The sequence below is a fragment of the Acidimicrobiales bacterium genome (assembly GCA_035316325.1).
In the GTDB taxonomy this organism is placed as follows: domain Bacteria; phylum Actinomycetota; class Acidimicrobiia; order Acidimicrobiales; family VFJN01; genus DASXTK01.
In genome coordinates this window covers 1-57,671 of the sequence record DATHJB010000133.1, presented here as the reverse complement: position 1 = coordinate 57,671, position 57,671 = coordinate 1, and the positions used below count along the sequence as shown (strand labels likewise).

General features: G+C 72.7%; 51 protein-coding genes (1 of these 51 running past the window's edge). 28 read left to right on the top strand and 23 right to left on the bottom strand.

Annotated elements, in window-relative coordinates; all coding sequences use genetic code 11:
* A protein-coding gene (locus tag VK611_17585; GenBank protein ID HMG43149.1) for a hypothetical protein crosses the window boundary here: on the top strand, positions 1-439 show its 3' portion. It extends 215 nt beyond the left edge of the window; only the last 439 of its 654 coding nucleotides appear in the window; its start codon lies off the left edge, out of view; its stop codon occupies positions 437-439.
* Positions 440-517: 78 nt separating this feature from the next.
* Here VK611_17585 and VK611_17580 read toward each other — a convergent pair whose 3' ends face one another.
* Complete coding sequence (locus VK611_17580) at positions 518-2,731, bottom strand: MMPL family transporter (GenBank protein ID HMG43148.1); 2,214 nt, start codon at positions 2,729-2,731, stop codon at positions 518-520.
* A 172-nt stretch (positions 2,732-2,903) separates the two neighbouring features.
* Here VK611_17580 and VK611_17575 point away from each other — a divergent pair, with 172 nt between their 5' ends.
* The 6 genes from VK611_17575 to VK611_17550 all read left to right on the top strand — a co-directional run bounded on the left by VK611_17575 (position 2,904) and on the right by VK611_17550 (position 12,194).
* Positions 2,904-4,163, top strand: a complete 1,260-nt coding sequence (locus VK611_17575; protein ID HMG43147.1) for a sensor domain-containing protein — start codon at positions 2,904-2,906, stop codon at positions 4,161-4,163.
* Positions 4,151-4,804, top strand: a complete 654-nt coding sequence (locus VK611_17570) for a response regulator transcription factor (protein ID HMG43146.1) — start codon at positions 4,151-4,153, stop codon at positions 4,802-4,804. The genes VK611_17575 and VK611_17570 overlap by 13 nt, the downstream gene beginning before the upstream one ends.
* Positions 4,805-4,925: 121 nt before the next feature.
* Entirely contained in the window at positions 4,926-5,942 is a 1,017-nt protein-coding gene (locus tag VK611_17565) for a hypothetical protein (GenBank protein HMG43145.1), read from the top strand.
* Positions 5,939-7,849, top strand: a complete 1,911-nt coding sequence (locus VK611_17560; protein HMG43144.1) for an ATP-binding protein — start codon at positions 5,939-5,941, stop codon at positions 7,847-7,849. The genes VK611_17565 and VK611_17560 overlap by 4 nt, the downstream gene beginning before the upstream one ends.
* Positions 7,849-9,141: an exonuclease SbcCD subunit D gene (locus VK611_17555; protein ID HMG43143.1), complete on the top strand. Its 1,293-nt coding sequence runs from the start codon at positions 7,849-7,851 to the stop codon at positions 9,139-9,141. Before VK611_17560 ends, VK611_17555 begins: the two co-directional genes overlap by 1 nt.
* On the top strand, positions 9,141-12,194 hold the full coding sequence (locus VK611_17550; GenBank protein HMG43142.1) for an SMC family ATPase: 3,054 nt from the start codon (positions 9,141-9,143) through the stop codon (positions 12,192-12,194). The genes VK611_17555 and VK611_17550 overlap by 1 nt, the downstream gene beginning before the upstream one ends.
* 5 nt (positions 12,195-12,199) lie before the next feature.
* Here VK611_17550 and VK611_17545 read toward each other — a convergent pair whose 3' ends face one another.
* The 3 genes from VK611_17545 to VK611_17535 all read right to left on the bottom strand — a co-directional run bounded on the left by VK611_17545 (position 12,200) and on the right by VK611_17535 (position 15,023).
* A complete protein-coding gene (locus VK611_17545) occupies positions 12,200-12,682 on the bottom strand; it encodes a nuclear transport factor 2 family protein (GenBank protein HMG43141.1) in 483 nt (160 codons plus the stop codon).
* 83 nt (positions 12,683-12,765) lie between these two features.
* Entirely contained in the window at positions 12,766-13,398 is a 633-nt protein-coding gene (locus tag VK611_17540) for a TetR family transcriptional regulator (protein HMG43140.1), read from the bottom strand.
* Positions 13,399-13,400: 2 nt separating this feature from the next.
* Positions 13,401-15,023, bottom strand: a complete 1,623-nt coding sequence (locus tag VK611_17535; protein ID HMG43139.1) for an MDR family MFS transporter — start codon at positions 15,021-15,023, stop codon at positions 13,401-13,403.
* 117 nt (positions 15,024-15,140) lie between these two features.
* Here VK611_17535 and VK611_17530 point away from each other — a divergent pair, with 117 nt between their 5' ends.
* Together VK611_17530 and VK611_17525 are read left to right on the top strand one after the other, a co-directional pair.
* Positions 15,141-16,457: a TetR/AcrR family transcriptional regulator gene (locus tag VK611_17530; protein ID HMG43138.1), complete on the top strand. Its 1,317-nt coding sequence runs from the start codon at positions 15,141-15,143 to the stop codon at positions 16,455-16,457.
* Complete coding sequence (locus tag VK611_17525) at positions 16,457-17,380, top strand: LLM class flavin-dependent oxidoreductase (protein HMG43137.1); 924 nt, start codon at positions 16,457-16,459, stop codon at positions 17,378-17,380. Before VK611_17530 ends, VK611_17525 begins: the two co-directional genes overlap by 1 nt.
* A gap of 21 nt (positions 17,381-17,401) precedes the next feature.
* Here the strand turns inward: VK611_17525 and VK611_17520 are convergent, their stop codons facing one another.
* Complete coding sequence (locus tag VK611_17520; GenBank protein HMG43136.1) at positions 17,402-18,319, bottom strand: SDR family oxidoreductase; 918 nt, start codon at positions 18,317-18,319, stop codon at positions 17,402-17,404.
* Between the two features lie 30 nt (positions 18,320-18,349).
* Between VK611_17520 and VK611_17515 the strand changes: the two genes are divergently transcribed.
* Positions 18,350-19,102 carry an SDR family oxidoreductase gene (locus VK611_17515; GenBank protein HMG43135.1) on the top strand — a complete coding sequence of 251 codons (753 nt, stop codon included), beginning with the start codon at positions 18,350-18,352 and terminating at the stop codon, positions 19,100-19,102.
* 23 nt (positions 19,103-19,125) lie between these two features.
* Here the strand turns inward: VK611_17515 and VK611_17510 are convergent, their stop codons facing one another.
* The 7 genes from VK611_17510 to VK611_17480 form a co-directional block, all read right to left on the bottom strand.
* Complete coding sequence (locus VK611_17510) at positions 19,126-19,851, bottom strand: ABC transporter ATP-binding protein (GenBank protein HMG43134.1); 726 nt, start codon at positions 19,849-19,851, stop codon at positions 19,126-19,128.
* Positions 19,848-20,669, bottom strand: a complete 822-nt coding sequence (locus VK611_17505; GenBank protein HMG43133.1) for an ABC transporter ATP-binding protein — start codon at positions 20,667-20,669, stop codon at positions 19,848-19,850. The genes VK611_17510 and VK611_17505 overlap by 4 nt, the downstream gene beginning before the upstream one ends.
* A complete protein-coding gene (locus VK611_17500; GenBank protein ID HMG43132.1) occupies positions 20,666-22,768 on the bottom strand; it encodes an ABC transporter permease in 2,103 nt (700 codons plus the stop codon). The genes VK611_17505 and VK611_17500 overlap by 4 nt, the downstream gene beginning before the upstream one ends.
* An 18-nt stretch (positions 22,769-22,786) precedes the next feature.
* Positions 22,787-24,160 carry an ABC transporter substrate-binding protein gene (locus tag VK611_17495; protein ID HMG43131.1) on the bottom strand — a complete coding sequence of 458 codons (1,374 nt, stop codon included), beginning with the start codon at positions 24,158-24,160 and terminating at the stop codon, positions 22,787-22,789.
* A 62-nt stretch (positions 24,161-24,222) separates the two neighbouring features.
* Complete coding sequence (locus VK611_17490; protein HMG43130.1) at positions 24,223-25,401, bottom strand: thiolase family protein; 1,179 nt, start codon at positions 25,399-25,401, stop codon at positions 24,223-24,225.
* A gap of 40 nt (positions 25,402-25,441) precedes the next feature.
* On the bottom strand, positions 25,442-26,185 hold the full coding sequence (locus VK611_17485) for an SDR family NAD(P)-dependent oxidoreductase (protein ID HMG43129.1): 744 nt from the start codon (positions 26,183-26,185) through the stop codon (positions 25,442-25,444).
* A 75-nt stretch (positions 26,186-26,260) separates the two neighbouring features.
* Positions 26,261-27,454 carry an amidohydrolase family protein gene (locus VK611_17480; GenBank protein HMG43128.1) on the bottom strand — a complete coding sequence of 398 codons (1,194 nt, stop codon included), beginning with the start codon at positions 27,452-27,454 and terminating at the stop codon, positions 26,261-26,263.
* Positions 27,455-27,595: 141 nt separating this feature from the next.
* On the opposite strand from VK611_17480, the gene VK611_17475 reads away from it, so the two are divergent.
* The 3 genes from VK611_17475 to VK611_17465 are packed head-to-tail and all read left to right on the top strand — an operon-like array spanning position 27,596 to position 31,309.
* Positions 27,596-28,813, top strand: coding sequence for a CoA transferase (locus VK611_17475; protein HMG43127.1), 1,218 nt, complete (start codon positions 27,596-27,598; stop codon positions 28,811-28,813).
* A 25-nt stretch (positions 28,814-28,838) separates the two neighbouring features.
* On the top strand, positions 28,839-29,666 hold the full coding sequence (locus VK611_17470; GenBank protein ID HMG43126.1) for an SDR family oxidoreductase: 828 nt from the start codon (positions 28,839-28,841) through the stop codon (positions 29,664-29,666).
* An 8-nt stretch (positions 29,667-29,674) separates the two neighbouring features.
* On the top strand, positions 29,675-31,309 hold the full coding sequence (locus tag VK611_17465; GenBank protein HMG43125.1) for an OB-fold domain-containing protein: 1,635 nt from the start codon (positions 29,675-29,677) through the stop codon (positions 31,307-31,309).
* Positions 31,310-31,319: 10 nt separating this feature from the next.
* Here the strand turns inward: VK611_17465 and VK611_17460 are convergent, their stop codons facing one another.
* The 5 genes from VK611_17460 to VK611_17440 form a co-directional block, all read right to left on the bottom strand.
* Complete coding sequence (locus tag VK611_17460) at positions 31,320-31,778, bottom strand: pyridoxamine 5'-phosphate oxidase family protein (GenBank protein ID HMG43124.1); 459 nt, start codon at positions 31,776-31,778, stop codon at positions 31,320-31,322.
* Positions 31,779-31,815: 37 nt separating this feature from the next.
* Entirely contained in the window at positions 31,816-32,751 is a 936-nt protein-coding gene (locus VK611_17455) for an LLM class F420-dependent oxidoreductase (protein HMG43123.1), read from the bottom strand.
* Positions 32,748-33,929 (bottom strand): acyl-CoA dehydrogenase family protein, encoded by a 1,182-nt coding sequence (locus VK611_17450; protein ID HMG43122.1) that lies wholly within the window; start codon positions 33,927-33,929, stop codon positions 32,748-32,750. Before VK611_17450 ends, VK611_17455 begins: the two co-directional genes overlap by 4 nt.
* Positions 33,926-35,038, bottom strand: a complete 1,113-nt coding sequence (locus VK611_17445) for an acyl-CoA dehydrogenase family protein (GenBank protein HMG43121.1) — start codon at positions 35,036-35,038, stop codon at positions 33,926-33,928. The genes VK611_17450 and VK611_17445 overlap by 4 nt, the downstream gene beginning before the upstream one ends.
* Before the next feature lie 265 nt (positions 35,039-35,303).
* A complete protein-coding gene (locus tag VK611_17440; protein ID HMG43120.1) occupies positions 35,304-35,984 on the bottom strand; it encodes a TetR/AcrR family transcriptional regulator in 681 nt (226 codons plus the stop codon).
* A gap of 43 nt (positions 35,985-36,027) precedes the next feature.
* Between VK611_17440 and VK611_17435 the strand changes: the two genes are divergently transcribed.
* From VK611_17435 to VK611_17395, 9 genes are all read left to right on the top strand, one after another.
* Entirely contained in the window at positions 36,028-37,326 is a 1,299-nt protein-coding gene (locus tag VK611_17435; protein ID HMG43119.1) for an acyl-CoA dehydrogenase family protein, read from the top strand.
* Entirely contained in the window at positions 37,323-38,348 is a 1,026-nt protein-coding gene (locus tag VK611_17430) for a phosphotransferase family protein (protein ID HMG43118.1), read from the top strand. Before VK611_17435 ends, VK611_17430 begins: the two co-directional genes overlap by 4 nt.
* Positions 38,345-39,127 (top strand): enoyl-CoA hydratase-related protein, encoded by a 783-nt coding sequence (locus VK611_17425; protein ID HMG43117.1) that lies wholly within the window; start codon positions 38,345-38,347, stop codon positions 39,125-39,127. Before VK611_17430 ends, VK611_17425 begins: the two co-directional genes overlap by 4 nt.
* 1 nt (position 39,128) lies before the next feature.
* Positions 39,129-40,112, top strand: coding sequence for an NADPH:quinone oxidoreductase family protein (locus VK611_17420; protein HMG43116.1), 984 nt, complete (start codon positions 39,129-39,131; stop codon positions 40,110-40,112).
* A 66-nt stretch (positions 40,113-40,178) separates the two neighbouring features.
* Positions 40,179-40,883, top strand: a complete 705-nt coding sequence (locus VK611_17415; protein ID HMG43115.1) for a TetR/AcrR family transcriptional regulator — start codon at positions 40,179-40,181, stop codon at positions 40,881-40,883.
* The gene (locus VK611_17410) at positions 40,880-41,665 is read left to right on the top strand and encodes an enoyl-CoA hydratase/isomerase family protein (GenBank protein ID HMG43114.1); all 786 of its coding nucleotides are present in this window, start codon (positions 40,880-40,882) and stop codon (positions 41,663-41,665) included. Before VK611_17415 ends, VK611_17410 begins: the two co-directional genes overlap by 4 nt.
* Positions 41,666-41,730: 65 nt before the next feature.
* Complete coding sequence (locus VK611_17405) at positions 41,731-42,447, top strand: dienelactone hydrolase family protein (GenBank protein HMG43113.1); 717 nt, start codon at positions 41,731-41,733, stop codon at positions 42,445-42,447.
* A 22-nt stretch (positions 42,448-42,469) separates the two neighbouring features.
* Positions 42,470-43,060, top strand: a complete 591-nt coding sequence (locus VK611_17400) for an isochorismatase family protein (protein HMG43112.1) — start codon at positions 42,470-42,472, stop codon at positions 43,058-43,060.
* Positions 43,060-43,938, top strand: coding sequence for a hypothetical protein (locus VK611_17395; GenBank protein ID HMG43111.1), 879 nt, complete (start codon positions 43,060-43,062; stop codon positions 43,936-43,938). The genes VK611_17400 and VK611_17395 overlap by 1 nt, the downstream gene beginning before the upstream one ends.
* Positions 43,939-43,948: 10 nt before the next feature.
* On the opposite strand, the gene VK611_17390 is transcribed toward VK611_17395, so the two are convergent.
* Entirely contained in the window at positions 43,949-44,575 is a 627-nt protein-coding gene (locus tag VK611_17390) for an XRE family transcriptional regulator (GenBank protein ID HMG43110.1), read from the bottom strand.
* A gap of 92 nt (positions 44,576-44,667) precedes the next feature.
* On the opposite strand from VK611_17390, the gene VK611_17385 reads away from it, so the two are divergent.
* A complete protein-coding gene (locus VK611_17385) occupies positions 44,668-45,504 on the top strand; it encodes a DMT family transporter (GenBank protein ID HMG43109.1) in 837 nt (278 codons plus the stop codon).
* Positions 45,505-45,512: 8 nt separating this feature from the next.
* Here VK611_17385 and rsfS read toward each other — a convergent pair whose 3' ends face one another.
* The 4 genes from rsfS to VK611_17365 form a co-directional block, all read right to left on the bottom strand.
* Positions 45,513-45,902, bottom strand: a complete 390-nt coding sequence (gene rsfS / locus VK611_17380; GenBank protein HMG43108.1) for a ribosome silencing factor — start codon at positions 45,900-45,902, stop codon at positions 45,513-45,515.
* A 1-nt stretch (position 45,903) separates the two neighbouring features.
* Positions 45,904-47,445: an LCP family protein gene (locus tag VK611_17375; GenBank protein ID HMG43107.1), complete on the bottom strand. Its 1,542-nt coding sequence runs from the start codon at positions 47,443-47,445 to the stop codon at positions 45,904-45,906.
* Positions 47,442-48,044, bottom strand: coding sequence for a nicotinate-nucleotide adenylyltransferase (gene nadD, locus VK611_17370; protein ID HMG43106.1), 603 nt, complete (start codon positions 48,042-48,044; stop codon positions 47,442-47,444). The genes VK611_17375 and nadD overlap by 4 nt, the downstream gene beginning before the upstream one ends.
* A gap of 90 nt (positions 48,045-48,134) precedes the next feature.
* Positions 48,135-49,532, bottom strand: a complete 1,398-nt coding sequence (locus VK611_17365) for an NADH-ubiquinone oxidoreductase-F iron-sulfur binding region domain-containing protein (protein HMG43105.1) — start codon at positions 49,530-49,532, stop codon at positions 48,135-48,137.
* 85 nt (positions 49,533-49,617) lie between these two features.
* Between VK611_17365 and VK611_17360 the strand changes: the two genes are divergently transcribed.
* Positions 49,618-50,448 carry a sigma-70 family RNA polymerase sigma factor gene (locus tag VK611_17360; protein ID HMG43104.1) on the top strand — a complete coding sequence of 277 codons (831 nt, stop codon included), beginning with the start codon at positions 49,618-49,620 and terminating at the stop codon, positions 50,446-50,448.
* Between the two features lie 188 nt (positions 50,449-50,636).
* Positions 50,637-51,992, top strand: coding sequence for a 3-deoxy-7-phosphoheptulonate synthase class II (locus tag VK611_17355; protein ID HMG43103.1), 1,356 nt, complete (start codon positions 50,637-50,639; stop codon positions 51,990-51,992).
* On the opposite strand, the gene VK611_17350 is transcribed toward VK611_17355, so the two are convergent.
* Complete coding sequence (locus VK611_17350; GenBank protein ID HMG43102.1) at positions 51,993-53,813, bottom strand: hypothetical protein; 1,821 nt, start codon at positions 53,811-53,813, stop codon at positions 51,993-51,995.
* A gap of 165 nt (positions 53,814-53,978) precedes the next feature.
* On the opposite strand from VK611_17350, the gene VK611_17345 reads away from it, so the two are divergent.
* From VK611_17345 to VK611_17335, 3 genes are all read left to right on the top strand, one after another.
* On the top strand, positions 53,979-55,760 hold the full coding sequence (locus VK611_17345) for a nitrite/sulfite reductase (GenBank protein ID HMG43101.1): 1,782 nt from the start codon (positions 53,979-53,981) through the stop codon (positions 55,758-55,760).
* A complete protein-coding gene (locus VK611_17340) occupies positions 55,757-56,449 on the top strand; it encodes a phosphoadenylyl-sulfate reductase (protein ID HMG43100.1) in 693 nt (230 codons plus the stop codon). Before VK611_17345 ends, VK611_17340 begins: the two co-directional genes overlap by 4 nt.
* A 36-nt stretch (positions 56,450-56,485) precedes the next feature.
* The coding region (locus tag VK611_17335; GenBank protein ID HMG43099.1) for an LLM class flavin-dependent oxidoreductase at positions 56,486-57,671 on the top strand (1,186 nt) is incomplete at its 3' end.

Genomic DNA, 57,671 nt, shown 5'->3' with positions numbered 1-57,671 from the left:
GACCGCCCTGCGCTTCGACTTCCGCCGCGGGGGCGACGGCGGTTCAGGCGAGCCGGAGGACGTCCTGGCCGGGGTGGAACGGGTCGCCACGCACCTCGGCCCGGGGCTGCCGCTGTGGCTGGTCGGCTACTCGTTCGGTGCCGACATCGCACTGTCGGTCGGCGACGACCGGGTGACCGGCTGGGCGGCGGTGGCGCCGCCGCTGCGCTTCGGCCCGCCTCCCAGGGCGACTCTCGGCGACCCGCGGCCCGTGCTGGTCGTCGCCGCCGAGCACGACCAGTTCAGCCCGCCCGATCACCTGCGCGAGGTCGCGGCCACCTGGCCGGATGCCACCGTCACGGTCGTCCCGGGCGCCGACCACTTCCTCGGCGGAGCGGCCGACCGTGTCGCCGACGCCGTCCTCGCCTGGCTACGGGCGACCTCCCACCGGGTGGTGTAGGCGCTCCCGGGTGGATCGCGGTCGTCCTGCGACCGGGACCCACCCGAGAACGGCAAGGGACGGGACGGACGGGACGGATCAGCGGGGGGCGGTCACCGGAACCGGGACGGGGACCGCCGGGGGCCGGGGGGACTCGGGGGCACGGTCGGGCAACGGGGCCTGGTGACGCCCGCTGGACCGGCGGGCCATCGTGCTGACGATGCCGGGGCGGAGGGCGAGCAGGGCCGGGAGCACCACGATGCGGACGAGGGTGGCGTCGACGAGGATGGCCACGGCCAGGCCCACGCCCATCTGCTTCATCTCGACCATGCTCGCGGTGGCGAAGAGACCGAAGACCGACACCATCACGAGGGCGGCCATGCTCACCGGACCGGCCGTCTGGCGGATGCCGGTGGCGACGGCGTCACGGGGCGAGGCACCGAGGTGCGCCGCCTCCCGGATCCGGCTCAGGACGAGCACGTGGTAGTCCATCGACAGCCCGACGAGGACCACGAACAGGAACATCGGGATCCACGTGACCACGGTGCCGTTCGATTCGAAGTCGAGCAGCCCCTCGGCCCAGCCGTGTTGGAAGACCAGGGCGAGGACACCGAAGGCCACGGCCACCGAGGCGACGTTGAGCAGCAGCGTCAGCAGGGCCACGCCACCGCTGCGGAACGTCACCCCCATCACCGCGAGGGTGAAGAGCAGCACGGCGCCGACGACCCACGGCAGGGCGGAGGCCTGCTGGTCGGTGGAGTCCCGCGACTCGGCCTCGGCCCCGGCCGTCTCCCACCGCACGCCGTCGAGGTCGTCGAGGAGGGCGGGGCCGAGGTCGGACCGGACCAGGTCGAGGGCGGCTGCCGACGACTCGGCCCCGGCGGTGTCCGGGGTGGGCAGCACCAGCTCGAACGTGCGACCGTCCTCCGACGTCGCGACCGACGCACCGGGGGCGAACCGACCCGACGCCTCGGCCTCGGCCCGCAGCGATGCCAGGGCGTCCTCGGCCGGAGCCGTCGTGCCGGACGCCACGTGGGCGACGACCACCACCTCGTCGCCTTCGGTCGGGAAGTCGGTCTGCACCCGCTCCAGCGCCTCGACCTCGGCGATGCCGTCGGGGAGCTGGGACAGGTCGGTGTCCTCCAACCGCAGCGTCAGGGCCGGGGCGGCGAGTGCCACCAGGATCGTGCCCGACACCGCCAGGGCGACGACCGGTCGCCGCAGCACCGGGCCGACGATCCGCCCGCTGAAGGCACCGGATCGGGTACGGGCCGCGAGGCGCCACAGGAGCGGGATGCGGGGCCGGTCGACCCAGCGTCCGAGCTTGCCGACCAGGGCGGGCACGACGGTGAGCGAGCCGAGCATCGCCACCGCCACGACCAGGATGGCGCCCACGGCCAGGCCCGAGAAGATCACGCTGCCGACCAGGAGCAGGGCGGACACGGAGACGATCACGGCCACGCCGGCCACCAGGATCGAATGGCCGGCGGTCGCGGCCGCCACCTCGACGGCGTCGATGGGGCCGAGGCCCCGCTGGCGCTCCTCCCGCTGGCGCTTGACGAAGAACAGCGAGTAGTCGACGCCGACGGCCATGCCGATCAGCAGGACCATGTTGGCGACGGTCCCCATGTCCGGGACCATCTGCGACACCACGGCGTAGAGGCCGAGGGCGATGCCCACCGACGTCAGCGCGAGCAACACCGGCACGGCGGCGGCGATGAGGGCACCGAAGGCCAGCAGCATGAGGCCGAGGGTGACCGGCAGGCTCAGGGCCTCGGCGCTGGCCAGGTCCTCCTCCACCACCTCGGTGACGGCGGCGTCGACCGAGGCTCCTCCGGTCTGCTCGACCCGCAGGCCGGGGTGGTCGCGGGCCACGGCAGCGGTCACCTCGTGCAGCGGGCCGATGTGGTCGGACGCCTCCTCCGGGTCGCCCCGCACGTGCACCGGCAGGAGGGCGGCGGCGCCGTCGGCTGCCCAGACGACATCGCCGACGGCGGCGACCTCGGGCAGGGCGTCCATGCGGGCGGCGCCGTCGGCCAGGGCAGCGACGGCATCAGGGCGGTCGAGCTCGCCGTCCGGGGAGCTGACGACGACCAGCTCGCTGGCCGGATCCTCCAGGCCGGCGTCGTCGAGCAGACGGAGAGCCTGCTGGGACGAGCCCGCGGCCATGTCCTCGGACGTGGCCGTCTTCGGTGCCACCGTCGCCGAGAGCACGACGGAGACCGCGACGAGGCCGAGCCAGAGGCCCAGCGATCTCCAGGGGTGGGTGGCGCTCCAGCGGGCCACCCTGACGGTCACGGGGGTGCGGGTCATCACGGCTCCTTCGTCGGGTCGCCGCCCCGGGTAGGGCGACCCGGCCCACGGTGCGGGAACGCGGGCCGTCGCGCAGCGGGCCCACTCCCCCTGTTCCCGGGGGCCGACACCACCCTCCGAGCGGGGGCGTAGGTCCCGTGTGGCCGGGCCGTGGCCACGTCAGACTGGCGGCGTGACCACAGCCCCCGACGAGCGCACCGGCTGGAGCCGGCCCGGCCTCTGGGTCGGCTGGGCACACGTGCTGCTGATGCCCTTCGCTCTCACCCTGTTCGTGCTCGATGTCGTGGGGTTCGCCCTCATCCCCGTCACCGCCGGCATCCCCATCCTCGTCGTGAGCCTCCCCCTGACCGTCGCCATGGCCGGGCTGCACCGCCGGATGGCAGCGAGAACGCTGGGGCGACCGGTGCCCGCGCTCTACCGCGAGCGCACGGCGCCCACCGCCCTGGGCCGCCTGCTGCAGCAGGGGAAGGACCCGCAGACCTGGCGCGACGTGGCGTGGCTGTTCGCCACCTCGTCGATCGGCTTCGTGCTGGCCACCTTCGCCGTGGCCGCCTTCCTGGCGATCCCCTGGTACCTGATCTTTCCGTTCCTCATCTGGGTGACCCCCGACGGGGTCCTCGACCAGCCCTACGGGCTGTTCACCATCGACACGGTGCCCGAGGCCATGGCCCAGTGGGTCCTGGCCGGCGCCGCCTTCGCCCTGTGGTGGTTCGTGGTCCCGCCGGTGATGCGGGCCAAGGCGTCGATCGACGCCGCCCTGTTGGGCCCCACCGAGGCAGCGACGCGCCAGGTGCTCGAAGCCCGGGTCGAGGAGCTGGCCACCACCCGGTCGGAGGCCGTCGACATCCAGGCCGCCGAGCTGCGGCGCATCGAGCGCAACCTCCACGACGGCGCCCAAGCCCGCCTGGTCGCGTCGGGCATGACGCTCGGCCTCGCCCTCGACCTGCTCGAGTCGGACCCCGAGCAGGCCCGGTCGCTCATGGCCGAGGCCCAGGAGACGAACCGCGACGCCCTCGCCGACCTGCGCACCGTCGTGCGCGGCATCCACCCACCCGTCCTGTCCGACCGCGGCCTCGTCGGCGCCGTCGAGGCCCTCGCCGTGCAGATGGCGCTCCCGGTGCACATCACCTCCACGATCGACGGCCGGCTGCCCGCCCCCGTCGAGTCGGCCGCCTACTTCGCCGTGGCCGAGTGCCTCACCAACGCGGCCAAGCACAGCGGGGCCGGCCGGGTCGCCGTGACGATCGCCCGCTCCGCCGACGTCCTGCACGTCGTCGTCGAGGACGACGGCCGAGGCGGGGCCCGGCGCGACCCCGACGGAGGGCTGGCCGGCATCGGGCGCCGCCTCGCCGTGTTCGACGGAAGCCTGCTCGTCGACAGCCCGGCCGGCGGTCCGACCCGCATCACCCTGGCGGTGCCGTGCGCGTCGTGATCGCCGAGGACCTGGCCCTCCTCCGCGACGGGCTGATCCGACTCTTCGAGGCCAACGGCTGCACGATCGTCGCTGCCGTCGAGGACGAGGCGGGGCTACGCCGCGCCCTCACCGAGGACGACCTCGACGTCGCCGTCGTCGACGTCCGCCTGCCCCCCACGTTCACCGACGAGGGCCTGCGCTGCGCCATCGAGGCCCGCCGATCCCGGCCCGGCCTCCCCGTCCTCGTCCTGTCCCAGTACGTCGAGCAGCTCTACGCCCGGGAGCTGCTGTCGGGCGGCGACGGCGCCGTCGGCTACCTGCTCAAGGACCGGGTGAGCGACGTGGGCGGGTTCGTCGAGTCGGTCCGCCAGGTGGCCGGCGGCGGCACCGTGATGGACCCGGAGGTGATCGCCGCCCTCGTCGCCTCCCGCACCCGACGCGACGACCCCATCGAGCGACTGACCCCGCGCGAGCTGGACGTCCTGGCGCTCATGGCCGAAGGGCGGTCCAACCAGGCCATCGCCACCCGCCTCGTCATCGCCGAGAAGTCCGTCGGGAAGCACACCAGCAACATCTTCAGCAAGCTCGACCTGCTCCCGGACGACGACGACAACCGCCGCGTCCGCGCCGTCCTCGCCTACCTCCGAGGCGCCTCGTAGCGACCCCGCCGTCGAGCGTCGGGGAGCCGGCCGGCCGCCGGGGATCGACCTTCACTGTCACACCCCCTGCCTAACGTAGGGATCGGCGAGGACGAAGACGTCCGGCAGAGGAGTGTGAACGGTGAACAGCGTGGCGGCGGCACCGGCGATCTACATGGAGGACTGGGCCGCGACGTATGGGCCCGCTGTCCTCGTCGACCCCGAGGCCGAGGTCACGGCCGATGCCGAGCTCGTCGAGGACGGGCCCGACGTTCTCGCCTTCCACGACGGTGTCCCCGACGGCGGGACCCGCAGCTTCGCCTTCGTCGACGGGGTCCGCCGGGGCGAGGGCGCGCTGTACCTCGACGGCGGCGGCGCGTTCGTCAGCGGGGTGGCCGGCGCCCACGGCGTCGGCGCGGCGGTCCTCGAGCCGGGCAAGCCGTTCCGGTTCGAGCGCTGCGAGGTCACCCGCATGGTGATCGTGGGCTGCGGCGAGCGGGTGGAGCTGCCCGAGGTGGCGGGCGGCTACCGGTGGGCGGCCGTGTCCACGCCGAAGACCTGGCCGAAGGCACCGCTGGACGAGCTGCAGAACCGGATGCGCGTGCACGAGGGCCGTCTGGCGGAGGAGCTGTGCGCGGACGGTCACCTGACCCTCGTCGACGGGCCCCTCAACTTCGTGCGCTCGCACGACCTGCCGGTGGTCGGGGTCACCAAGACCCATCACCGCCGCCTGCTCCCGCTCGTCCACCACGCCCGCGTCGGGCAGTTGGCGTCGGGGCAGCGCACCAGCCTCTTCCGGCTGTCCGAGCGGTACTCGGCCTACGTCCGCCTCGCCCCTCGGCGCCTCGGGTCCAGCCCGTGGGCCGGGATCGTCCGCATCGAGGTGCCGGCGTCCACCGGTCTCGCCGCCGCCGCCCTGGAGGCCGACCAGGCGGCGGGCATGCTGCCGCGGTTCGCCGGTGTGCCGCACGTCGACCCGCGGGCGCCGCAGAACCTGCAGCCCACCGGGGCGCTGGAGCGGCACCTGCGCCACCTGCTCGGCGACGCCGGCCTCGCGTCCCGAGCCCTCCGCACCGCCATCGCCCAGCTGGCCGGCGACGACGTCGGGATCCGCCGCCGGCCCGAGGTCGCCCGCACTCCCGAAGGGGCTTCCCGATGACCGACATCACCGATCGACCCGGCAACGGCGCCCACCCCGAGGGCATGCCCGACGGCCGCGACGTGCGGGCGGCGAAGCTGGCGGCGTCCATCGCGGCGAGCGCCGTGCTGGGCCACGTCGACGGCGCCGTGCCGACCACCTCCCAGCGCTTCACCGTGGTGCTGGCCCCGGATGCCGTGGCCACGCTCGACCAGCTCGTCGCCTGCCCCCAGACGCTGCCCGACGGCCGGGTGATCACCCACTTCGGCATCGTCGCCGAGACGTCGGGGCACATCGAGGGCGCCAGCTGGGCCTCCGACACGGCCCGCATCGTCGACTCCCGCACCATGCCCGGGGAGACCGCCCGGCGGGTGGAGGTGGCGGTGCTGCGGGTCGAGCCCGAGGTGTGGGTGTCGCCGGCACCGGGCTCGGTCGTCGTGGCCTGCGCCGACGAGGCCCGTGCGTTCGCCCTCTTCGAGGACCAGATGGACGACCGGCTCCCCGTCGGCCTCGACCAGGCCGGCGAGCCGGTCCACCTCGACTTCGCCTTCCTGTCGGGCAAGAACGGCGGCCACGTCAACATCGCCGGGATCTCCGGTGTGGCCACCAAGACGTCGTACGCCACCTTCCTGCTCTACCAGCTGTTCGAGACCGAGCGGGGCCGACGCATCCTGGGTCCGCACGCGCCCAACACACGGGCCCTGGTGTTCAACCTCAAGGGCGAGGACCTCCTGCACCTCGACCGGCCCAACCGGCTCCTCGACGTGAAGCACCCCGAGGCCCGCCGGCAGTGGGAGGCGCTCGGCGTCACCGATCCGGGCCCCTTCCGCGACGTCACCATCTGGGCGCCGGCCGTCCCCGGCGGCGAGGGCCTGGTGCCGGCGGTCGACTCGCGGCGCAGCGACGAGGTCGAGGTGTTCGGCTGGACGCCGCTCGACTTCGTGTCCCGCGGCCTGCTCGAGTTCTGCTTCGCCGACGAGTCCGCCAACCGCAACCAGATCTCGTTCATCTCGCAGCGGGTCCGCATCCAGCTGGCCCGCCACGCCGCCCCGGTCGACGGCCGGCCCGGGGCGCTGGTGCTGCAGGACGTCGGTACCGGCTCGATGAACAACTTCGAGCGGGTGGCCGGTGAGATGGCCCGCCGCGACGCCGTGGTCACCGGCGGTCCCGTCATCACCGACTTCGGCGACCTGATCGACGCCATCTCCGAGCGGGTCGAGTCCGACAGCTTCGAGTGGACCGCCGGCGTCCAGCAGGGCACGGTGCAGGCCTTCCTGCGGCGGCTCTACGCCCTGATCCCCCGGATGGGCCACCTCGTCCGCTGCGGGGTGACCGCGCCCGACGTCGGCCGTTCGGCGATCACGGTGGTCGACCTCCACGCGCTGCACGACGCGGCCCAGCGCTTCGTCGTCGGGGCCCTCCTCAACGCCGTGTTCGAGGCCAAGCAGTCGTCCGGGCGCGAGCCGCTCCAGTTCGTCGTGCTCGACGAGCTCAACAAGTACGCGCCGCGCGAGGGCAGCTCGCCCCTCAAGGAGCTCCTCGTCGACGTGGCCGAGCGCGGCCGCTCGCTGGGCGTGCTGCTGATCGGGGCGGAACAGGCCGCCACGGCGGTCGACCCGGCGATCGTCCGCAACGCCGCGATCAAGGTCGTCGGCCGCCTCGACGCCTCCGAGGCCTCCGAGTACCGGTTCCTCACGCCCGAGCTGCGGGCGCGGGCCACCCGGTTCCTGCCCGGCACCATGGTCCTCGACCAGCCGCTGGTGCCCGTCCCCATCCCGCTGCGGTTCCCCTTCCCGGGCTACGCCACCAACGTCGACGAGGGACGGGAGTCGGCCCAGCAGCGAGTCGAGGCCGAGGACGACGCGTTCGCGGGGATCGCCGGCGGTGCCGGCATCACCGGCCGACGCCCGCTGGGTCGAGACGGCTGATGCGGGTGCTCCACACCTCCGACTGGCACCTGGGCACCACCCTGGGCCGGGTGCGTCGTGACGAGGACCACGACGCGGTGCTCGACGAGATCGTCGACGTCGCCGGGCAGGGCGAGCTCGACCTGATCGTCCACACCGGTGACCTGTTCGACCACGCCCGGCCCGCGGTCGACGACATGCACCGGGCGGTCGAGGCGCTCGCCCGGCTGGCGGCACACGCGCCTCTGGTGGTGATCGCGGGCAACCACGACAGCTCGGCCCTGTTCGAGGTGCTCGACCGGGTGGTGGGCATGGCTGCCCGGCTCTCCGGCGACGCCGCGGCGCACCACATCCGCTTCGTCGGGGTGGCCCGCCGCGCCCGCGACGGCGGGGTGCTGACGTTCCCCGCCCGCGACGGCCGGCACGAGGCCCGGCTGGCGGTGCTGCCGTTCGTCCACCCCAACGCCCTGGTCCGCACGTTCGACCTCGAGCCGGAACGGTGGAACGGGTCCTACACCGACGGGATCAGCCTGGTGGAGGCCAACCTCGCCGACGGCCTCACCGACGGCTTCGACCCGGGCCGGCACGTGGCCCTGTTCGCCGCCCACCTCCACGTCGGCGGCGCCACCTGGTCGGGGTCCGAGCGGAAGGTGCACGTCGGCGACGACTACGCCACCAAGGTCGACCACCTCCCCACCGCCAGCTACGCGGCCTTCGGCCACATCCACCGGCCGCAGGAGCTGCCCGGCGGGGTGGGCCGCTACGCCGGGTCGCCGATCCCGATCGACTTCGGCGAGGTGTCCGACACCAAGAGCCTCGTCGTGCTCGACGCTCCGCCAGGCCGGCGCGCCCGGCCCGAGGTGGTCGAGCTGAGCGGCGGCCGCCGCCTCGTGCGTCTGGCAGGCACGCTCGACGAGATCGCCGCCCGGGCCGACCCGTCGTCCACCGGCATCTACCAGGTCCTTGTCGACGTCGACGTGCCCGACCCTGCCCTGGCCGACCGGATCGCGAGCCTGCTGCCCCGGGCCACCCTGCACTCCGTCGCCGAGCGCGTCGCCGGCGTCACCGCCACGGTGGCGGAGGAGCTCGACGCCGAGGCCGAGCCGCCCGTCGCCGACCAGTTCCGGGCCTACCTGGGCCTCGAGGGCACGTCCGGGCCGCGGGTCGACCGGGCCATGCGGGTGTTCGAGACCCTGCTGGGTGCCGGCATCGACGGCGACGACCCGCCCTTCCGGGAGGAGGACCTCTTCGAACCGCCCGGCCCGATCCCCGTGACCGCCGCGACCGGGGCGACGGCGGGAGGCGACGGCTGATGCGCCCGCTCACCCTGCGCCTCGAAGGGCTCCGGTCCTACCGCTCGGTGCAGACGGTCGACTTCACCGGCCGCGCCATGGTGGCGATCGTCGGCGACACCGGCGCCGGCAAGTCGTCGCTGCTCGAAGCCATCACCTTCGCCCTCTACGGCGCCGCCACCTGGACCAAGCAGGCCGGCGACCTGATCGGCGACCGGTCCGACACCATGAAGGTCGAGCTGACGTTCCGGGCCGACGGCAGCGACTGGCAGATCACCCGCACCATGAGCACCGGCACGCGGGCGTCGGTCCACCGGCTGACGAACCTCGAGAGCGGCGAGCGCATCGACGGCGCCCGGGAGCTCACCCGGGTGGTCGAACGGCTCGTCGGCCTCGACTACGAGGGCTTCCTGCGCACGGTGCTGCTGCCCCAGGGGAAGTTCGCCCAGCTGCTGGAGGCCAACCCGGCCGAACGCCAGCGGATCCTGCGGAACGTGTTCCGCGTCGACGAGCTCGACCAGGTCCGTGCCCGGGCCAAGGAGCTGCGCCAGCGGCTCGGGCCTCGCCTCGACACCCTGAGGTTCGCCCGCGGCGAGCTGGCCGCCGACCCGCGGGCCGCCGCGGCCGACGCCGCCACGCAGGCCGAGGCGGCCGACGTGAGGGTGAAGGAGCTCGACGCCGCCACGACCGAGGTCACGCTGGCCGAGCGCGCCGCCGACGACGTGCGCCGCGAGATCGAGGGCCTCCAGCGGCTCGCCGACGCCGTCGATCTGACGGCGTCCGCGGACGCCGCGAGCCGCGTCCGAGCGGTGGCCACGGCCGACACCGGCCTCGCCGCGGCGGTCGCCGATGCGGCCCGGGCGCTGGCCGACGCCGACGAGGCGCGGCGAGCCGCCGACGACATCCTGCGGGCGGCCACCGCGGCCGGCGACACCGAGCCCGCGCTGCAGGCCGCCCGGGCCGCGCTCGATGCCCTGCCGATGCTGGTCGCCGACATCGGCGCGCAGCTCGACGCCCGCCGTGAGAGCGACGAGCAGGCCGCGGAGGCCGACGTCCAGGAGCGAGCCGCGGCCGCCGCGCAGGCCGACCTGACCCCGGCCGAGCAGGAGCTCGACGCGCTCGACCACGGGATCATGCAGGCGCGGGCCCGGCTCGACCGGTGGCGTGGCCTGGTCGACCGGGTCGCCGAGGCCGACCGGCACGTCGAACAGGCGGAGGGCGAGCTCGTCGCGGCCCGCACCCGCGAGGCCGACGCCCAGGCCGCCGCCACCCCGGCAGTCGCCGAGGCGGAGGCCGGCCGGCAGCGCAGCGTCGTCGCCGACGATGCTCTCGCTGCCTCCCACCGAGCCGACGCGGCCGCCCACGCGGCCTCGGGGATCGCGGCGGGTGACCCGTGCCCGGTCTGCGAGCGGACTCTGCCCGACGGCTTCACCCCGCCATCCGTCCCGGCGCTCACCGCGGCTGAGCAGGCCACCGTGGCGGCGAGGGACCAGGCCGCCACCCTGGCCACCGCCGCTGCCCGGGCCGAGGCCAACCACGAGGCTGCCGTCGCCGCGCTCGCCGCCACCCGGGATGCGGTCGACGGCCGACACCTCGACGCGGCGACCGCTCGTGCCTCGCTCGCCGCGGAAGCCGGGTTGGAGGCGATCCCCCAGGGTCCCGGCGACGCCACGGCGCTGCTCGCCGGCCCCGCGGCCGCCGTCACCGAACTGGAGCAGCAGCGGACCGCGCACGCCCGCAGCATCGCCGGGATCAGCGCCCAGGTGGTCGAGGCCACCACTCGAGCGACCGCCCTGCAGGAACGGGTCGACCGGGCCCGCACGGCCAACGCCCGGGGCGTCGCCTCGTCCCGCTCGCGGCTACGGCAGGCCCTGGCCGCGCTGGCACCGCTCCCCTCCTGGCAGCCCGACCTCCCTGACCTCGACGCCGTGCTCGACGCCGCCGACCCGGCGGAACCCCCACCGCCGCCGGAGCTGGCGGCGCCCGCCGTCGACGTGTCCGACGCCGTCGCCCGGATCGACCAGCGCCTCGCCGAGATCGCCACGCTCTCCGCGACCGTCGCCACCCGCACCCAGCGCCGCGACGACGCCCGCACGGCCTTGGAGCAGGCGAAGCAGGCCCGGCAGAAGGCGGCGAACGCCGCCACCGACGCCTACCGCGCCCTCGACACGCTCGCCCTCCGCGTCGACGACGCCGCCGGCCGGGTCGGGGCCGAGCCCACCGACCACCCGCCACCCCACCGGGCCGAACCCGACGGGCTCGCCGACGGCGCCGCGTGGGCCGACACGCTGCTCGACCGGGCCCGCGCTGTCGTCGGCCTGGTCGGCGAGGCGACCGGGGCGCAACGAGCCGCGATGACCGACCACCAGCAGCGGGCCGCCGCCGTCCTCACCACGGCCGGGGCGAGCGACGCCGCCGCCCTCGCCACCCTGCACGCCACCGCGATCGCGAGCTCCACCACGGCACGCGACGAGCAGCGCCGAGCGGCGGCCCAGGTGGCCGTCGCCGACGACCTCGACGGGCGGATCGGAGCCGCCGCCGAGTTCCTCGACGCCGTCTCGCTCGTCTACGACCAGCTCGCCAACACCGCGTTCATCGGTGAGGTCCTGCGCCGCCGCCACGCCGAGCTCCTCGGGGTGGCGGCGCGGATCCTGAGCGAGGTGACCGGCGGCCGCTACGGCTTCTCCCCCGAGTTCGCCATCGTCGACCTCCACACCGGTCAGGAGCGGGCCACCAAGACCCTCTCGGGCGGCGAGTCGTTCCTGGCATCACTCGCGCTCGCGCTGGCCATGGTGGAGATCGCCTCCCGTGCCGGCGGCCGCCTCGACGCCCTGTTCCTCGACGAGGGCTTCGGATCGCTCGACGCCACATCGCTCGACGCCGCCATCGACGCCCTGGAGTCGCGGGCCGAGGCCGGCCGCCTGGTCGCCGTCATCTCCCACGTCCCCGGCGTCGCCGAACGCATCGAAGACGTCCTCGATGTCCGAGCCACCACCACCGGCTCCATCGCCACCTGGCAATCCCCCGCCGAACGGGAAGCCGCCTTCACGACCGCAGTCACGGCGCTCCTCTAGGTAGCTCAGGGACGGCCGAAGTCGCGGTTCGGGCGCTCGGGCGGGCGGCCCATCTCCGGCGGGAAGCGGAAGCCGCTGTCCTTCACGTCCTCGAAGACGTGGACCATGTTGAGCAGGTCCTCCTCGTAGGAGAACCTGCCGTCGCCGGCGTAGACCAGCGTGGAGCAGCCCGACTGCTGGTAGGGCCGGCCGTCGGACCGCTGCCCCGGCAGGACCTGCCGCCACTTCACCAGCACTCGGTCGCCGTCGACCGCGTAGAAGTCGGTCGGGAACGACCACGACTCCAGCCCCACCATGGCGTCGCCGAACACGGTGCGGCGTAGCTCGTCGATCCCCTCGACCCGTCCCCACGCCGGGTCGACGAAGACCGCGTCGTCGGTGAAGAACTGGGCCAGGTCCGCCCACGTCCCCTGCCCGGCGCAGATCTCGTCGCGTACGGCGATGTACCGCTCGACCGCCGCCCGCACCTCCCCTTCGTCGTGTGCCACCCGAGTCCCCCTTCTCCGACCAGCTCGCCGATCGTACCTGACACCCCGTCAGATCCCCGAGGGGTACCTCTGAGAGCTGAGGGTCAGACGATCGCAGGGACGGTGGCGGCCGGGTCGGGGGTCGGCGGGCCGGTGAGGCCCTGGCGCAGGTGGTCGAAACCCTCGTCGATCAGCTCGGCGAGGGGCGCGGGCCGGTCGCGCTCCCGCCAGACGGCGATCGCGGAGCGGATCGCCCCCAGGGACGCGGCGACCACCAGGGCGGGATAGGTGTCGATGTCGGGGTCGAGGCCCGTGCGGCGGGCGATCTCCTCGACCAGGCCCCGCTCGACCTCGGCGAACCCGGCGGCCTGGCGGGCCGCGAGGTTCGGGTGGTGCTGGAACAGGTTGCGGCGCCGCAACCAGTCCTCGGACCCGAGCACGAACCGGCCGGCGGCGTCCTGCGCCGCGGCCCGCAGCGCGTCGAGCGGCGCCTCGCCCTCGGGCCGCGTCGTGAGGCCGAGGAGCAGCTCGGACGAGTGCACCGGCGTCGTGCCGACGATGGCGTCGTCCTTGGAGGAGAAGTAGTTGAAGAACGTGCGGGGCGACACGCCGGCGGCATCGGCGATCGCCTCGACGGTCACCCCGTCGGGCCCCAGCGCCTCGGCCAGACGCAGGGCGGCCGACGTCATCGCCCGTCGCGTCTCGGCCTTCTTGCGCTCTCGGAGCCCCTCGGTCATGGTCACCGTCCGGTCGTCGCCTCGGCGTAGTCCACCACAGTCGGTGGGCGGTCGTCGTTCGCCGACCCGTCCGCGGACCCCTCGGCCGACTCGTCCCCGTTGCCGTTCCCGTTGGCGCGCTGGGCCTGGCCGGACTGGGTGCGCAACGGGATCTCCCGCAGCAGCAGGGTCAGCAGGAAGCCGATGACGAGCATCGGGACGCCGTAGGCGAACACGCCGGTGATGGCGTCGGCGAAGCCGCTCGCCACCTGCGCCCGCTCGCCGGCGGGGAGCGCGGCGATCTGCGCCGGCGTCAGGCCCTTGGCCGCGTTGCCCAGCAGGTCGCCCAGGCGGCTGGCGAACAGGGCGCCGAACAGGGCGACGCCGATCGAGCCGCCGACGGTCCGGAAGAAGGTGATGGTCGCGGTGGCGACCCCGAGGTCCTTCGCCGGCGTCACGTTCTGGGTGGCGAGCACCATGACCTGCATCGTGAAGCCGAGGCCGATGCCCAGCAGCACCATGTAGCTGCCGGACTCCCACCGGGTCGACGCGGTGTCGAGGGTCGACAGCAGGAACAGGCCGACCGCGGCCACCGCCGTCCCCATGATCGGGAAGATGCGGTACCGGCCCGTGCGGCTGATGATCTGGCCCGACAGCGTCGACGCCCCGAGCAGCCCCAGCATCAGGGGTACCAGCAGCAGCCCCGAGTCGCTGGCCGAGGCGCCGTTGGCCACCTGCAGCAGGGTGGGCAGGTAGGTGATCGAGCCGTACATCGCCACGCCGATGAGGAGGCTGACGGCCCCGGCGACGTTGAAGGTCCGCACCCGGAACAGCCGCAGGGGCAGAGCGGGCTCGACGGCCCGGCGCTCGACGACCAGGAACAGCGCCCCGAGGGTGAGGCTGGCGGCACCCAGTGCAGCGATGACGGGCGAGCCCCACTCGTACTCGGTGCCGCCCCAGGTCGTGAGCAGGACGAAGCACGAGATGGCGGCGGCGAGGAGCGCGATGCCGAGCCAGTCGACCCGCACCTGGGGGCGACGGGGGGACGACGGCAGGACGACGCTGGTGACGACCAGGGCGATGATGGCCAGCGGGACGTTCACGTAGAACACCCAGCGCCACGACAGGTGGTCGGTCAGGAAGCCGCCGGTCAGCGGCCCGACGACGCTCGCCGCCCCGAAGACCGCCCCGAACAGGCCCATGTACCGGCCCCGCTCCCGGGGGCTCACGATGTCGGCGATGATCGCCTGGGCCAGCACGATGAGCCCACCCGCACCGGCGCCCTGGATGCCCCGGAAGACGATGAGCTGGCCCATGCTGCTGGCCAGGCCGGCGAGCACGCTGCCGGCCAGGAAGACGACGATGGCGCCCTGGAACAGCCGCTTGCGGCCGTAGAGGTCGCCGAGCTTGCCCCACAGCGGCGTCGAGACCGTCTCGGTCAGCAGGTACGCCGTCACCACCCAGGCCAGGTGGTCGAGCCCGCCGAGGTCGCCGACGATGGTCGGCAGCGCCGTGGCGACGATGGTCTGGTCGATGGCGGCCAGCAGCATGCCGAGCATGAGGCCGATGAAGCAGATCAGGATCTGCCGGTGCGACAGTCGGGGCGCGACGGGGGCGTCGACGGTGGCGGCGGCGGTCGAGTTCATCCAGCTCCTCCAGAAGGGACCGAGGTTGTTGCACTCTACGCAACTTTGCGCCGTCTGCAACTATTCCGCCGGAGGATGCTGATCGGGGACCGCGACTAACAGTAGAGTCAACTTCCGATGCCCCCGCACCTCCCCGATGGCGAGCCGGGGTCGGTCGTCCGCCGACCGCCCTTCTCCGGCAACCCCCAGGTCGGCGCCCGTGGGCAACGGACGCAGCAGCGGATCCTCGACGCGGCCCTGCGGGTCTTCGGCGAGGAGGGCTACCACCAGTGTGACATCGACCGGATCACCAAGGTCGCCGGGAGCTCGCGGGCCACCTTCTACCAGTACTTCGCCGGCAAGGAGGACGTGTTCCGCCACCTGGCCGGCCAGGTCGCCCGCCAGCTGAGCGCGTCGATCGAAGCCCTCGGCCCGGTCACCGCCGACGCCGGCGGGTGGGCGGCGACCCGGGCCTGGATCACCCGCTACACCGACATCTACGAGCGCTACGAGCCGGTCTTCCAGACCTTCCAGGCGGCCGCCGAGAGCGACGAGGCCGTCGTCGCCGGGTCGGTGCGGACCGGCGAGCGGCACGTGGCGAGCCTCCGGTCCCGACTGGCGACCACGACGCTGCCACCCCGCCAGCTCGACCCGGTGATCATGCTCCTGCTGGAGTGCCTGCCCCGCACCCTCGACGACGCCGCCATCCTCCGCTCCGCGGCGCCGGACGCCTACCCAAAGGAGCGCGTCGAGGGCGCCCTGACCGACGTCGTGCACCGCACGCTGTTCGGCCTCGAGGCCGGCGTGAACGTGCACTCGCCCACCGACGCGGCGCCGCCGACGCTGGAGTTCGGCCCGGCAATGCAGGAGGCCCTGCGGCGCAGCGAGGCGACACCCGAGCTCAACGCCGCCGGTCGGCGCACGTTCAAGGCCCTGACGCAGGCGGGCCGGGACGTGTTCGTGACCCGGGGCTACCACCGCACGCGGGTCGACGACATCGTCCGTGTCGCGGGGATGTCGCACGGGGCGTTCTACCGGTACTTCCAGAGCAAGGACGAGTTCGCCCACCTCCTGGCCGTGCGGGCGATCCGGATGGTCTCCACCGCGCTGACCGACATCCCGGCCGTGGGGGCCAGCGACGGCTCGACCGGCACCGCGGCCCTGCGACGGTGGCTGCGGCGCTACAACGCCGCGCACGCCACCGAGGCCGCGATGATCCGCGTCTGGGTCGACGTCGCGCTGCAGGACCCCACCATGCGGGCCGACTCCGCCGCCGCGATCGACTGGGGACGGCGGCGGATGGTGCGCTTCCTGCAGCCCCGGGACTTCGGCGACGTCGACATGGAGGCCGTCGTGATGGTGGCGTTGCTCGGCGCGTTCGGCGCCCGCGAGCGGTCCGCCGCCACGATCGAAGCGGCGGCCCACATCGTCGAGCGCGGCTTCCAGGGGCGCTGATGGAGGTCGGCATCTACGTACCGCAGGTGGCGTTCTCCTTCCCGGAGATGCGGCACCGGGCGGAGCGCTGCGAGGAGCTCGGCATCCGGTCGCTGTGGCTGTACGACCACCTCTACGGTCCCGGCCTGCCGAAGCTCCCGTCGCTGGAGGCGTGGACCCTGGCCACGGCCCTGCTCGCCTGCACCCGCACGCTGCGGGTCGGCCACCTCGTGCTGTGCAACCAGTTCCGGCACCCGGCGCTGCTCGCCAAGATGGCCGCCACGCTCGACGTCATCTCCGACGGCCGCCTCGAGCTGGGCATCGGCAGCGGTTCGTACGAGCCGGAGCACGCCGAGGCCGGGCTGCCGTGGGGCACCGCCGCCGAGCGCTCCGAGCGGCTGGCCGAGACCCTGGAGATCCTGACCCGGGCGTTCGCCGGCGACGTCGTCGACTTCGAGGGCGCCCACTACACGGTCCGGGGCCTGCCGACGCTGCCCCGACCGGCGCAGCAGCCCCGCCCGCCGATCATCGTGGGCGGCTCCGGGGAGCGCCGGACGCTGCCGCTCGTCGCCTGCTACGCCGACGTGTGGAACGTCCCGACCTACGCCCTCGGCGAGCTCGAGCACAAGATCGCCGTGCTGCGGGACGAGTGCGAGCGGATCGGCCGCGATCCGGCGTCGATCCGGTTCTCGGTGGAGGCGGTGCTGGCGCTGGCGCCCGACGACGCGTCGCTGCCGGCGGTGCGCGAGGTGGCGGAGCGTCGCTTCGGCGATCCCGGGTTCGGCCTGCGCGACGGCGGCCTGGTCGGCACGGCTCCGGCGGTCGTCGAGCGCCTCCTCGAACTGCGCGACCTCGGCTTCGACCAGGTAGTCCTCTTCACCCACGACCGCGGCGCCGACGCGACGCTGGAGCTGCTGGCGGCCGAGGTCCTCCCCCACCTCTGAGAGGAGTGCGCGGCGCCGTGCTCAGGAGGGGAAGAGCCGCCAGGTGCCGGCGTCCGGGCCGCGGGTCCAGCCGCTCGACGCCCACGTCCCGCCGTCGACCGACAGCGTCACGCCGGTGACGTAGCGGCCGAGGTCGGAGCAGAGGAACACCGCCGGGCCGGCGCAGTCGTCGGGCGCGCCCGGACGGCCGAGCGGGATGTAGGTGCCGATCGCGGCCTCGACCTCCGGCGGGCGGGGCGGCAGCGGGTCGGGCACGGGGCCGGGCGGGACGCCGTGGATGCCCGGCGTGTCGACCAGGTCCGGGGCGAGGGCGTTGACCCGGATGCCGTGCTCGGCGAGCTCCAACGCCATCGTGCGCGTGAAGCTGACGACCCCGGCCTTGCACGCCGCGTACACCGCGTAGTGCGGGGCGGCCCGGAAGGCCTCGATGCTCACGACGCTGAGGATCGCCCCACCCCGCCCCTGCTCGATCATCACCGGGGCGGCGGCCGAGACACCCGCGAGGACGCTCACCAGGTTCATGTCGATGTGCCGCCGCCAGCTGCGCTCGGACTGCCCCAGGAACGGGGCCTGCCGCACGCCGCCCGCGTTGTTCACGAGGACGTCGAGGCGACCGAAGCGCTCGACCGCGGCGTCGACCATCGCTCCGACCTGCGCCGTGTCGAGGACGTCGGTGACCACTGCCAAGCTCCCACGACCGGCGGCCTCCACCTGCCGGGCGGTCACCGCGGCCCGATCCCCATCGATGTCGGCGACCACCACGTCGGCGCCGCAACGGGCGAGCCCGAGGGCGATGCCCTGGCCGATGCCGGCGCCGCCGCCCGTGACGACAGCGACCCGCCCCGTGAGGCCGAGGAGCGCCGACTCCGGCGAACCATCTGACGACTGCGTCATGTTCTCTGAGGTGACGCGGCCCGCATCCTCGCCCTCGACTAACATTTGCGTCAGTCTACGGAGGGGGATCGAACCGTGCGAACCGTAGTTCTGGGCGCCTCGAGCGGGCTCGGGCGCTGCATCGGGATCGGCCTCGCCCAACGGGGCGCCCATGTCGCGCTGCTGGCCCGACGACGAGGGCGGCTCGACGACGCCGCCAAGGAGGCGGGACCCGACACGCTCGTGGTCGAGTGCGACGTGACCGACGCCGCGTCCTGCCAGGCGGCGATCGCCGCGGCAGCCGACGGGCTCGGCGGGATCGACGCGCTCGTCTACGCACCGGGGATCGGTCCCCTGGCCCGCCTCGTCGACACCGACGCCGAGACCTGGCAGCGACTCTTCGCCACCAACGTCACCGGCGCGGCCCTGACGACCGCCGCCGCGCTCCCCCACCTCACCGAGTCGGCGGGTACGGCCGTCTACCTGTCGTCGGTCAGCGCGTCGCTCACACCGCCCTGGCCCGGGCTGGGCGCCTACGCGGTCAGCAAGGCGGCGCTCGACAAGCTGGTCGAGGCCTGGCGGGCGGAGCACCCGGACGTCGGCTTCACCCGACTCGTCGTCGGCGACTGCACCGGCGGCGAGGGCGACGCCATGACGGGCTTCGCCCAGGGGTGGGACGGCGAGCTGGCCTCGGAGCTGGCCCCGATCTGGTTCGAACGCAAGTACCTCGCCGGGTCGCTGATCGACGTCGATCACCTCGTCGCCGTGGTCGACGCCGTGCTGCGCGGCGGCGCCACCCTGTCGATGCCGTCGGTCACCGTCGCACCCCGCGCCAGCGCCACGCCCTGACCCTGCCGGCGAGGGCCTCGCCCTCAGCGCGGCACGGCGGCGTCGGACAGGTGCGACCTGACGTGCTCGGTCGCGTCGGCACTGGCGCCGGCCCAGGCCACCGACCCGTGGTCGAGCACGGCGACGCGGTCGCACAGCCGGAGGGCGTGGCCCACGTGCTGCTCGACGACCAGCAGCGAGGTGCCGCTGCTACGGAGCTGCCGCAGCGACTGGTACAGCTGCTCGACGACGAGCGGCGCCAGGCCCAGCGACAGCTCGTCGGCGACCAGCACCTTGGGCTCCTCCACCAGCACCCGGGCCATCGACAGCATGCGCTGCTCGCCACCGGACAGGGTGCCGGCGGCCTGCCGACGCCGCAGGCCCAGGGCGGGGAACAGCTCGAAGGCGCGGTCCAGGCCACTGCGGACCCCGTGCCGGCCCCGGGCGCGCCGGAACGAGAGCGTGAGGTTCTCCTCCACGCTGAGCGTGGCGAAGATCGAGCGGCCCTCGGCGGCGTGGGCGACCCCGGCCCGGGCGACCTCGTACGGGCGTGAGCCGGTGACGTCGGCGCCGTCGACCACCACGGTGCCCGCGGTCGGTACGACGAGCCCGGACGCCACCCGGGCGACGGTCGTCTTCCCGGCGCCGTTCGGCCCGACGAGCGCCAGGGCCTCGCCGCGCCCGATCGTCAGCGACACCCCGAACAACGCCCGGAACGGCCCGTAGCCGGCGGTGACGTCGCGCAGCTCGAGGACCGGCGACTCGCTCATCGCACGCCACCCCCGTTCTTCGCCGATCCTGCCACCGGGACGGGCGCGGGATCTTCGAGGACCACGTCGCCGAGGTAGGCGTGGCGCATCTTGTCGCCGGCCATCACCTCGGGGGTCGGGCCGTCGGTGAGCATCCGGCCGAAGTCGAGCAGGTAGCACCGGGTGGTGAAGCTGGCGACCAGCTCCACGTCGTGCTCCACCAGCAGGATGGCGAAGCCGTGCTCGGCCTGGACCCGGCGGAGCGTCTCGGCCAGCGCCGCGGTCTCGACCCGGTCGAGGCCCGAGGAGGGCTCGTCGAGCAGGAGCAGCTTCGGCTGGGTCATCAGCGCCCGCCCCACCTCGACGAGGCGTCCCTTGCCCAGGCTGAGGCGCTCGATCGGCTCGTCGGCGAGGTCCGACAGCCCCAGGAGCTCGAGCACCTCGTCGCAGCTCGCCACCTCGTCGGGCCGGGGGCCGCCCTGGCCGACCAGGTCCTTCCACAGGCGCCCCCTGCCCTGCCGTACCCGCTCGGCGATGAGTAGGTGCTCGCGGACGGTCGAGTCCGGGAAGAGCTCGATGCGCTGGAACGTCCGCCCGATGCCCCGGCGGGCCCGTTGGTGCACGGGCAGGCGGGTGATGTCGGTCCCGTCGAGCTCGACGGTGCCGCCGTCGCTGCGGAGCACGCCGAGCAGGCAGTTGAACAGGGTGGTCTTGCCGGCGCCGTTGGGGCCGATGAGGCCGACGCGCTCGCCCTCCTCGACGTCGATGTCGACGCGGTCGAGGGCGAGGATGCCGGAGAACCGCTTGGTGACCTCTCGGGCGTGCAGGATGCTGCTCACGAGACCGTCTCCTCCACGGCGACCGGCGGCGACGGCTCGGCGGGTGGTGGCCCGGCCGTCTCCTTCGCGGCGCGCCGTCGCTCGGCACGCGCCGCGGACCGTTGCTTGCTGGCCTCGATCAGGCCCTCGGGATGGCGGGCGAACTGGAGGGCGCCCAGGCCGAACAGCACGAACCGCCACTTGGGCGAGATCGGGAAGATGCCGGGGATGCGGTCGGGGCTCCGCAGGATCCAGCCGAAGATCGTGCCCTTCAGGATCAGCGTGTCGAAGAGCGAGAACGCGGCCCCGGCGTTGACGGCCCCCTCGACGGTGCGGGCACCGAGCGTCACCACGAGGACCACCCAGAACAGCGCCGCGAAGGGGGCGAAGTTGTTCCCGTAGTTCACGTTCTCCTGGTGCATCGCCAGCATGGCGCCGCCGAGCCCGGCGATGAACCCCGAGATGGCGAACGCCGTGAGGCGGGCCCGGGCGGGCGAGATGCCGATCGACTGCGCCGCCACCTCGCTGCCGCGCAGCGCCCGCAGCGTCCGGCCGATGGTCCCCTCGCGGATCCGGATCACGGCCGCCGCCACGACCACCAGCACGACGAGGGCCAGGACGAGGAACGACTTGTCGTCGCCCATGTCCCACGGGCCGATCACCGGCCGGGGGACCTTCGTGCCCTGGAGCAGCGCCGTGTCGCTGCCGCCCACCCACGAGAACTTGATCATCACCGCGTCGAAGAAGAACGCGAACGCCAGGGTCGCGATCGCCACCCAGATGCCGCTGAGCTGGCGGATCGGCAGCGACAGCACCGCACCGACGACCGCCGCGATCACGGCACCGATCAGCGCCGCGGCCAGGACGGAGACGTCGTAGCGGTCGACGAGCTGGAACACCGTGAACGCGCCGATGGCGCCGAAGGTCCCCTGGCAGAGCGAGATCTGGCCGGCGAAGCCGGTGATGACGGTGATCGACAGGTAGACGATCGACAGCACGACGGCCTGGGTCACCAGGAAGATCCACACGTCGTCGCCCCGCGTGAACAGGACGACGCCCACGACCAGCAGGAACGTGGTGCCGGCGATGCGGGTCACCAGCGTCCGCCGGGCGTCCCTCGTCGCCGAGACCAGCGACGGCGGGGGCGGGTCGACGCCGGCCAGGGGGTCGCCCGCCTCGCGGGTGCGCCGGATGCTCGGCACCGCCACGAGCACGACGAAGAGCACGACGAACGGGATCGCCGGCGTCAGGTTGTCCTGCAGCGGCCGCAGCCACGTCACGTCCTCGCTCCAGCGGGGGAGGAACGTGTTGAGCACGGCGATGACGATGCCGAGGCCGAGGCCACCGACGAGCGCCCACGGCAGGCTCACCAGGCGCCCGACCGCCGCGGCCGCCACGGCGACCACGACGAGGTTGAAGAAGTCGCCGGCGGAGAGCGTGTTGAACCGGGGGGCGATGAGCACCCCGGCCATGCCCGCGAACAGCGACGACAGGGCCCACGCGAAGGCCGAGACCCGGTCGGCGGCGATGCCGTCGAGCTCGGTCAGGCGCGGGCTCTCGACGACGGCCCGCATCCGCAGGCCGATCCCGCTGAAGCGGAACAACCCGCCCAGCCCCGCCATCGCGACCACTGCGATCGCCATCGCCACGAGCTCGTTGCGACTGAAGGCGTAGTTGCCGAAGGGGTTGTAGAACACGCTCGCCCCGTCGGGGACGATGCCGACGGGCGTCACCCCGGCGATCGCCTCGAAGTTCGTGACGAGGTCGAACAGGTTCGGCAGCGCCACCGTCAGGCCGATGGTCACCACGAGCTTGGCCACCGCGGAGGCCGTCCGCAGGTGCCGGAAGATGAGCCGCTCCAGGACGAGCCCGACGAGCGGGGCGAGGACGAGCACCGACACAACGAGCGAGGGCACGATGGCCCAGCCCCACTCGGTGTGCGTCTTGAAGTACATGACCGCCGAGACGTACGCCTGGGCCCCGAAGGCCAGGTTGAAGACGCCGGAGGTCTTGTAGGTCAGGACGAAGCCGAGCGCGATCAGCGCGTAGACCGTCCCGGGCGGCGTCCCCTGCAGGATGGCCGTGAAGAGGTCCGATGCGACCGATGCGGCAAGTGCCATGCTCGTCCCCGCCCTCGATCAGCCGAAGTTGGTGGGCTCGGGCTCGGACCAGTCGAGGTCGCTGTTGTCCCAGCAGGCGAACGGCTTCGACTCGTCGCCGACGGGGTGGAACTCCCCGTCCTCGACCTGCACGTAGGAGTAGCACTCCTGCACATATCCGTGCGCCGCCGGGTCGTCCTCGGTGGGTGCGTCGTGCTGGCGCGACCAGTCGATCGGGTTGACGAGGCCGGTGGCCGAGTAGTCCGTGATCGCGTTGGTGGCCTCGATGACGCCGGCCCGGTCGAAGCCCTCGCCGGCGGCGAGCAGCCCCTGGTAGGCGAGGTCGGCGTTGATCCAACCCACCATCGCCACCTCCGTGGGCTCGCTCCCGGTCTCCTCCATCCAGCTCTGGAAGTCGGCCAGACCGGTGTCGCCCGCGTCGGCCTCGAACGGCCGGAAGCCGACCTGGACCATGTCGCCCTCGAACAGGTCGCCCGCCTCGGCGACGAAGTTCTGGTCGTACGTGTTGGGGTGCAGCATCGGCACGTCGCCCATCCCCTGGCGCTCCATCTCCTGGGCGAGGGTCTTCATGCCGTTGAGGTCGAAGCACGCCGTGACGAAGTCGACGTCGGCCTGCTTCATGAGGCTGACCTCGGGGGCGATGCCGTTGGGGAGCCCGAAGGCGAGGTCGTCGTTGAAGAAGCCGACCTCCTGGCCCGTCTCGTCGCCGTACAGCTCCACGGAGTCGACCACCGCGCCCGCGCAGTCCTTCGAGGCCTGGCTGACGCCGTAGCCCATCGAGGCGACCTTCGTCGCGTCGAGGAGCGTGCCGACGTACGGGACGGAGCGCGAGGAGCACTTCCCGCAGATCACACCGTTGTTGGCGAAGATGCCCTGCTGCCCGTTCAGCTCGGCGGAGTGGATGCCCCACACGTAGAGCGGGATGCCGGCCTCGGCGACGTCGTGCCACCCGTTGGCCAGCTGGGTGGCGCTGAACGCCGCGAACGTGTCGTCCGCCGACACGATCTCCAGGGCCTTCTCCTGGTTCTTGGAGAGCTCGTCGTCCAGCTCGGTCGTGAGGACCATGTCGCGGCCGTGGACCCCGCCCTCGTCGTTGCGGAAGGCGAAGTAGGCGTTGATCCCGTCGACGAAGCAGTCGAGGATGCACGCCCCGGTCGGGTTGTTCGTCCTCGTGCCGAACACCGAGAAGCGGATCTCGTCGGCGGTCACGCCGGGCACGGCGCCGCTCGGGGAGCTGTCGTCGCCCGAGTCGGCCTGCTGCCCGTCGTCGCCGCCGCTGTCGCCGCTGTCGCTGTCGTCGTCGGAGTTCCCGCAGGCCGCGGCAGCCAGCGACAGCATGACCAGGGCGGCCAGCAGTCGACTCCACACGGCACCCGAGTGGTTCGTGGACATGAACGCTCCCTTCGGTTCGGAGCGCCGCCCGCAGCGCCCCGATCGATCGGCACGGATGTTGCTCACGACGCCGCCACGTCGAGCACGAGGGCGGTCGACATGCCGCCGCCGGCGCACATCGCGGCGACGCCGATGCCTCCGCCTCGTCGCTGCAGCTCGTGGGCGAGGGTGATCACCATCCGTGCTCCGGTCATGGCGACCGGGTGCCCGAGGCTGCAGCCGCTGCCCAGCACGTTGACGATCTCCTCGTCGATCCCGAGGACCCGGGTCGTCGCGACGCACATCGACGCGAAGGCCTCGTTGATCTCCCAGAGCGACACGTCGTCGACCGCCAGGCCGGCACGGTCGAGCGCCTTCGGGATCGCGATCGTCGGCGCCAGCCCGGTCCGCTCGGGAGGCACCCCGACCGACGCCCAGGCCCGCACCTCGGCCAGCACCGGGAGGCCCAGCGACTCGGCGAGCACCCGGTCGGCGACGACCATGGCGGCGGCGCCGTCGTTCGTTCCGCAGGCGTTGCCGGCGGTGATGCTGAAGCCCTCGATCTCGGGGTGCAGCGGCTTCAGCGACGCCAGCTTGTCCATGCTCGTGTCACGCCGCGGGTGCTCGTCGACCGCGAACGTCGACGTGGTGCCATCGCGGCCCACCACCTCGAGCGGGAAGGTCTCCGCCGCGAAGCTGCCGGCGTCGATGCCGGCCACCGCCCGCTGGTGCGACCGCAGCGCCCAGGCGTCCATCTCCTCGCGGGTGACGTTCGCCTCCACAGCGGCGTTCCAGCCGACGGTGATCGACATGTCCATGTTCGGGGCCGTCGGCCGGTCGCGGTGGGTGGGCGACATCCAGTCGCCCCAGTCGTCGCTGCCGGGGGTGCGGCGGACCGAGCGGGGCGACGTGGACGAGGACTGCACTCCCCCGGCGACCACGACCCGGTCCATCCCCGCCCGGATCGTGGCGGCAGCGGTGGTGACCGCGGCGAGCCCTGCCGCGCAGTGCCGGTTGTGGGCGAGGCCGGGCACGTGCTCCAGACCGGCCTCGATCGCGGCGTAGCGGGCGACGTCGCCACCGCCGTAGAGCGACTCGCCCAGCACCACGTCGTCGATGAGCTCCGGGTCGACCCCGGACCGACGCACCGCCTCGGCCACGGCCCGGGTGCCCAGCTCGAACGCGTCGACGTCGACGAGCGAACCCTTGAACGCCGTCCCGATGGCAGTTCGCGCCGTGGAGACGATCACCGCTTCACCCATCGTGTTCCCCCCTTGTTGTCTGTAGAGATGCGCTACGTGGTCACTTCGGCGGGAAGCGCAGGGCGCCGTCCAGCCGGATGTTCTCCCCGTTCAGGTAGGGGTTTCGTGCGATCGACTCGACCAGGAGGGCGAACTCCTCGGGCCGCCCCATGCGCTTCGGGAAGACGATGCTGCTGACGAGGTGGTCCTTGAGCTGATCCGGCACGCCGAGCATGACCGGCGTGCCCATCGTCCCGGGGGCGATCGCGCACACGCGGATCCCCAGCGCGGCGAGGTCGCGGGCCAGGGGCAGCGTCATGCCGAGGATCGCGGCCTTGGCCGCCGCGTAGGCGAGCTGGCCGGTCTGGCCCTCGAGGCCGGCGATCGACGCCGTGTTGACCACGACCCCCCGCTGGCCGTGCTCGTCGGGCTCGTTGCCGGCCATCGCCGCGGCGGCGAGGCGCGTCACGTTGAACGTGCCGAACGCGTTCATCGCCATGGTGCCGGTGAAGGCGTCCTTGTCGTGGGGCGCGCCGTCGCGCCCGACGGTCCGCCCTCCCCCGACGCCCCCGCCGGCGACGTTCACCACCAGCGAGAACGAGCCGACGGAGCGGGCGGCGTCGATCGCCGCGGCGACGTCGTCGTCCTCGTTCACGTCGCCGCCGACCGCCACCACCGTGTCACCGAGCTCCTTGGCGAGGGCGGTCCCCCGGTCGACGTCGCGGTCGAAGATGGCCACGCCGACTCCGACCTCGACGAGCCGGCGGACGGTCGCCCCGCCCAGCCCTCCCGCTCCGCCGGTCACCAGCGCCGATCGTCCGTGTAGGTCCACGTCGTTCCTTTCGTTGTGCAGGACTTCAGAGCTTCAGGGCTCAGGGCTTCAGGCCGTGGTGGCCGGGACTCGCATGATCCGGGCGAGGTTGCCGCCCATGATCTTCGCCACGTCCTCGTCGGGGAGCCCGGGAGGCAGGTGGTCGAGGTAGCTGACCGGCTCGGCGAGGCCCTCGGGGTGGGGGTAGTCGGAGCCGAACAGGATGTGGTCGACGCCCATCACCTCGACGAGGCGCTGGATGTCGTCCTCGTGGAACGGGTTGACCCAGACGTTGCGCTTGAACGCCTCGACCGGATCCTCGTCGAACTGCTGGGGCATCTTGCGGTGGACGTCGGAGAGGTGCTCCAGGAAGGGCACCACCCAATCGCCGCCGTTCTCGACGAGCGCGACGCGCAGGTCGGGGAAGCGGGTGAGCACGCCGTGGCAGGTGAAGGCCGCCATCGTGTCCTCGATCGGCCGCTTGCCCATCGTCAGCGTCCGGAAGGCGTCCGGCTTGAACGGCAGCATCTCCTGGGGACCGGTCCAGTCGGTCTGGTAGCGCGTGTAGCCGCTGTCGGACGCGTGCATCGTCACCAGGACGTCGGCGTCGACCACGGCCTGCCAGAACGGGTCGAACTCGGGGAGCCCGAAGGACCGCGAGCCGCTGTGGCCCGGTGCCGGCGCGGGCCGGATGAGCACGGCCCGGGCGCCGCGCTCGACCACCCACCGGAGCTCCTCGATCGCCTTGTCGACGATCGGCAGCGTGATCACCGGGGTGGCGAAGATGCGGCCCTCGTAGTCGAACGTCCACTGCTCGTGGAGCCACTGGTTGAGCGAGTGGATCACGGCGTGGACCAGCTCGGGGTCGTCGCGCAGCCGCTCCTCGAGGAGGCTGGCGAGCGTGGGGAACATCAGCGCCCGGTCGACGCCGAGCTCGTCCATGAGCGCCAGGCGCGGGGCGGGCTCCCGGAAACCGGGGAGGGCGCGGATCGGGTCGCCCACGATCTCGCGGTACGACCTGCCCTCCGGGTTGCCGAGCCGGAAGTACTCCTCCTGGGCGCCGGGCCGCGCCACCACCTCGAAGGTGGGGTTGGGGATGTACTCGCTGATCTGGCCCCGGACCACGATCTTCGTGCGCCCCCGCACCTCGACGTAGTCGATGGCGCCCCGATACCGGTCCGGGAGGTGGCGGGTGAACGCCTCCCGGGTCTCGTACAGGTGGTTGTCGGAGTCGAAGACCGGGAACTCGCACCCTCGCGTCATGCCGGCGACAGTAGAACTCATCTAACAACTGCGTCAACATATGGCGGGCCGTGCCTGCTGTGGCTCGTTCGAGCGTCCAGCTAGGGTGCGCATCACCTAACGTCAGTGTCACACTTGCGACCGTGAGCCAGAGGGGGAGCCATGACCGCCGTCATGCAGGGAGTTCGCATCCTCGAAGTGGCCGAGCACACGTTCGTGCCGGCGGCATCGGCGTTGCTGGCGGACTGGGGCGCCGAGGTGGTGAAGATCGAGCACGTCGAGCGGGGCGACGCGATGCGGGGCCTGGCATCGAGCGGGACCGTCGACCTGGGGACGTCCGTGCACGTGCTGCTGGAGCACTCGAACCGGGGCAAGCAGAGCCTCGGGCTGGACCTCACCTCGCAGGAGGGCCTCGACGTCCTCTACCAGCTCGCCGCCACCTGCGACGTGTTCCTCACCAACAAGCTCCCCAGCGTCCGGACGAAGCTCGAGATCGACGTCGAGGACATCCGGGCCCACAACCCGGACATCGTCTACGTCCGGGGCCACGGCCAGGGCGAGCGGGGCCCCGAGGCCGACCGCGGCTCCTACGACTCGCTCGCCTACTGGTGCCGGGCCGGCGTCGCCATGGGCGTGAAGCAGGCCGACGCCGAGTACATCCCGGCGCCGCCCGCTCCGGCGTTCGGCGACTCGATCGGCGCGATGACGATCGCCGGCGGGATCATGGGCGCGCTGTTCCACCGGGAGCGCACCGGCGAGGCCACCACCGTCGACGTGTCGCTCCTCGGCGTCGGCATGTGGTCGATGGGGGCGGCGCTCGCGCTGTCGCTCCAGCACGGCGTCGGCTGGGCCCCGCCGCCGCTCGACGTCCCGCGGGGCAACCCCCTCGTCGCCAACTACGAGACCAAGGACGGGAAGTTCGTGGCGCTCTGCTGCCTCCAGGCCGGGAAGTACTGGCCGGAGGCCTGCAAGGTCATCGGGCGGCCGGAGCTCGCCACCGACGAGCGCTTCGCCGACGCCGCCGCGATCAACGCCAACGTCGCGGTCGCCACCGAGCTGTTCGGCGTCGCCTTCGCCGAGCACACGGCCGACGAGTGGCGGCAACGCCTCGCCGGCTTCTCCGGCCAGTGGACGATGGTGCAGGACACGCTGGAGGCGTCCGCCGACGCCCAGACTGTCGCCAACGGCTACGTGCAGGACTGCGAGACGGCCGACGGGGTGCCGTTCCAGCTGGCGGCGGCACCCGTCCAGTACGACGGCGAGGCGGCCACGCCCCGCCGAGCGCCCGAGTTCAACGAGCACGGCGACGCGATCCTCGAAAGCATCGGCTTCGACATGGACACGATCCTGGACCTCAAGGTCCGCGGCATCGTCGCCTGACACCACCACCACCAGGGAGCGACACATGACACTGTTCGACGCGTTCAACTACCAGGGCAAGCGCGCCCTCGTCGTCGGCGGCGCCACCGGCATGGGTGCCGCCACCGCCGAGCTGGTCCAGGACGCCGGCGCCGAGGTCGTCGTCATGGACTACGCCGAGGTCACCCTCCCCGGCGTCAAGGCCATCCCGGTGAACCTCGCCGAGAAGGCCTCCATCGACGCCGCGGTCGACGACCTCGGCGGCCCGGTCCACGCCGTGTTCTCCTGCGCCGGCGTCGCCGACGGCACCCCCGGCATCGAACGCATCAACTTCATCGGCCACCGCCACCTCCTCGACCGCCTCCTTGCCGCCGACCTGCTCCCCCGCGGCGCCGCCATCGGCCTCATCTCCTCCGCCGCCGGCTACGGGTGGCAGGCCAACCTCGACGTGCTCAAGGAGTACCTGGCGATCAGGGACTTCGACGCCGCGACCCAGTGGGCCCAGGAGAACGGCAAGGCCGACTACATGTGGAGCAAGCTCGCCATCAACGCCTTCGTGGCGGGCGAGGCCTTCGAGCTGCTCAAGCGGGGCATCCGCATCAACGCCATCCTCCCCGGCCCCACCGACACGCCGCTCGCCCGGGCGAACGCCGACCTGTGGCTGGGGTTCGGCGCCGACTACCGGAGCGAGTCCGGCATCGAGGCCTCCACCCCGCTGGAGCAGGCCTACCCGCTGGTGTTCCTGTGCAGCGACGCGGCGGCCGGCGTCACCGGCATCACCATGGTCACCGACGCGGGCTACTTCAGCGCGGGGATCTCCGGGTCGTTCCCCGCCGCGACCGGGGCCGTCGAGTTCCTGTCCAGCAAGTTCTGACCCCGCCGGTGCGACCGCTCCCCCAGCTGACACCGGTCAACGAGTGGTTCTGGACCTCGGGTGCCGACGGGAGCCTGCGGATCCAGGGCTGCACGGACTGCAAGGCGCTCGTCCACCCGCCGGTCCCCATCTGCCCGGTGTGCCGCAGCCGGTCGTGGGCGCCGACGGTGGTGTCGGGCTACGGGACCGTCGTCGCCTTCACCGTCAACCGCCACCGGTGGCTCCCGGGGTTCGACCTCGACCCGCCGTACGCCATCGCCAACGTGGCGCTCGCCGAGGACCCGACCGTCCACCTCACGACCAACGTCGTGGGGTGCGACCCGGACGAGGTCCACGTCGGCCAGGAGGTCGCGGTCCGCTTCGAGCAGCACGAGGACGTCTGGGTCCCGCTGTTCGAGCCGACGGGCGGCACCGACGCCGTCGACCGGGTCGGCGAGCCGGCGCGCCCGGCCCCCCGGCCGCCCGTGCGCGACGACCGGTTCGAGCACCGGGCCGTGCTCTCCGGCGTGGGGCGCTCGGCGATCGGGCGGCGGCTGATGGTCGACCCGCTGTCGCTCAGCGTCGACGCCTGCCTGGCGGCGGTCGCCGACGCCGGCCTCACCCTCGACGACATCGACGGGCTCTCCACCTACCCCGGCGGCATCGGCATGGGCATGAGCGAGGGCGGCGTCACCGCCGTCGAGGAGGCGCTGCGGCTGCGGCCCACGTGGATCAACGGCGGCGGCGACCTCCCCGGCCCGGGTGGCTCGGTGATCGCCGCCATGCTGGCGGTGGCCGGCGGCCTGTGCCGGCACGTGCTGTGCTTCCGCACGGTGTGGGAGTCGACGTACGCCGCGCTCGGCCTCCGCGCGGGGAGCGCGGGTCGGCTGACGGGGGCGATGCAGGAGTGGCGGGCGCCGTTCGGGGCCATGTCGGCGGCCAACTGGATCGGCATGAACGCCAACCAGTACCTCCACCGCTACGGCGCGCCTCGGGAGATGCTCGGGTGGATCGCCCTCAACGGCCGGGCCAACGCGGCGCGCAACCCGGCGGCGATCTACCGCGACCCGATGACCATGGACGACTACCTGTCGGCCCGCCCGATCACCAGCCCCTTCGGGCTCTACGACTGCGACGTGCCCTGCGACGCCTCGATCGCGGTGATCGTGTCCGACGCCTCGGTGGCGGGCGACCTGCCCAAGCCGGCCGTCCGGGTCGAGGCCGTCGGGACCCAGATCACCGAGCGGATCTCGTGGGACCAGGGCACCATCACCCACGAGCCGCAGGTCCTCGGCCAGTCGGCGCACCTGTGGACGCGAACGAGCCTGCGACCGGCCGACGTCGACATGGCGCTCGTCTACGACGGCTTCACCTTCAACGCCATCTCCTGGATCGAGGCGCTGGGGTTCTGCGGGATCGGCGAGGCGAAGGACTGGCTCGACGGCGGGCGGCGCATCGCGCTCGACGGCGAGCTGCCGGTGAACCCCCACGGCGGCCAGCTGTCGGAGGGTCGCACGCACGGCTTCGGCTTCCTCTACGAGGCGATGGCGCAGCTCCGCCACGACGCCGGCGACCGCCAGGTGGCCGACGCGAGGACGGCCGTCGTCACGTCCGGCGGCGGCACGCCCTCCGGGGTGCTCCTCCTCCGCCGGGACGGCGCCTGAGGCAGCTTCGCTAGCCGCCGATCTTGCGGAAGTCCCAGCTCACGATCTTCTCCGGGACCATCCGCAGCCAGGCGTGACGGCCGTCGGACGCGAACCGGCCGCCGACGTACTTGTCGCCGAAGAGGCGCTCGGGCTCGGCCACGGCCGGGTCGGGCTCGTCGGTGCGGGGCACCTCGCCCACGACCTCGGCGTCGCCGATGAGCTCGACCCCGTGCAGCTCCATGAACTCCCCGCCGCCGTCGACGAGCACGCTGACGCGCGGGCTGCGGACCACGTTCACCCACCGCTGGCTCTTCACCAGCGAGTTGAGCCACAGGGCGGTGCCGTCCCACACGAACCACAGCGCCGAGACGTGAGGACCGCCCTCGGCGCCCACCGTGCCGACGCGACAGGTGCGCTCCGCCCGGAGGTAGGCGTCGACCTCGTCGGTGGTCATCGCGATCGCCCGACCGCGCCGCTGCTCCCTCATCGATGCCCCTCGCTCACCTGGGTTGCTGACAGATGCGTCACGTCTTGCCCGCCGCCATCGGAGCGATGACGGTGGTCGCGTACTCCTCGAGCACCTCGAGGGCGTGGTCGAGGCTGTCGCCGGGGATGCCGGTGCTCGTCCAGGTCACGCCGAGGTCGGCCAGGGCGCCCAGCGTGTCGAGGTGCCGTTGGGGGTCGAACGCCGCGTCGCCGGGCGACGCGCAGCCCAGCGCCGACATCGAGACGTCGATCTCCCTGCGGTCCCGACCGGCCTCGTCGACGCAGTGCCAGAGGTGGTCGAGCATCGGCAGGAGGTCGTCGATCGTCTCCAGCACCGGGGTCTTCGCCGTCTGCGCCAGCAGCGCCGGCGCCGGGAACGGGCTCCAGCAGTCGCCCGACGTCGCCACCCGGCGGCGGGACAGCGCGCTGTTGCCGCCGATCCAGATGGGGATCCGGCCCGGCTTCGGGTTGGCGGTCTGGCCCTTGGCCGTGAAGTGGAGCCCCTCGTAGGCGAAGTCGTCGGTGGACCACACGCCCTTGATGACCTCCAGCGCCTCGTCGAAGAGCTGGTTCCGCTCCTCGAAGTCGACGCCGAGGGCCCGGTACTCGGCCCGCTGGTACCCCGTGGCCACGGCCAGCACGAACCGGCCGTCGGACAGCACGTCGAGCGTCGACGCGGCCTTGGCGACCACGAACGGGTTGCGGTACGGGAGCACCAGGATGTTGGGGATCAGGCGGAGCCGCTCGGTCACGGCGGCCACCACGCCGAACGCCACGAACGGGTCGACCGCGTCGTGGCCGCCGTTGGTCAGCCAGCGCTGGGACGGCGCCGGGTGGTCGGTGAAGCCCATCCCGTCGAACCCCAGCTCCTCGGCCCGCGTGGCGAAGCGGACCAGGGCCGGCTTGGTGACCAGCTCGGGGCTGTAGGGGTGGGCGACGAGGGGGTAGGTGACGAAGTGCTGCATCACGCTCATCGGGGGAGCCCCAGGACCTTCTCGGCGATGATGTTGCGTTGGATCTCGGACGAGCCGGCGGAGATCGTGCCGCCGTACGAGGTGAAGTAGCGCTCGATCCAGGTCGGGTCGCTCGCCGGGGTCACCCCGATGTCGACCGTGTGGTCGGCGCTCATCTCGGCGGACCGCAGGGTGATGCGGCGTTGGGCCTCGCTGCAGAAGGCCTTCATGAGGGCCTGCTCGGGGGCGGAGCCGCCGCGGACCAGCTTGGCGAAGCCCCGGTAACCGAGGCAGCGGGCGGCGGTGGCGTCGATGATCGACTCGACGAGGCCGTCGGCCACCACGGCCCGCTCGGGTGCCTCCATGCGGGCGAGCGCGGCGGGGGCCTGCGCGAGCAGGGACGCGACGTCCTGCTCCATGTGCATCACGAAGTTCAGCCAGACCATGCCGCGCTCGTGGGCCAGTGAACCGTTCGCCATGGCCCAGCCGTCGTTCATCTTGCCGACGAGGTTCTCCCTGGGGACGACGACGTCGCTGAAGAACACCTCGTTGAGGTCCGGATGCTCCGGCTTCACGATCTCGGCCAGGGGCCGGACGGTGATCCCGGGCGTGTTCATGTCGACGAGGATCACGCTGATGCCCTTGTGCTTGGGCGCGTCGGGGTCGGTGCGGCAGAACAGGAAGCAGAAGTCGGCGTAGTTGGCGCCGGAGGTCCAGACCTTCTGCCCGTTGATCACGAACTGGTCGCCGTCGAGCACTGCCCGGGTGCTCAGCGACGCCAGGTCGCTGCCGGCGCCCGGCTCGCTCATACCCAGGCACGCGGCCTTCTCACCGTGGAGGACGGCCAGGGCGTAGTCCTTGATCTGGGCGTCGGTGCCGTAGTCGAGGATCGACGGGGCGACGATGCCGAGCCCCTGCGGGTTGGTGGTGCGCGGCACCCCCGCCCTCGACAGCGCCTCCAGGTACACCAGCACCTCGACCGGCCCGGCATTGCGGCCGCCACGTTCGGGCGGCCAGCCGGGCACGAGCCAGCCGGCGTCGAACAACCGCCGGGTCCAGCGGCTGGCCCACTCGGGGACATGGGCGGACGACACCGCGGGGTCGGCGGCCATCTCCTCCGCGGTCGGCCGGTTGTCGGCCAGCCAGGCCAGGAACTCCTGCCGGAAGGCCTCGACGTCGTCACCGAAGGTCAGCTTCATGCCACCAGCCCCAGCATCTGGGCGAGCCGCGAGCGGTGGTGCACGGCGTTGCCGTACAGCGCGTCCCCGGCGATCGCCCGTTTCAACAGGAAGTGCAGGTCGTGCTCCCAGGTCATGCCGATCCCGCCGTGGAGCTGCAGGCCGTCCTGCACCACCAGGCGCTGGCACTCCCCCGCCGCGGCCTTCGCCATCGACGCCGCCTCGGCCCGGCGGGGGTCGTCCTCGGCGATCGTGAGCGCCGCGAAGTAGCACAGCGACTGCGCCCGCTCCACGGCCAGGTACATGTCGGCCATCCGGTGCTTCAAGGCCTGGAACGAGCCGATCGGCCGCCCGTACTGCTCGCGCACCTTCGCGTACTCCACCGTCTGCTCGAAGATCACCCGGCAGGCGCCCACGGTGGCGGCGGCCAGGGCGACGGTCGCCTCCTGCCCGGCCCGCTCCAGCGCCTCCGCGACCCCGGTCGTGCCGGGGGCGGCCAGGACACGGTCGGGCGGGACCACGACACCGTCGAGCACCACGTCGGCGAGCGGCGACGTCGGATCGACCACCGTGCGGGGAGTGATCGCCAGGGCCGGGCGGGGCACCACGAACACGCCCAGGCCCTCCGCACCCCGGGCCACCACCAGCACCTCGTCGGCCTCGGCACCGTCGAGCACCGCGCTCTTCGTGCCCTGCAGCACCCAACCCTCAGCCGACTCCTCCGCGGTCGCCGTGACCGCGGACAGCTCCCACGAACCCCTCTCAGCCAGAGCCACGGTGCCGGTCACCTCTCCGGCCGCCACCCGATCCAGCAGGCCGTTGGCGGCGTCGAGCTCCCGCACCACCGGCGCGAACTGCGTCACCGTGGCCAGGAACGGGCTCGGCACCACGGCCCGGCCGAGCTCCTCGGCCACCAGCGCCACCTCGACGAACCCCAGGCCCAGGCCACCGTGGTCCTCCGCGATCGCCAGCGCCGGCCAGTACAGCTCGACCATCCGGGCCCACACCGGCGCCGCGTCGCCCTTGCCCTCGTAGACCGCCCGCACCACGGCCGGCGGGCACACGCCCGCCAACACGGCACGCACGTTGTCCCGGAGCTCGGACTCCTCCTCCGACAACTCGAGATCCATCCACAGCTCCTGATCGACGGGGCCCAGCGAAAACTAACAGTTCAGTCAACTTTGCTCCAACCGGCGACGGCGGCGAGGGCGTAGTCGGCGAGAACGAGCGCCCGCATCCGCGCTCGTTGCGGCGCCGACGAACCGAAACGGTCGCCCCGCGCCGCATCTTCGGCCCGGCCAGCACACGTTGCGGCGCCGACGAACCGAAACGGTCGCTCGACACCGCAACGACGGCGACTGCGACTGCGACCGGCCCGACGCGTCATGTTGCGAGTCAGGACGACGCCGGTCGGGCCATGACGACGGCGAGGGCGTAGTCGGCGACGTGGTCGATCTCGGCGGGGCTGGGTTGCACGTGCCCCCACAGGTAGTCGGAGAGCTTCCCGACCACCCCGTGGGCGGCGAGCGACGCGTCGAGGTCCGGATCGGCGCTGCCCAGCTCGGCGAAGGGCTCACGCAGGAGCGTGGCCAGCGGGCCCTTGGTGGACGGACGGCCCGCCGCGTGGCCGTCGCCCAGGCCATCGCCCAGGCTGTCGCCGTTCCACAGCACGGCCAGCGTGGTCGAGGCGATGTCCTCGTCGGCCGCCTGCGCCAGGACGCCCTCCACCCAGCGCCGCACCTTGCCCTCCGGCGTCGCCTCCTTGGCCATCTGGTGGGCGAGGTAGCTCCGCAGCCGCTCGGCGCCGTCCTCGAGGATGGCGGCGACCAGCGCGTCCTTCGACGGGAAGTACCGGTAGAAGGCGTCGTTCGACAGCCCGGCGGCCGCCACGATGTCGGCCACGCGGGGACGCGACGTGGTGCCGCAGCGCCGCATCACGTCGAGCGCGGCGTCGAGCAGGCGCCGGACCTCCCCCTCGTACTCGGCGCCCCGCTTGGCCAGCGTCCGCTGGGCGATGCGCGCCGCCACGTCGTCGGCCCCGCCTCCCGTCGCCGCATCCCGCATTGCATTCTCCACAGCCAGAATCATATTCTGAGATCCACGAAGAGGGGGAACCACGATGTGGGATTTCGAGACCGACCCTGAGTTCCAGGCCAAGCTGGACTGGGCCGATGCGTTCGTGCGGGAGGAGGTGGAGCCGCTCGACCTCGTGTGGCCGGGGCTGGAGTTCACGCCGCTCGACGACGCGCGCCGGCGGGCGATCGACCCGCTCAAGCAGGAGGTGCGGCGCCAGAAGCTGTGGGCCACGCACCTCGGCCCCGAGCTGGGCGGGGAGGGCTACGGCCAGCTCAAGCTGTCGCTGCTGAACGAGATCCTGGGCCGCTCGTCGTGGGCCCCGATCGTCTTCGGGTGCCAGGCGCCCGACACCGGCAACGCCGAGATCATCGCCCACTACGGCACGGAGGAGCAGAAGGAGCGGTACCTCCGCCCGCTGCTCGAGGGCGAGATCTTCTCCTGCTACTCGATGACCGAGCCCCACGCCGGGGCCGACCCGACGATGTTCACGACACGAGCCGTCAAGGACGGCGACGAGTGGGTCATCGACGGCTGGAAGTTCTTCTCGTCCAACGCCCGGACGGCGGCGTTCCTCATCGTCATGGTCGTGACGAACCCCGACGTCAGCCCGTACAAGGGCATGTCCATGTTCCTGGTGCCGAGCGACACCCCCGGCATCGACATCGTGCGCAACGTGGGCCTGGCCGGCGAGCCGGCGGACGAGGGGTCGCACGCCCTCATCCACTACGACGGCGTCCGGGTGCCCGCCAACGCGCTGCTCGGCGGCGAGGGCCAGGCGTTCGCCATCGCCCAGACCCGCCTCGGCGGCGGCCGGATCCACCACGCGATGCGGACGATCGGCATGGCCGGCAGGGCGCTCGACATGATGTGCGAGCGGGCGCTCAGCCGCGAGACGCAGGGCAGCCTCCTCGCCGACAAGCAGTTCGTGCAGGGCTACATCGCCGACTCGTACGCCCAGCTCACCCAGTTCCGGCTGTTCGTGCTCTACACCGCCTGGTCGATCGACAAGCACAACGACTACCGCAAGGTGCGCAAGGACATCGCCACGGCGAAGGTGGTCATGCCCGACGTGCTGCACGACATCGCCTGGCGGGCCATGCAGGTGCACGGCGCGCTCGGCGTGAGCAACGAGATGCCGTTCCTCAGGATGGTGATGGGTGCCGGGATCATGGGCCTGGCCGACGGCCCGACCGAGGTCCACAAGGTCACCGTGGCCCGGCAGGTACTCCGCGACCACAAGGCCACCGACGACCTGTGGCCCACGCAGCACATCCCGAAGCTCCGGGAGGCCGCCCGGGCCAAGTACGCCGAGTTCCTCGAGCACGAGGTGGGCAACCTGTGATCGACATCACCCGGCTCGACATCTGGATGGACAGCCAGGGCCTGCCCGGCAAGGGCGAGCCGATCGAGCACCGCTTCGTCTCGGGCGGCACCCAGAACGAGATCTACGAGATCCGCCGCGGCGACCTGCACTGCGCCATGCGGATCCCGCCGACCACGGCGCCCGAGAGCCGGGACCAGGGCATCATCCGCGAGTGGCGGATCATCGAGGCGCTGGACGGCACCGACGTGCCCCACACCGCGGCGGTGGCGGTGTGCGAGGACGTTTCGGTGCTCGGCCGGACCTTCTACCTCATGGGGTTCGTGGAGGGCTGGTCGCCGATGGACCTCGACCACGAGGGCTGGCCGGCCCCCTTCGACACCGACCTCGTCGCCCGGGAAGGGCTCGCCTACCAGCTGGCCGAGGGCATCGCCCTGCTGTCGCGGGTCGACTGGAAGGCGAAGGGCCTCGACGACCTGGGCCGGCCCGACGGGTTCCACGAGCGCCAGGTCGACCGCTGGACCAGGTTCCTCGACCGGATCAAGGGCCGCGAGCTGCCGGGCCTCGACGTCGCCTCGGCGTGGCTCGGGGCGCATCGGCCGCTGGATTACATCCCCGGTCTGATGCACGGCGACTACCAGTTCGCCAACGTCATGTACCACCACGGCGCCCCGGCGCGGCTGGCCGCCATCGTCGACTGGGAGATGGGCACGGTCGGCGACCCGAAGCTCGACCTCGCCTGGATGGTCCAGGCCTGGCCCGAGGACACCAACGCCCCCGACGCCGCCGAGTCGAGCTACGTCGACCTCCGCGGCATGCCGTCACGGGCGCAGATCCTCGCCCACTACGCCGCGGTGTCGGGCCGGCAGGTCGACGACATGGACTACTACGTGATCCTGGCCCGCTGGAAGCTCGCCATCGTCCTCGAGCAGGGGTTCCAGCGCGCCGGCGACGACGAGAAGCTCCTGGCGTTCGGCCCCGTGGTGCTCGACCTCATGGCGGGCGCCGCCGAGCTGGCCGAGAGCACGGACTACCCGTCGTGAGCGACACCACCCCGGACGTGGTGACGGAGCGGCGGGGCGCGATCCTCGTCCTGCGCATCGACCGACCCGAGGCCCGCAACGCCCTGAACCCGGCGGTGATGGCCGCGCTCGGCGCCGCCGTGAACGAGGCCGACACCGACCCGGAGATCCGCGCCGTGGTCCTCACCGGCACCGGCGACCGCGCCTTCTGCGCCGGCATGGACCTCCGCGCCTTCGCCGACGGCGCGGACATGTCCGCCGGCGATCCCGAGGCGATGGCCGGCTTCTACCGGCTGCTGGCAGGGCAGGTCACGGTGCCGCTCGTCGGGGCCGCCAACGCGTCGGCCGTCGCCGGCGGCTTGGAGCTGCTCCTCGGGTGCGACGTCATCGTCGCGTCGTCGGCGGCGCAGTTCGGGCTGCCCGAGGTGAAGCGCGGGCTGTTCGCCGCGGGCGGCGGCACGTTCCTCGGGACGAGGGTCCCGCTGGGCGTCGCCCTGGAGATGAACCTGCTCGGGCAGCCGATCAGCGCGGAGCGCGCCTACCAGCTGGGGCTGGTCAACGCGGTCGTGGCGCCCGACGAGGTGCTGGCCACCGCAGTGGACCTCGCCGAGCGGATCGCCGCCAACGGCCCGCTGGCGGTGGCGGCGGCGAAGGAGCTCGTCCGACTGGGCGTCGTCGACCCGGCTCGGGCCCGGGAGCGGCTGGCCGAGCTGCAGCCGGTCGTGTTCGGCAGCGAGGACGCCAGGGAAGGGGCGACGGCCTTCGTCGAGAAGCGCCCGCCCGTGTGGACGGGCCGCTGACGTGCGGGCCGCGGTCTGCCCGGCGTACGGCCCGCCGGAGGTGGTGGAGGTCACCGACGTCCCGGCGCCGCCGCTCGGCGACGGCCAGGTGCGGGTGCAGGTGCACGCCGCGGCGGTCAACTTCCCGGACGTGCTGCTGGTGGCCGACCAGTACCAGGTCACCGTGCCGCCGCCGTTCGTGCCGGGCAGCGAGCTCGCCGGCGTGGTCACCGAGGTCGCCGACGGCGTGACCGAGGTGGCGATCGGCGACCGGGTGCTCGGCACGGTGCTCTTCGGCGCCTTCGCCGAGGAGGCAGTCGTGGCGACGGCGGCCGTCCGACACATCCCCCCGGGTGTGGACGACCGCCTCGCCGCCGCGTTCGCGGTCGCCCACCGCACCGCCTACCACGTGCTCCGGTCGGTCGCCCGGGTCCGACCGGGCGACGAGGTGGTCGTGCTCGGCGCCGGAGGTGGTGTCGGCCTGGCCGCCGTGCAGCTCGCCGCCGTCCTGGGCGCCTCGGTCACGGCCGTGGCGTCGTCGGCGGAGAAGCTCGCCGTCGCCGCGGCCAACGGCGCCGGGAACCTCGTCGACCATCGGGCGGGCGACCTGCGGCAGGCCCTGAGGGAAGCGCTGCCCGAGGGCGCCGACGTGGTGGTCGACCCGGTCGGCGGCGACCTCGCCGAACCCGCGCTCCGGGCGCTGCGGTGGGGCGGCCGGTTCGTGACCGTCGGCTACGCGTCCGGCGTCATCCCGAGGATCCCCTTGAACCTGGTGCTGCTGAAGGGCGTGCACGTGATCGGCTTCCAGATCCGCGACTTCGCCCTGCACGCGCCGGCCGACGCCGAGCGCGACGAGCGCGAGCTGATGGAGCTGCTCGCCTCGCAGCGAGTGACCCCGCACATCGGCGCCACCTTCACCCTGGACGAGGCGCCCGCCGCCCTCCGCTACGTCGCCGACGGCCGGGCGATCGGGAAGGTCGTGCTCGACATCGCGGGCTCGAACTAGGGCGTCGCAATAGTCAGGTTCTCAAAATGGGGAAACAACACTTCGGCACGGACTACGCTGCCGCCGATGGCGACGAACGAACCGGCAGCCGATGGCTCGGCGACCGATCGTCCGGTGAGCTGGCGGGAGCTGGCGGTGACGCGGTCGCTCGACCCCGCCCGACTGCGGGCGGAGAAGCGGGTCCAGCGCTTCCTCGATGCCGCGCTCGAGCTGATGCACACAGACTCGGGCAAGGAGTTCACCGTCCAAGAGGTGGTCGACCGCTCCGGCCAGTCGCTCCGTAGCTTCTACCAGTACTTCGCCGGGAAGCACGAGCTGCTGCTGGCGTTGTTCGAGGAGTCCGTCCGCTCCACCGCCGAGCGGCTCCAGGAGCTGATCGCCGCCGAGGACGACCCGATCGAACGGCTCCGCCTCGCCTCGGTCGAGTACTACCGGCTCTGCCGGCCCCTGCCGAAGGACGAACCGTCGAAGGATCGGCCCAGCCCGGCGCTGTCCGAGTTCGCCCAGCAGCTGCTCACGGGGCACCCGAACGAGGCGTCGCAGGCCTACGTGCCGCTCGTCTCCCTGTTCGTGCAGGTGCTCGACGACGCGGCCGTGGCCGGCGCCATCCGTCCCGACCTCGACCACCGCCGGATCGCCGGCGTGGTGCTGCTGGCGATCAGCTTCGACGCCTTCTCGGCCACCATCGGCGGCACGCCGGTGCGCCCCGACGGCGGCGACGCTGCCGACGAGCTGTGGGTCCTCCTACTCCACGGCATCGGTACCGCGTGACCGACGACGACCTCGGCACCTCCGCCCTCCGCCTCGAGCGGGAAGGGCCCATCGCCTGGTGCACCATCGACCGCCCGGCGGCGCGGAACGCGCTGACGCCCGCCATGTACTACGGCCTGAAGCGGGCGGTGGGCCTGGTCAACACCGACCCCGACCTCGCCGCGCTGATCATCACGGGAACGGGCGACGTGTTCGCCCCCGGCGGCGACCTCGGCGGGCGCTCGGAGCCGGGCGAGTCCGTGCCGGACGTCGTCGGGGCGGACGTCCTCCCCTTCCTCACGATCCGCGACAGCCGGGCACCGGTGATCGCCGCCGTCAACGGGATCTGCCAGGCCGGTGGGCTGCTGATCGCCATGATGTCCGACATCGCCGTGGCCAGCGACCGGGCCACCTTCCGGGTGCCCGAGCTGCTGCGCGGCATCCCGGACGCCACCTACGCCGCCGCGCTGCCCGCCCACGTCGGCCTGGCGGTGGCCCGCGACCTGCTGCTCTCGGCGCGCAGGTTCGACGCCGCGGAGGCCCAGCGCCTGGGCGTGATCTCCCGGGTCGTCCCCCATGAGGAGCTGCGCCCCGCCGCGCTCGAGGCGGCGCACCAGGTGCTGCGGACCGCGCCCGCCGCCCGCATGCATGTGAAGCGCATGCTCAACGAGCGCTACGGCGACGTCGACTACCAGACGATGTTCTGGGCGCTCGACGAGTCGGACGAACCCCGCGAGGGCATGCAGGCGTTCATGGAGAAGCGGCCGCCGCGCTGGATCCCCCAGAGCACCGACGAAGTCTGACTTCGGACCGGATCCGCGAGGCCGGTACGCTCGCCCGCGTCGCACAGATCGAACGGGGAGCGCCAGTGGACACCGCGGAGATCGAGCTCACGACACCCGACGGACCGATGCCGATCTACCAGGTCACGCCGGACGGGGCGCCCCGCGGCGCCGTGGTGATCGTCCAGGAGGCCTTCGGCGTCAACGACCACATCAAGGACGTCACCCGCCGTGCGGCCGAGGCGGGCTACCTGGCCGCCGCGCCCACGCTCTTCCACCGGGCCGGCGGGGGCGTGGTGCCCTACGACGACTTCACCAAGGTCCGGGAGCTCTTCAAGGGCCTGACCGACGACGGCATCCTCGCCGACGTCGACGCCACGCTCGAGCACCTCCACCAGGCGGGCTTCGCCGACGAGCAGATCGGCATCGTCGGCTGGTGCTTCGGCGGGCGGGTCGCCTTCCTCGTGGCCGCGCACCGGGAGCTGGGCGCCGCGGTGACGTTCTACGGGGGCGGGATCGTCGCCCCGAACCCCCTGTCCCCCACGGCGCTGATGGACCAGGTCGAAGGGGTGCAGACGCCGTGGCTGGGGCTGTTCGGCGACGAGGACACCGGGATCCCCGTCGACGGGGTCGAGGAGCTCCGGGTGCGGCTGCAGAAGACCCCGGTCGCCACCGACATCGTCCGTTACGCCGACGCCGGGCACGGCTTCCACTGCGACGCCCGACCCGCCTACGACGAGGACGCGGCCCGCGACGCCTGGAGCCGCACCCTCCGCTGGTTCACCCAGCACCTCGGGGCCTGACCACCCCGGAAGGAGCCACCCCATGTCGCCAGCGGGCTACGACCCACGGACCGGGCTGGTGGTGGTCGACGTGCAGAACGACTTCGCCGACCCCGCCGGCAGCCTCTACGTCACCGACGCCGACGCCGCCATCGAGGCGGTCAACGCCGAGGTGCGGGCCGCCCGGGACGCCGGGGCGACGGTCGCCTACACCCAGGACTGGCACCCGCCCGACACCCCGCACTTCGCCAAGGACGGCGGCACCTGGCCCGTGCACTGCGTCGCCGGCACCTGGGGCGCCGCGCTCCACCCGGCCCTGCTCGTCGAGGGTGAGCAGGTCCGCAAGGGCACCGGCGGCGAGGACGGCTACTCGGGCTTCACCGTCGCCGACCCCGTGACGGGTGCGACCACCCCGACCCGCCTCCAGGACGTGCTGCAGGTCGCGGGGGTCGAGCGGGTGGTGATCGTCGGCCTCGCCACCGACTACTGCGTGAAGGCCACCGCCCTCGACGCCGTCGCCCTCGGCCACCCCACCACCGTGGTGGCGGCCGCCGTCCGCCCGGTCGAACTCGAACCCGGCGACGGCGAGCGTGCCCTGGCCGCCCTGCGAGACGCCGGCGTCGAGGTGCGCTGATGGGCGACGTGGCCCGACGGTTCTGGCGGCTGCTGGAGCCGATCCACGGGGTCGTCTACTTCGCTCCCGACGCCCGGGCGCGCTTCGACGCCGTCGGGCTGCGGGGGTTCGGGATGGGCTACTTCGCCTCCCGTTCGGCGGCGCTGGGGCCCGTCGGCCCGGAGGTCGTGACCGCGGCGTTCTACGTGTTCGAGCCGTCGATGGTGGCCCGGGCGCTGCCGGACGCCTGGACCCGGGCCTCGCCGGAGGCCGTGCTCGCCGCCCGGGCGGAGCTGGCCGACGTGACGCTGCGGGGCGCGCTGGGCCCCCTGGCCGACGGCGAGGAGGTCGCGGCGGCGGCCGAGGTGGCGATCGGGATCGCCCGCGAGGTCCCGATCGGCGGCCGCCCGCTGGCCGCCGCGCACCGCGCCCTGCCGATCCCGCCCGACGCTCGGCCCCTGGCCCGGCTGTGGTGGGCGGCGACCGTGCTGCGCGAGCACCGGGGCGACGGCCACGTGGCGGCGCTGCTCACCGCCGACGTCGACCCCTGCGCCGCGCTGGTGCTGGCCGCGGCCGCCGGTGCCTACGGCGAGGCGGGCGCCAAGCTGCTACAGACCAACCGCCGGTGGTCCGACGAAGCCTGGGCGGCGGCGACCGCCCGCCTCGCCGGCCGGGGTTGGCTCGACGACGACGGCACCCTCACCGCCGCCGGGGTCCGCGGGCACCAGCGCATCGAGGACACCACCGACCGCCTGGCCGCCACGGCCTACGCGAGCACTCCGGCCGACGACCTCGACCGCCTAGCCGAGGCCCTCCGCCCGCTCGCCGCCCGCATCGCCGACACGAACGCCCTCCCCTACCCCAACCCGATCGGCGTCGACCCGAGGCCGGGCCCGTAGACCGGAGGCTCTAGTCGGGTAGCTCGTCGAAGTGGCGGCCGGCGACGCCCCACGCACCCGACGGCTCGCCGTCGTCGGGCGTGAGCACCACCATCACGAACCGGACGGTCCGCTTGTGCTCGTTGCGGTAGCTGTGCGGCCGGTCGGCCTGGAACACGGCGGCACCGCCGGCCCGGACGGCGTGTGGCTCCCCGTCCACCTCCAGGGTGAGCGTGCCGTCGAGCACGTGCAGCAGCTCCCGAGTCCCGTCCATGTGGGCCTCGGAGCTCAGCCCGTCGCCGGTGGCGATGCTCCACTGCCACAGCTCCACGTGGTCGCGCTCGTCGCAGCCGGCCAGGAGGTCGCCGGCGCTGCCGGCCTCGCCGCTCCACAGCCGCACGGTCTCGCCCGGCGGCACCACCTGCACCGACGGCGACTCGTGCAGCTCGACCAGCCCGGCCAGCGACACGCCGAGCGTCTCCGACACCTTGCACAGGGTGCCGAGGCTCGGGTTGGTGCGGGCCTGCTCGAGGTGGACGAGCATGCCCTTGCTCACCCCGCTGCGCACCGCGAGCTGGTCGAGGCTCCACCCCTTGGCCGTGCGGAGGCGGCGGGTGTTGCGGGCGACCGCGTTGGCGGTGGCTTCGGCATCCGGCACGCGGTACAGCGTACTGACCGCCTGGTGCAAGGTGTTGACCGGTGTTCTACAGTGATCCGGGCGGTCACTCCAGTGACCCGCTCGGGGAAAAGATGGCTTCGATCCTTGCTCTCACCGCCGCGCTCGCCTACGGCGCCGGGGACTTCCTCGGCGGCGTCGCGTCGCGCCGCGCCCCCACCACCGCGGTGGTGCTGTGGTCGCACGTGGTCGGCCTGGTGCTGCTGCTCGCCGCCGCGCCCGTGGTCGGCGGCGACGCCACGGCCCGGGGCCTCCTGATCGGCGCCGGCGCCGGCATCGTCGGCGCCCTGGGCGTCACGCTCTTCTACCAGGGCCTCGCGATCGGCAGCATGAGCGTGGTCGCCCCCGTCGCCGGCCTGCTGTCCGCCGCCGTGCCGGTGGCCGCAGGCGTCGGCTCGGGCGAGCGGCCCGGAGCGATGGCGCTCGGCGGGATCGCCCTCGCCCTGGTGGCGATCACCCTCGTCTCCCGCGACGGCGCCGCCGCCGACGGCCCCGGCGGCAACCGCGTCCACGCCCTGGCGCTGGCGGCGGGCGCCGGACTCGCCTTCGGCCTGTTCTTCACGGCGCTGAACGCCGCCGGCGACTCCACGGGGATCTGGCCGCTGGTCGGCGCCCGCGGCGCCTCGGTGGCCCTCTTCACCCTGCTCGGCATCGCCAGGGTGACCCAGGCGGCCCCGCCCCGACAGGCAGCGGGTGCGGCCGTCGGCGCCGGCGTGCTCGACGCCGCCGCCAACGTCTTCTACGTGCTGGCCCTGACCCACGGTCTGCTGTCGGTGGTGTCGGTGCTCACCGCGCTCTACCCCGCGGGCACGGTCCTGCTCGCCCGCTACGGCCTCGGCGAGCGGATGAGCAGCGTGCAGCGCACCGGCCTGGCCGTCGCCGGCGTCTCCGCCGTGCTGATCGCGGTCTAGCTACCCGTCTAGCTGCGCAGGGCCGGAGCCGCCCACTCGATGCGGGCCACGTCGGCCCAGAGGCGCTCGAGCTCGTAGTAGTCGCGCACCTCCTGCAGGAACACGTGCACGACGACGTCGCCGTAGTCCATCAGCACCCAGCGCCGCTCGCTGCGGCCCTCGATCCGCAACGGCTTGGTGTTCCCGGCGAGGTCGGCGGCCTCCCCCACCTGGCGCTCGATCTCGTCGACGATCGCTCGCACCTGGCGGTCGTTGGCGGCCGACGCCACCACGAACTCGTCGGCCACGACGAGGACGTCGCCCACCTCCAGGATCACGATGTCGTTGGCACCCTTCTCGTCCGCCGCCCGGGCTGCCGCGATGGCCAGCCGGCGAGCCCCCTCCCGCTCCTGCGTCATATCAGCCAGTGCTCTCCAACCTCCTGATGACCTCGGGGGCATCTGCTCCCAGGACAACTGTGACATCGATCCGATCGGCCTCGTCGGCCGGTTCCACGCTTTCTTCGTCCGACGACGCCTGCTCGACGGCACCGACCCCAAGCGCGTCACGCAGGCTATTGGTGTCCTGTCGCAAGCGTGACTTGCCGTAGATGAAACGGGTGCGTGGCTCGGCGAACGACGAGGCATTACCCGAAAGGGCGATCTCGGCACCGGCTTCCACCAACGGCGCCGCCGCCTGCACGGCCAGACCGGGCACCGAGGTGCCGTTGAGCAGCCGGATCCGCACCCGGGCGCCGACGCTGGGCTCCTGGGGGTACGGGACCGCCTGGGCGACCAGTTCGGGGGCCAGGTCCTCGCTCGGCTCGAACAGCTCGCAGAAGCAGGCCGCAGAGGCCACCGGCAGCGCGACCACCTCGGACGTGCCCGCGGCGAGGCCGCGCACGAAGCGCCCCAGCCCGACGTCGGACTCGCCCGGCACCGCGTCGTCGCCCTGGGCCCGGACCCGGGGCAGCCACTCATCCCAGAACAGCTCCTGGCGGTCGAGGCGGGCCAGCTCGCTCTCGTCGTCGTTGCGGGCGGCGAGGAACGAGCCGACGTCGGCGGCGGCCAGGTCGACCTGCCCCGCGGGCCAGTCGCCCACCGGCGCCGGCAGCACCATGGAGATCGACCCGACCGGATCGACCAGCGACGCCCAGCCGGTGTCGTCGAGCTCCACCGTGTCGCCGATGGAGAGGTTGAGCATCAGCTCGAGCTGGGTCGCCACCGTGTCGGCGCCACCGTCGGTGTAGACGCTGCGCAGGTCGTCGCCCTCCTCGGCGAACGGCGCCTGCGTGGCGACCGGGATCAGCACCACCGAGCCGCCCTCGTCCTGCGAGCGCAGCCCCAGCAGCGCCACGCCGACGAGCTCGTCGGACGCGTCGCGCTGCAGCACGAGCATGGTGGGCGTCGGGGTGACCAGGGCGACGTAGCCGGGCTCGTCGGGCCGGAGCGTGGCGTCGACGTAGGTGCCGGCGGTGCTGCCGCGCACCCGGTCGAGCCCGACGACGACGAGACCGGCGCCGAGCCCCACGAGCAGCACCATGGCGACCACCACCAGGCGCTGGCGCCGCCGGATCTTCCGGGCCCGGGGCCCCCGCCTCGGCCGCTCCCCCAGGGGTTCGGGCTGCGGGGCGACCGGCGGTGCGGGCGCCTCGACCAACCCCGCAGCCGCACCGATCCCACCCGCGGCGACCAACCCCACGAACTCCCCCACCACGCCGTCGCGCACCGGCGACGTCGTGTCCCCGGCAACCGGAGCCGGTGCCGCCGTCGACGAGGACGAGCCGCGGGCGGCCCGACGGCGAGCCGCGGCCCGGGCCCGCTTGCTGGTCCGCCGCGGCGGCGTGAAGGCGTCGTCACCGGCGTCGACCTCGGTCGGCCGGCTGCCGTCGACCCCGTTGCCGCCGTTGCCCGACGGTGCATCCGTCGGGGCCGCCTCGGCCGGGGTCTGCCACGACGTCACGAGGTGACACGCTCCCGGTAGAGGCCCCGGGCCTCGATGCAGTCGATCACGTCGGGTGTGAGCAGGTAGTCGAGTGGGCGGCCGTCGAGCACCCGGGCCCGCAGGTCGGTGCTCGACACCTCCAGCCGCGGCGCCTCCACCCGCTCCCACGACCACCCCGGCGGCGGGTCCACGACCACCGCCCCGGGCCGGTCGACCACCACGATCGTCGCCTGCTCCCGGACGTCCTCGACGCGTTCCCACGACATGATCCCGGCGGAGGCATCAGCACCCAGGATCACGAACAGCTCCGGCGCCGGCTCGGCCTTCGCCAGCTCGGCCAGGGTGTCGGCGGTGTAGGACATGCCCGGCCGGTCGATCTCGATGCGGCTCGCCTCCAGCCCGTCGACGCTGCCGACCGCCGCCTCGACCAGCGCGAAGCGGTCCTCGGCGTCGGTGATCGGACGGGTCCCCAGCTTCTGCCACGGCCGCCCGCTGACCACCAGCAGCACGCGATCGAGCGACAGCTCGTGGCGCACGTTGACCGCGGTCACGAGATGTCCGACATGTGGTGGATCGAAGGTGCCACCGAAGATGCCGAGACGCTCGCTCACGATCACGAGATCGACGCTATTCGGTGTCCGGGATCCAAAGACGGCAGCCTGTCATTTGGCTTTCGCCATACCCCGAACATCACGCAACGCACCCGTTCACTCACGATAAGTCCAGTCGGGTTGCTTACGCGACTGTGACTCGTCGTAGACGACCTTGCCGTCCGCCATATCGACGATCTTCGGCAGCACGAGACCCCGGGCCGGGAGCCCCTCTCCACTCAACGCGGCGGCCACGTCCTCGGGAAATGCCTGGAGGATGCTGGCGATCACCCGCCGCTCCTCGACCGGCAGGTAGCACCGGTTCCCGTCGGTCACGGTCGACAGCCGGTAGGCGACGACATCGAGGTCGTCGACCTCCGCCCGACCCGCCGCCAGGTCGTCGAGGTGGTCGGTGATGGCGCCGGTGCCCAGCTTGCAGGCGGGGCACTGGCCGCACGACTCGACGTAGAGGAAGCGTGAGATCAGCTGCGCCACCTCGACCATCGACGTCGTCTCGTCGAACACCATGAAGCCGGCGGCGCCCAGGCCGGTGCCGATCGCCTCCATGCCCTCGTAGCTGCACGGCACGTCGAGCTGATCGCCGGTGATCACCGGGTTCGACACGCCCGACAGCACCGCTTTCACCGAGTCGCTCCCCGGCGCCAGTCCCCCGCCGACCTGCTCGATCACCTCGTACAGCGGCGTGCCCAGCTCCACCTCGCCGACCCCGGGCCGGGCCACGTCGCCCACCACCGTGGCCACGACGACCCCCGGCGACCGCTCCGTCCCCAGCGACCGGTGCCACTCGGGTCCCCTGGCCAGCACCTGCGTGACCGCGGAGAGGGTCTCGATGTTGTTGACCAGCGTCGGGTTCGACGCCGTGTGCTCGGTGACGACACCTGCCGGCGGTGCGCTCCAGCCCTCGGCCGGGGTGCTGGCGAAGAGGCCGTGCAGGTACGGCGGGAGGTTGCGGGGCAGGGGCGAGTCGCCCTCGATCACCTGGAGCAGCCCGGTCTCCTCGCCGTAGAGGTAGTGGTCGGGCCCCAGCACCACCTGGATCGGCACGTCGCCGACCACGCCGGCGGTACTCAGCTCCTCGATCGCCTGCGCCAGGCGCTCGGTCTCGGGGACGAACCTCTCCTTGATCGCCACGAACGCCCGCTCCGCACCCACCGCGAACGCGGCAATGGCCACACCCTCGATCACCGCGAATGGGTTGGCCCGCATGAGTGCCCGATCCTTGAAGGTCGCGGGCTCTCCTTCGGCCCCGTTGGCCACGACAAATGCCCGATTTGTCTCCCCCACGGAGCGCGCGGTCTGCCGTACGGACTGCCATTTGCGACCCGTCGAAAATCCCGCACCACCTCGTCCCCGCAATCCGGAGAGGATGACCTCCTGGATGGTGCCCCCAGGACCCAATGCGACTGCCCGGCTGTAGCCTTGGCCACCTCCCTGTTCCAGGTACTGGGTGACATCGGTCACCGGTGGATCAGCCAGCAACACCGGCACCTGCATGTATGCATCCTTTCCGCTTCACGCGGATTGAAAACCGCCTGATCGGGGGAATCACTTCCTGGTACTCCTGGTTGACGGATACGAGATGAGTGATTCCGTGGGTCAATACCTGAACGAAATCGGCCTTGTGCCTCTCCTCACCGCAAGTGAGGAGCGCGAGTTGTCGCAGATCATTGAGCGCGGTCGAGCCGCCCAGCTTGAGCTCGACGCGGGTGAGCGCAGCCGTGAGCTTCGCAAGGCCGTCAAGGACGCCGCCGACGCCAAGGACCGTTTCATCCGGGCGAACCTGCGGCTCGTGGTGAGCATCGCTCGCCGTTATCCGCTCCCCCCGTCGATGGAACTTCTGGACCTGATCCAGGAGGGCAACCTCGGTCTCGAGCACGCAGTCGACAAGTTCGACTGGCGCAAGGGCTTCAAGTTCTCGACGTATGCCACCTTCTGGATCCGGCAGGCCATCGGTCGTGCCCTCGACCAGAAGGCCAGCCTCGTGCGACTGCCCGGCGACCGGTCCGCTTCCCTGCGGGCTGCGCTGCGCCAGGTGGCGGGCGACGGCGAGGAGCTCGACGACGAGAACGCCCGGCTCTACCGCCTGACCACCCCCACCTCGCTCGACCGCCCCGTCGGCGACGACGACGGCAGCGAGCTGGTCGACCTGCTGGCAGCCGACGTGCCGACGCCGGAGCAGGTGCTGGTCGATCGGGAAGAGGAGCAGGGCCTGCACGACCTGCTCGGCGTGCTCGATCAGCGGGCCCGCTACGCAGTCGAGCAGCGCTTCGGTCTCACCGATGGTCGCAAGCGCAGCTACCGCGAGGTCGGCGAGGAGCTCGGCGTCACCGCCGAAGCCGCTCGGCGCCTGGTCAAGCGGGCTGTCGAGGCAGTGCGCGAAGAGGCGCTCGCCCGTTCGAGCGCCGCATAGGGCTTTCGCTTACCACCGGTAGGCTCACATCAGATGATCAGTCCCACCGGGGATGCCGGGCTCCCGCCCCCCGGCTCCCCTGAATGGCCGACCGCCCCCATCCCGCCCCGGGGGCGGTTGGCCTCGTTTTGGGCACGTGGCGAAACCCGCTTTGCGGCGCGTCAAGGCGCGGTACAGGCTTGTCGGCCGTGACCGACCCCTGGTCCCCCTCCACCTGGCGACTCCGGCCTGCCGCCCAGCAGCCGCCGTGGCCCGATCCCGAAGCCCTCGAGCGCGTCCTCAAGGACCTCGCCGCGGTGCCGCCCCTCGTCTTCGCCGGCGAGGCCCGGGCGCTCACCAGCCACCTGGCCCAGGTCGCCAACGGCCAGGCGTTCCTGCTCCAGGCCGGCGACTGCGCCGAGTCGTTCGACGCCTTCTCCGCCGATGGCATCCGCGACAAGCTCAAGATCGTCCTGCAGATGGCGGTGGTGCTCACCTATTCGACGGGCGTGCCGGTCATAAAGGTGGGGCGCATCGCCGGGCAGTTCGCGAAGCCCCGGTCAGCCGACTTCGAGACGATCGACGGCCAGCAGCTCCCCTCGTTCCGGGGGCACATGGTCAACGGCAGCGACCCCGACGCGTCGGCCCGCATCCCCGACCCGGACCGGCTGGTTCGCGCCTACCACCAGTCGGCATCCACGTTGAACCTGCTCCGGGCCTTCACCAAGGGTGGCTTCGCCGACCTGGGCCGCGTGCACCAGTGGAACCAGGAGTTCGTGGCCTCGAGCCCGTCGGGGCGGCGCTACGAGCGGCTCGCCGACGACATCGAGCGGGCGATGAGCTTCATGCGGGCCTGCGGGATCGACACGCAGAGCCAGCAGAACCTCCACGAGGTCGACTTCTTCACCAGCCACGAGGCGCTGATCCTCGGCTACGAGGAGGCGCTGACCAGGGAGGACTCGCTCACGGGCGACTGGTACGACTGCTCGGCGCACATGCTCTGGATCGGTGAGCGCACCCGCCAGGTCGACGGCGCCCACGTCGAGTTCCTGCGGGGGGTCGGCAACCCGATCGGGTGCAAGATCGGGCCGTCGGTGACGCCGGACGAGATCCTGGCGCTGTGCGAGCAGCTCAACCCGGGGCGGGTGCCGGGGCGGCTCACGCTGATCTCCCGGATGGGAGCCGCGGCCGTGCAGGAGAAGCTGCCGCCGCTGCTGACCGCCGTGCGCGACGCCGGGCACCCGGTGGTGTGGACCTGCGACCCGATGCACGGCAACACCTTCACGTCGGACACGGGCCGCAAGACCCGCGACTTCGACGACGTCATGACCGAGCTGGCGGGCTTCTTCGCCGCCCACCAGGCCTGCGGGACGTGGCCGGGCGGCGTGCACATCGAGCTGACCGGCGAGGACGTGACCGAGTGCATCGGGGGCGGCGACGCGCTCGGCCACGCCGACCTCGACGACCGCTACGAGACCATGTGCGACCCCCGGCTCAACGGCCGTCAGTCGCTGGATCTCGCTTTCCGTGTTGCGGAGCTGGTCGACAAGCGCACACCGCGATGATCATGTAAGGTGCGCGTCACCACACCCACGTGACCCCGTTCCTCCGGGAGCGGGGTCACGCCCGTTTTGGGCCCAGTTCCGCAGCGCCAGGAGGACGGCGGCGGCGAGGGCGGCGACGGACACCAGGGCGGCGATCTGGGCCAGCTGGGTGGGGCGGTGGCGGAGGTGCAGGGTGGCCGTGCCCTCGCCCTCGATGCGCCAGCCGTTGGCGTAGCCGTCGACCACGCCGTGGCGGGCCGACCAGGTGGGCGGCAGGCCGCTGACCTGCCAGCCGGCGCCGAACGTATCGGCCAGGGTGAGCACGAACGGGCCGCCGCCCGAGGCGCGGACGTCGACCTCGTAGTGCGCGGCGTCGTGGCGGGCCCAGGCCAGGCGGGGCGGGACGCCGTCGGCGTCGGCCGGCAGGACGTCGACCAGCGGTGCCGGGCGCACCCGCTCGAAGACGTCGGCCACGTCGGACTGGGCCAGGGGCCGCCAGCCCCGCAACCGGGCGGCCGTGGCCACCACCCGCCCGGGAGCGTCACGCCGGATCACCAGGTGCGAGACGCCGAGCTGGTCGAGAGCCGGGCCGACCGCGGCGGCGTCGCCCCGGGTGAGCAGGCGGTCGACGGCGCGGAGCCGGTCGTCGAGGGCGTCGGGCAGCCGGAAGGACGAGTCGGTGGCGCGCTGCAGGACCGGGCGGCGGACTCGCGCCGGCAGCCCGTCGGCGGGCGAGGCGACCGGGAGCACCAGGGCCTTCCCGGCGACGGCCGAGCCGTCGACCGCCGCGGCCACCGGCGTCCAGCGGTCGGCGTCCGTTGAGCCCGAGGCGACATCGCCGGTCCACAGCGGCAGCGGCAGGGCCAGGACGCCGAGCGCGATCGCCACGGTCAGGGCGCCGGCCGGCAACGCCCGCCAGCGACGACGACGATGGCGGCCCGGGCGCGGCAGCCGGCGGTCGAGCAGCTCGGCGGCGCCGAGGACGACCAGCGGCACGACGACGGCGACCGCCGTCGAGGTGAACAGGCCGGACGGCCGCACGGCGATCCCCTCCCGGAGCGTGCCCCAGGTGGTCGCCAGGGGCACGAGCCACCACAGCTGCGACAGCAGCCCCAGCGGCACCGCCCACACCCCCAGCCGCACGAGCTGCCCGAGCTCTCGACGGCCGTCGGCGACCGCCACCCCCGCAGCCCAGCCCAGCGTCCACACGGCGAGGGCGACGAGCAGCAGCGGCTCCGTCGCCAGCCACGACACCGGCAGCAGGACCAGCACCACGGCGAGCGGCGTCGTCCGGCGGGCCCAGACCATGGTGGCCAGCGCCCCTGCGGTGGCCACGGCGACCAGCGGCCGCGGGTCGGGCAGGGTCGCCAGCACGTAGGGGTTGACCACCGCGAACACCCCGGCGAACGACGCCGCCGGAGGACGGACGAACGCCCGGGCGAGGGACGTGACGGCAACCGCGGCGTAGACCGCGACCGCCGCCGTCAGCAGCGCCGGCGACAGGCCCAGCCACACGGCACCCGCCTCGACGGCCCGGGTCATCGGGTACGACGACGAGCCGCCGCCGCTGAGCTGGTGGCTCCAGGTGGACCACAGCTCGGCGCGGACGCCGTCGAGGAGCAGCGGCGGCAGGTCGTGCCAGCGGAGGGCCAGCACGCCCACCACGACCATGGGCACGGCGTAGGTGAGCAGCACCCGCGGCCGGGCGACGGACTCCGGCTCGGGCGGCTCCATCGGCTGGTAGCTGGCGGTGGCGAGCGGGCGGAGCGGCCGGGCGCGCCGGGACCGCGGGGCGAGCCGCGGCCCCGCAGGCACCGCGATGCCACTGTCCGTGGTAGCCATGACGCCGACAGTAAACGTTGGCCCCGGAACGTTCGTTGATGCCTGAATGGTGGGGTAGCGGGGAATGTCGAGTGGCCGGGTCGGGTTTCGTCTCGTAGACTCGATTCCCGATCGCGCCAGTCAGCTTTTGAGCCGCACACCGTCGTCCAGGGAGCAGACGCCAACATGCCCCAACCGAACGTCCTCGACGTCGACACCGGTCAGCTCGCCGATGCCGACAAGTTCGAGACCATCATGGCCCGCTACCTCACCGGCGACCTGGAGGAGGACGCGTTCCGCATCTTCCGCCTGAACAACGGCATCTACGGTCAGCGCCAGGGCGGCCACAACCAGATGGTGCGGATCAAGATCCCCTACGGCGGGCTCCTCCCCCACCAGCTCGACCTGATGGCCGACCTCGCCGACGACTACTCCCGGGGCTGGGGCCACATCACCACCCGGCAGAACATCCAGTTCCACTTCGTGGAGCTGGAGCGGGTGCCCGAGCTGATGCGCAAGCTGGCGCACGCCGGGATGACCACCCGTGAGGCCTGCGGCGACACCGTGCGCAACGTGATGGGCTGCCACTTCGCCGGCGTGTGCCCCCACGAGAACCTCGACATCACCCCGTGGGCCGAGGCCACCTACCGGCACTTCGTGCGCAACCCGATCGGCCAGCGCCTCCCCCGCAAGTTCAAGATCAACTTCTCCGGCTGCGCCACCGACTGCGGCCAGGCCATGTTCAACGACGTCGGCGTGGTCGCCACCACCCACACCCACGAGGACGGCTCGGTCGAGGCCGGCTTCCAGGTGTTCGTCGCCGGCGGCCTGGGCGCCAACCCGCACCCGGCGCTGGCCCTCGAGGCCTTCACGCCCCGCGAACAGCTGCTGGCCACCATCGAGGCCGTGCTGCGGGTGTTCAACAACCACGGCAACCGCGACAACAAGCTGCGGGCCCGCATGAAGTGGCTGGTCGACACGATGGGCTGGGACGACGTCCAGGCCCGGATCATCAAGGAGCGGCGCCTGCTGGTGGGCTCCTCGTCGTGGCCGGGCGGCATCCCCGAAGAGGTCGAGAAGGCAGGCGACGCACCGGCCGGCGTCGCCGCGGGTGCCACGCCGACGGTGATCGGCCAGGGCGTGGCGGTGTCGATCACCCGCAAGGATCCCTACGGGCGCTGGGACGACGCCAACGTCGTGCGGGGCTCGGCCAAGGGCACCGTCTCCGCCATCGCCTACGCCCGCCTGGGCGACGTGACCGCGGCTCAGTTCCGGGCGCTCGCGGCCATCCAGCGCGACCTCGCCCTCGAGGTGCGGCTCACCAACCGGCAGAACGTGGCCTTCCGCGGCCTCACCGAGGAGCAGCTGCCGTCGCTGTTCGAGCGGCTGGCCGACATCGGCATGGCCGAACCCGGCGCCGAGCTGGTGCGCGACGTGGTCGCCTGCCCCGGTGCCGACACCTGCAACCTGGCCGTCACCCAGAGCCGCGGGCTCGCCTCCGCCATCGGCGACAAGCTGGAGGAGGAGGGCCTCGGCGAGGTCGGTGGGCTGCGCATCAACATCTCGGGCTGCACCAACAGCTGCGGCCAGCACCACCAGTCCGACATCGGGTTCTACGGCGCCGAGCGCCGGGCGCACGGCAAGAGCGCCCCGGGCTACCAGATGCTGCTGGGCGGCTACGTCGGCCAGACGCAGGTCCACTTCGGCGAGCGGGCCACCCGTCTGCCCGCCAAGGCGGCACCCGACGCCACCATCGCCGTCGTGCGACGGTTCGCCAACGAGCGTGAGGCCGGCGAGACCTTCCGGCAGTGGCTCGACCGGGTGGGCGGCGCCAAGGCCGTGGGCACCGAGCTGAAGTCGTTCGACGAGTTCCCGCTGCCGGACGAGGCACCCGACTACTACGTGGACTACGACGAGACCGGCCCGTTCACCGGCGAGATCGGCGAAGGGGAGTGCGCGGGAGTATGAGCTTCCTCGTCGAACCTCCGGCGCTGCCGGTTCCCCAACTCCACGACGAAGAGCTCGCCGAGCTGAACCGCGAGTTCGAGCACCTCAGCGCCCCGAAGATCATCCAGTGGGCGGTCGACACGTTCGCGCCGCACCTGTCGCTGGCGGCGTCGATGCAGGACGCCGTGCTCATCGACCTGGCGGTGAAGGTCGACCCGGCCATCGAGGTCGTGTTCATCGACACCGGCTACCACTTCCCCGAGACGCTGCAGACCGTCGAGGACGTGCGGCGTCGCTACGGGCTCAACCTCAAGATGATGACGGTGGCCCACCACGACGAAGAGCTGTGGAAGATCGACCCGGAGAACTGCTGCTCGGCCGTGAAGGTCGGGCAGCTCGACCGGGCGCTGGCCGGCAAGGCGGCGTGGATGAGCGGCCTGCGCCGCGAGGAGGCCGTCTCCCGGGGCAGCGCCCCGATCGTGACCCGCGACCTGCGGGGCCTGGTGAAGGTCAACCCGATCGCCAACTGGTCCGACCTCGACGTGCAGGGCTACATCGAGGACCACGACATCACGGTGAACCCGCTGCTGCACCAGGGCTACACGTCGATCGGCTGCCAGCCCTGCACGCAGCTGCCGCTCGACCCCGACGATCCCCGCTCGGGCCGCTGGGCCGGCCGCCAGAAGACGGAGTGCGGGCTGCACTCTTGATCGCACGACGAGTGCAAAAAGATCTAGCCTCCCGACATGAAGTTCGGGATCTTCTACGAGCACCAACTTCCGCGTCCCTGGGCTGAGGACAGCGAGCACAAGCTGCTCCACGAGGCCCTCGAGCAGGTGGAGCTGGCCGACCGGCTGGGCATCGACTACGTGTGGGAGGTCGAGCACCACTTCCTCGAGGAGTACTCCCACTCGTCGGCCCCCGAGGTGTTCCTGGCCGCCGCCAGCCAGCGCACCGAGCGCATCCGGCTGGGCCACGGGATCGTGCAGCTGCCGTTCGGCTTCAACCACACCGCCCGGGTGGCCGAGCGGGCGGCCACACTGGACCTGCTGTCGAACGGGCGGGTGGACCTCGGCACCGGCGAGGCCTCGTCGGCCACCGAGCTGGACGGCTTCCTCGTCGACCGGGCCACCAAGCGGGCCCAGTGGACCGAGGCTCTCGACGCCCTCTCGCGGATGTTCGTGGAGGAGCCGTTCGCCGGCTACCAGGGCGAGTTCCTCGAGATGCCGGTGCGCAACGTGGTGCCCAAGTCGCTGCAGAAGCCGCACCCGCCGCTGTGGGTGGCCTGCAGCCGCCACGAGACCATCCACCTCGCCGCCCAGAAGGGCATCGGGGCGCTGACGTTCAGCTTCGTCGAGGCCGCCGAGGCCAAGGCCTGGGTGGACGACTACTACTCGACCATCGCCTCCGAGGAGTGCGTGCCGGGCGGCTTCGCCGTGAACCCCAACGTCGCCATCGTGCTGCCGATGATGTGCCACGCCGACGAGCAGACGGCCATCGACCGGGGCATCGACGGCGCCCACTTCTTCGGCTACAGCCTGGGCCACTACTACGTCTTCGGCCAGCACCGGCCGGGTCGCACCAACGTGTGGGAGGAGTTCGAGGAGCGACGGGAGCTGTTCGGCTTCAGCCGGCCCATCGCCGCGCAGACCGGCCGGACGCTGGGGGCGCAGCTGTTCGAGCAGGGCCTGGGCTCGCTGCGGGGCGCCATCGGGACACCGGCACAGGTGCGGGAGCTGCTGAAGGCCTACGAGGCCGCCGGCGTCGACCAGGTGATCTTCGTGTCGCAGGCGGGGCGCAACCGCCACGAGCACATCTGCGAGTCGCTGGAGCTGTTCGCCCGCGAGGTGATGCCCGAGTTCGCCGAGCACGAGGACGAGCGGGAGCAGGCGAAGCTGGAGCGGCTCGGCCCGGCGATGGAGGCGGCGCTGG

Coding starts and splice junctions, on each gene's coding strand:
- VK611_17580 (HMG43148.1), bottom strand. CDS start 2,731: ATGACCCGCACCCCCGTGACCGTCAGGGTGGCCCGCTGGAGCGCCACC.
- VK611_17560 (HMG43144.1), top strand. CDS start 5,939: ATGACCGACATCACCGATCGACCCGGCAACGGCGCCCACCCCGAGGGC.
- VK611_17555 (HMG43143.1), top strand. CDS start 7,849: ATGCGGGTGCTCCACACCTCCGACTGGCACCTGGGCACCACCCTGGGC.
- VK611_17550 (HMG43142.1), top strand. CDS start 9,141: ATGCGCCCGCTCACCCTGCGCCTCGAAGGGCTCCGGTCCTACCGCTCG.
- VK611_17540 (HMG43140.1), bottom strand. CDS start 13,398: ATGACCGAGGGGCTCCGAGAGCGCAAGAAGGCCGAGACGCGACGGGCG.
- VK611_17535 (HMG43139.1), bottom strand. CDS start 15,023: ATGAACTCGACCGCCGCCGCCACCGTCGACGCCCCCGTCGCGCCCCGA.
- VK611_17530 (HMG43138.1), top strand. CDS start 15,141: ATGCCCCCGCACCTCCCCGATGGCGAGCCGGGGTCGGTCGTCCGCCGA.
- VK611_17525 (HMG43137.1), top strand. CDS start 16,457: ATGGAGGTCGGCATCTACGTACCGCAGGTGGCGTTCTCCTTCCCGGAG.
- VK611_17520 (HMG43136.1), bottom strand. CDS start 18,319: ATGTTAGTCGAGGGCGAGGATGCGGGCCGCGTCACCTCAGAGAACATG.
- VK611_17510 (HMG43134.1), bottom strand. CDS start 19,851: ATGAGCGAGTCGCCGGTCCTCGAGCTGCGCGACGTCACCGCCGGCTAC.
- VK611_17500 (HMG43132.1), bottom strand. CDS start 22,768: ATGGCACTTGCCGCATCGGTCGCATCGGACCTCTTCACGGCCATCCTG.
- VK611_17495 (HMG43131.1), bottom strand. CDS start 24,160: ATGTCCACGAACCACTCGGGTGCCGTGTGGAGTCGACTGCTGGCCGCC.
- VK611_17490 (HMG43130.1), bottom strand. CDS start 25,401: ATGGGTGAAGCGGTGATCGTCTCCACGGCGCGAACTGCCATCGGGACG.
- VK611_17480 (HMG43128.1), bottom strand. CDS start 27,454: ATGACGCGAGGGTGCGAGTTCCCGGTCTTCGACTCCGACAACCACCTG.
- VK611_17475 (HMG43127.1), top strand. CDS start 27,596: ATGACCGCCGTCATGCAGGGAGTTCGCATCCTCGAAGTGGCCGAGCAC.
- VK611_17470 (HMG43126.1), top strand. CDS start 28,839: ATGACACTGTTCGACGCGTTCAACTACCAGGGCAAGCGCGCCCTCGTC.
- VK611_17460 (HMG43124.1), bottom strand. CDS start 31,778: ATGAGGGAGCAGCGGCGCGGTCGGGCGATCGCGATGACCACCGACGAG.
- VK611_17455 (HMG43123.1), bottom strand. CDS start 32,751: ATGAGCGTGATGCAGCACTTCGTCACCTACCCCCTCGTCGCCCACCCC.
- VK611_17450 (HMG43122.1), bottom strand. CDS start 33,929: ATGAAGCTGACCTTCGGTGACGACGTCGAGGCCTTCCGGCAGGAGTTC.
- VK611_17445 (HMG43121.1), bottom strand. CDS start 35,038: ATGGATCTCGAGTTGTCGGAGGAGGAGTCCGAGCTCCGGGACAACGTG.
- VK611_17435 (HMG43119.1), top strand. CDS start 36,028: ATGTGGGATTTCGAGACCGACCCTGAGTTCCAGGCCAAGCTGGACTGG.
- VK611_17415 (HMG43115.1), top strand. CDS start 40,179: ATGGCGACGAACGAACCGGCAGCCGATGGCTCGGCGACCGATCGTCCG.
- VK611_17400 (HMG43112.1), top strand. CDS start 42,470: ATGTCGCCAGCGGGCTACGACCCACGGACCGGGCTGGTGGTGGTCGAC.
- VK611_17395 (HMG43111.1), top strand. CDS start 43,060: ATGGGCGACGTGGCCCGACGGTTCTGGCGGCTGCTGGAGCCGATCCAC.
- VK611_17385 (HMG43109.1), top strand. CDS start 44,668: ATGGCTTCGATCCTTGCTCTCACCGCCGCGCTCGCCTACGGCGCCGGG.
- rsfS (HMG43108.1), bottom strand. CDS start 45,902: ATGACGCAGGAGCGGGAGGGGGCTCGCCGGCTGGCCATCGCGGCAGCC.
- VK611_17365 (HMG43105.1), bottom strand. CDS start 49,532: ATGCAGGTGCCGGTGTTGCTGGCTGATCCACCGGTGACCGATGTCACC.
- VK611_17360 (HMG43104.1), top strand. CDS start 49,618: ATGAGTGATTCCGTGGGTCAATACCTGAACGAAATCGGCCTTGTGCCT.
- VK611_17350 (HMG43102.1), bottom strand. CDS start 53,813: ATGGCTACCACGGACAGTGGCATCGCGGTGCCTGCGGGGCCGCGGCTC.
- VK611_17345 (HMG43101.1), top strand. CDS start 53,979: ATGCCCCAACCGAACGTCCTCGACGTCGACACCGGTCAGCTCGCCGAT.
- VK611_17340 (HMG43100.1), top strand. CDS start 55,757: ATGAGCTTCCTCGTCGAACCTCCGGCGCTGCCGGTTCCCCAACTCCAC.